The sequence below is a fragment of the Haloquadratum walsbyi J07HQW2 genome (assembly GCF_000415985.1).
In the GTDB taxonomy this organism is placed as follows: domain Archaea; phylum Halobacteriota; class Halobacteria; order Halobacteriales; family Haloferacaceae; genus Haloquadratum; species Haloquadratum walsbyi_B.
Genome location: NZ_KE356561.1, coordinates 3,088,536 through 3,146,206, shown reverse-complemented (window position 1 = coordinate 3,146,206; position 57,671 = coordinate 3,088,536). Strand labels below are relative to the sequence as shown.

Here is a 57,671-nt window from a genome sequence, read left to right as displayed (position 1 = left end):
CTCGGGGTCGACTCCAGGTGTCGTCAGTGGACCGATAACGACGAGTCCCCGAGGCGCTGAAAGTGAATCTGCTACTGTCTGAATACCATTTTGATCAAGCATTCGATTACCTACTGTCGATTCAACGAATGCATCCTCACGACCTGTGATCGACTCTTCAGAAAAATCCTCAGGAATGTCTCCCGGAACTGGCGTTGGTTCGAGTGGTTTCCGAAACGAGAAATTCAGATGAACCGGTCCAGCCGGTGTATCTGTCGCCGTAATAATCGAACGTGCTGCTGTTGTCCGGAGTGATCGAAGTTTTCTTTCCGTTGGCTCTGGCTCCCCGATCTCATGAAACCACCGGACAGAGTCGCCATAGAGTTTTGTCTGATCAACAGTTTGGTTCGCACCAGAATCATGTAACTCTGGGGGGCGATCAGCAGTCAATAACAAAAGTGGAACGCGTGATTGTGACGCTTCGATAACTGCAGGATGGTAATTTGCCGCTGCTGTGCCTGATGTACAGACCACAGGTGTAACCGATCCGGTTCTTCGTGCACGCCCAAGTGCAAAATATGCAGCAGAACGTTCGTCTAGATGTGAAAAGGTCTCAATATCATCATGGCGGTCAAAAGCAATCGTAAGTGGTGTTGACCGGCTGCCCGGCGAGATACAGACAGCATCAACACCGCCAGCGGCGAGTTCTGACACAAATGTGCGTGCCCATAATGTATTACGATTTGGCGCACTCATCACTACGTTTCATCCACTTCGGCATCTGTCTCTGAACTTGGTCCCATTGCTGTGTTTGACTGTGAGTTTGATTTTGAAGCCACTTCTGTCTCTGCTGTCTCTGTTGTGGATGTGGATGTTGATGTTGATGTTGAAATTGATCCATGCACTGCATCATCGACATCACGCTGTGTCTCAGCGGACATATTGGATTCCATCTGGTCGTTCATCGTATCAGTGTTGTCTGTGGTGTTATCCTCAAGTTCATCGAGAATGGGTCGATATTTTAATTGAACCTCATCCCACTCACTATCGGGATCTGAGTCTGCGACGATTCCAACACCAGCGAAGAGCGTGGCTACATCATCATGAGCGACTGCTGACCGAAGTGCGACTGCAAACGTACCATACCCGGCAGCGTCAATCCACCCAACAGGAGCAGCATACCAGCCTCGATCAAATGGCTCTGTTTCACGAATTGTATCAGCAGCCGTTGCCGGTGGCAGTCCCCCTACTGCGGGGGTTGGATGCAATGCTTCAACAAGTGAAAGTGCATGTTTATTCTCTTCGAGATCTGCAGTGATCGGAGTCCAAAGGTGTTGAACGGTCGCAAGTTTGCGTACACGTCGAGAATCACTCGTGATAGCAGTCGCATATGGAGAGAGTTGATCACGAATTGTATCAGCAACCAGTTCATGTTCGTGAACATTTTTTTTATCGCGTGCCAGCTCTGTGGCAAGCCATTCGTCCTCAGCGGGTGTTTCTCCACGACCTGTCGTCCCGGCAAGCGCACCGGTCTTGACGGTGCGACCACGGACAGAGACGAGTCGTTCTGGTGTTGCACCAAAGAAAGCGGGGCGCTGAGATGTATTAGCGGTGTACCCAGACTGTGTCGCTGCCAGTGTATTTATATCCGCATCAATCTCTTTCCCAGTTGATGTGGTGGTTACCGGTTCGATAATGAATCGATAACACGAGGGATATCGGTCACCAAGTTGAGTAATGATATTGCCAAGTGTTAGTGAATCTTGAACTTCAACCTCAAGTGCTTGTGCAAGAACGACTTTTTGAAGATTATCGGCAGAGATTCGATTAACGGCTTCGGTGACGCCACGATTCCATGCATCCCGAGATGTGTGTCGTTGATGACGAACAACGCCTGGTGGGGATTCCGAAGCGGTATTGATTTCCAGTGTTTTCAATCGTTCAACTTCCCGGTTAAGTCGGTCTTCAACAATATCGGGTGTAGCCTCGGGGTCAACTGCATTGACTGTTATCCATGCATCAGTGCTGTCAGCAGCAGTATCCGTGTCTTCCCATGTTATCTGTACCCGCGGGAAAACAAACTGTGCGTTGGGGAACTGCTCCCATGGCTCCCCACCAGCGCTCTCAGCATGAAAAGCAAACCCACCAAACAGACGAGGACGGGCAGCTTCGGTTTCTGTGTGAACATCGCAAGTACTGAATAGTGATTCAGCAGCATTCCGAACATACTCAAATCGGTCAGAACCTGCTGCGACAATTGTTGCTGCAGCACCACTTCCAATTACTGTCGTCTCCTCCGGCGCACTCCAGACGACTCGAGGTGAGGTTGCAATATCAAATACATCCCGAACTGCGGGAGTAAATGAGGGAATGCGAGCTGACCGACTGACGAGAGTGACATCGTCGAGTCCGGTCTGGAGTGATTCCATCATATGTAATGGGGCTTTCATCCTCTTTTATTTGACTATCGTAACCATACAACACGTTACTATCTACTATCGTTATCTGTCCGAAATATAATATTAATACATTCTCTGCTCTTTAATCAGATAATGAGATAGGATCGACAGAGGAATTATTACACTGGATGAAAATAACTCATATTACTGGACGAGTCCTCACTGAGTAACTTCTTACGTCTCCACGGTTCACTATTGGTTTCACTAATTATTATACTAGAATATAGATTTATATATTTTTTATTGCAAACGAAAAGTTTCTAAATCAGAAATCACTGGCGTAGGGTTTAAATAAAAACGATTCAAACACCCGGATACTAAGATGCCAAATGTAGATATTAACGTCCCCGAACACCTCGAAACACAGATCGCACAACTTGTTGATAAAGGCGAGTTTGTCGACCGCGAAGAAGCAATTGAGGAACTCCTTTCGACTGGTATTCGAGCGTTTAAAACGAGTGGACCGATGGATGATGAGGATCGATTTGAAGATGACGGTATGATGGGTCACGAAGACGAGTACGTTTTCTGATAAGTGTGTCACAGACCACCAACAACGCTTAACCTTCGCTCTGTTGTATCTTGAAGTATGCACAAGGATGAACTGCTAGAGTTACATGAACAGATGGTGACGATTAAGCAAAATTTCGCAGCGCGTGAAAGTGTTGATGACAATCTTTTCGAGCCATATGATAATCTCGATGTCAATCCATCACATGTACATAAGTCAAAAAGCGAACATAAACATGCGGTGTTTGTTCTTGGGAATGCCCTCGCAACAGTCATGAGCGAGGATGAGTTCTCCAACGCTGGTCGTGTTGGAAAACGGATGAAGGAGTTAGCAGAGGATGCAGAAGGAAAACTCTGAATTACAACCGTTTGACAGCTAAAAAATGTAGTCGTGGTGTATGAAATAGCCTTCTTATCGCCCTCGACGCTGCAACGTGTCGTTGTTATTGCTGTTGCAGCCGTAGCCATACTCACTATTGTTTGGCTGGGACGAGCGCAGGCAGATTACGATCATGATGGCATCGATCTCCAAGATCGATTTATGATGGGGATCCCATGGGGAACAGTCCTTACAGTTATTTTCGTCATTTTTGTCTATCTGTTCCTTCAGGATGGATTAACACATTGGCGTCGTCCGATTACGATTCCATTTCGTGCGTGGTCGTATTTTTATCCACTTGGAATGCTGACAGCAGCGTTCACACATAACGGACCCGGACATTTACTTGGAAATCTCTTTGGGACGCTTGCTGTTGCGCCACTTGCCGAGTACGCATGGGGTCACTTCCCAAATATGCGCGAAGCACAGTCATCATCAACCTCGCTAAGGACGAATCCATACGCCCGCATGCTCGCCGTGCCGGGCACTGCTGCGATCGTTGGAATCGTTGGAACATTCTTTGGACTTGGTCCGGTTATTGGATTTTCAGGGGTTGTATTTGCGTTCGTCGGGTTTGCAGTAATTATATATCCACTTGGGACAGCACTGGCATTGATAGGTGCTGATGCACTGCGAGTATTCGTCACTGCCGTGCAATCACCAACGCTTACTGCTGGTGGTCGATCAGCATATCTCTCACCGTGGTGGGCTGATATCGCCATTCAAGGACACGCACTTGGGTTACTCATGGGTGTGCTGCTTGCGCTTGCACTTGTTCGTTCTCGACAACCAGTTGAACAGTCGGGTCCAGGCGCACTCCGACTCTGGGTTGGTGTTGTGCTTGTTGGGATCCAACAGTCGCTGTGGGCGGTATATTGGTATCGAGGCGGGGATACGTACGTCCTCTATCGAGCAGTTGGTGTGGCGCTTGTGGTCATACTTGCAGTTGTTGTCACAGTCGCTGTCATTACGAGTATAACGACAAACACAGATGTAGACGCAAATAAAAATACAGACGGAAGCACAGGTGTAGGTGCAGAGAGCCGGATCTCACTTTCTCAGGATAATAAAGACAATAGCCGCAACGGAAGATGGCAAGTGGCTGCTGGAATTCTTTTAATTACAACCGCTGCGATTGCCGGACCGGCGATTCCATACAATCTGTATACAACTAATAATGAGTCACTACCGGGGGATGCAGTGGTCGTTGAGGATTATGAATTGACATACGCTGAGGGAGTTGAAAATGGGCTTGTCTCTGCGTTTGATTTGACGGCTTTCGGTGAGACGACGACAGTCACCACCTCAGGAGTGATTGTGCAAAGTGCTGATCGTGATATCTGGACAACAGCAGTGTCAGCCGGGCGATTAGCATTCACTGGACAGTCAACTGTCTCAATTGGTGGACTAGGCTGGCGAACACCAGTGCATATCAGTCGAAACGGCTGGACAGCAGGTGGAAATGGGACTGCATATCGAGTCAATGCATCAATCGGGAGCCCAACCGCGAGTGATGATGTTACTAGTAATAGTAATACTGATACCAATAAACTGGAAAATCAGACCGTTCTATACCTTTCAGACCCAGTTACTGCAACACCACGACTTGCGAATAAAACCGTCACGATTGTGCCACAAAAATCCACATATGAACTGCGAGTGAATGGGTCAAATCAAACACAGACGGCACCACTCCCAACAGCAAATAACTCAGTTAATATTAGCGGGTTGCAGTTCGAACGGGTATCAGAGACAATCTATGTCTCGTATGATCAGACTCGGATTGCAGTGTTCGAAGCAGAAACATATAATTAATTTCGATCGAGTGTAGATCAATATACTGCAAATGCGATCAGTAGATGATCACTCATGCATATTATTATTCCAGACGATGCGATACACTTCCGTGTCAATATGAGTCGACTCAGTGTCATGGAACTCAAATTGGCGATCAAGACTAAATGATGCCTCAAATGCATGTGTTATATCCCCACCACCATCGGCGACAAATGATTCAATAAACGACTGCGACCCACTGTTGTGAATTGAATATGACACATCTGCAACCTGTGCCGCTGTTGTGAGAAACGCTCGATCAGTGTGTTTCTGTCCGTGCTGAGCACCAAATGGTGGGTTCATTACAACAGTTATTGATTCACTGTCGTGAGTTGTCTGTGGATGTGGACACAGAGGTGGTTGTGTTGCATCCGCCAAAATCCACTCAATGGTGGCTGTTGTGCCAACGCGGGATTGATTCATTTTTGCTATCTGAAGTGCTGATCGATCCAGGTCAATGCCGATAATCTGGTCAGGACCTCGGAATGCTGCACCGAGAGCCAACATTCCGGTTCCAGTGCCGAGATCGATCACAGTCCGATCAATGATGTCGTCATGGAGGTCAGCAATATGGATAACATGCGCAGCAATCTCTGGTGGTGTCGGGTACTGTTCGAGCTCAACTTGTGGAGATTCAAATCCCGCAACGACTGCTAACTCCGTTTCGAGACTAGCCTTTGTTGACATTTACATCCGCTCTTTAAGATAATAATTTAGTCGATGTGAATGCATATACAATAGTTCACAGCAGACAACAAAACCATTTGCCAGCAAGGTGCTGTCATACCGACTGTGCCATTCATATTTTGTTCCCATGTATGCCGCGGGATATAGCACGTTGTGACTATATCGCGAAGATTTAAATCACCCCTTCACCACAACGTTTATATGGAGCGTCCGAGTCGCCAACGTCAGCGCGAGGAAGAAACAGAGCAGACGTCGGATGAACGGCTCACATGTCCTGAATGTGAATCAGGAGATGTCGTTACTGATGCTGACCAAGGTGAGTTAGTATGTAATGATTGTGGGTTGGTCTTGGACGAACGACAGATCGACAGAGGTCCCGAGTGGCGAGCGTTCAATCATTCTGAGCGGCAGTCAAAGTCCCGCGTTGGTGCACCAATCACCGAGACGATGCACGACCGTGGATTAACAACGACCATTGACTGGAAGGATAAGGATGCATACGGGCGATCGCTATCCTCAGAAAAGCGTTCACAGATGCACCGATTACGTAAGTGGCAGGAACGAATTCGAACAAAAGATGCTGGTGAGCGCAATCTTCAGTTTGCACTTTCAGAGGTTGATCGTATGGCGTCTGCGATTGGTGTCCCCCGATCAATCCGTGAGGTTGCATCCGTTATATATCGTCGTGCATTGAGTGAAGATCTAATTCGAGGACGGTCAATTGAAGGTGTTGCCACCTCTGCACTGTATGCTGCATGTCGACGGGAGGGAATCCCGCGTTCACTTGATGAGGTCGCGGAAGTCTCTCGAGTCCCACAGAAAGAGATTGGACGGACATATCGATACATTTCTCAAGAACTTGGACTCGAACTACGGCCTGTTGACCCGAAAGAATTTGTCCCTCGATTCTCTTCCTCACTTCACCTATCTGAAGAAGTGCAATCTAAAGCAACTGAGATTATCGATGTCTCTGCTGAGCAAGGGCTGCTCTCAGGAAAATCCCCGACCGGATTTGCTGCGGCTGCTATCTATGCTGCCTCGTTATTATGTAATGAAAAGAAGACACAACGCGAAGTCGCCGATGTTGCCCAGGTGACCGAGGTGACCATTCGGAACCGATATCAAGAGCAGATTGAAGCGATGGGATTTCACTGAACAACTCCGACCTACTCACTCGTCAGAGATGGCTTCGTTGAGGACAAGAGCTTCCAACAAAGATTCCTTCAAATTCCGACTATACCTTAGAGAGACTTATTCACCATGGGGTGTCCACGACCCCGCTCTAGACTCTCTTTCTCAAACATCTTGTTCGAGAGGCTGAGCTTCCCTGTCTAAACAGTGACGAAACAACAAGAACGGGCGTTGTTGCCGTCTAGTTTAGTGGGTTGAATTATTTCTACATTGAACAATGTGTTACCTGCTATTTTGTAATTTGTCGTTTGTGGTGTCGGGCGTATCCGCTCCCTACTCGTTCTCTGTGGTCACTCCTTGAGGAAGGGATATTACCCTCCAATTTGGATAACGTATCCAGAATCAGTTGAGATTGAACTGTTAACTGTGAGCATGTATGCTCAGTTTGATCAGAAATACGGAGATCATAATGAGAATCGACAGGATGTCGACCGCAATACGGCTAACGTAACTATTGAAATGCGTTCTTACAGTCGCTGGAGATTCGTCGCACGGGGACCTTTATCAGCCTGTTCGATATCGAACTCGACTTCTTGATCCTCCTCGAGATCTGGACCGCCGACATCTTCCATATGGAAGAAAACGTCTTCCTCAGAGTCTTCACTTTCGATGAAACCGTATCCGCCTGTGTCATTAAAGAACGCGACCGTGCCTTTCGCCATTGCACATAATTTAATGCGAAGATAATATATAATAGTTGCGTCGTTACATCAGAGTAATATGTAATAAATGTAATCTGACGGCTGATAATTAACACCATCGAGTGTGAGAAGTCTGTATGGTTGTACAATCGCTTATTGATATCTGGCAGATGATACTTGAGATCGGAGGTCCATTTATTATCCCAGTTGGTTTCTTTTTTGCGGGTGTTATCGGCTATTTAGTGTTGCTTTATCTTGGACGAGCCGGAATAGCTAACACAGAAAATAATGCAAACGGTGATATAACTGCTCGACAGCGTCAGCAAGAGCCAATTACGGAAATGAATAATAACGGTGATAATATAGACACGACAGAGTCAGTACATGCTGATGGCCGGGTTGATGAGTCAACAACTAAAGATGATTAACCGCTGAGTTTTCTAAGCACCATGGGGTTGGGAATGATATATTGGAGAACCGCGTATTGTTGACCAGAATGATACCCCGAGTGAACCGCCTCATGACCACATCGCTCACTATGGATTGCCATATTACTTTCAGATAATGCTAATTTTGTAATCGCCGGTCAACATTGTTACCACTGAGAGAGTACCTATGGCACGTGCCAGATACCGCGTTGACGATCTAACACATTGCCGATAAGCACGTGTGGTAGTGCAATGACGCTAATGAACACACTCCAAAAGGCAACCAATCCAAAGTAGGTTGATTCACTCGGGACTGGGTTTGGGACAGCCAGCCAGAATCCGACAGCAACAATCGCGGTTGCTAGTGCACCAGCGATCAAAATACCCCATGCACGGAGTGCAACTGTCCCTGTCGATGCATCAGTTCCACCAAGAAGGTCTGAGCCCCGTGATGTAGCGGTTTCAACATTGATTTCACGTGCAACCTGTCGTATTGAGTACCATAGTGGAAAGTACAGCCCAACAGCAACAACAACGGGGACAGCCACGAAATACCCGATAAGTAATATCGTCTCAGCAGCATCAACTATCCACCCAATTCCATCGGCTGGGCGATGCATATACCCAACTCCAAGATGCCCAATGACCACCATAGCATAGCCAACTCCGATGAGTATACGAGTAACGTCAAAATAACGGGCAATACCGGTGAGTCCACCAGGATCAACCATTCCAATCATTAGTGAACTGAATGTATGGAATGTTTCAGGGAAAGCGACAATTGGAACAGCCATCACCGCACCACCACGAGCAGCAACCGCAAGTAATTGATGTGCTCGTGATTGGATATGGTCTGTCCCTGATGTTATCTGTAAGGCATATAGATCACCACCGCCACCCTTCGCAACAGCAATCGCGATTGCAATCGCAAGTCCAACAATAGGCGCAAGAATGAAAGCACCGATATACATCACTGCCATGAGAATATAGCCGGCGATATACTTTCCTCGAAATCGCATGGCTCGACGTCGGAGATTTGCAAAATGTTCATAACCACCGTGTGGAAGATTCAATGCAACCATTCCAAGCAAATAAATTGCTGCTTGTGTTTGGAGCGTGACTGTGATACCAGCAAGGCGGACACCAGTGAAGAGTATGATTAGCCCAATCAGTGCGGCTCGCGAAATCATCATTATTGTCGGCTCAGCACTCACCGCCAACTGGCTCCGGATGGAACTCATCATGTAGTATTATATTACTGGATCGATTGATGCGTCAGCCCGAATTTTGAGGGTGTTTTAATTATCACAGACTCAAAAAAACATATTTGCCGGGTTTTTATTTCAGATGTAGATATACAGTAAAATCATATTAGCCTCATTCGAACCAAAGCAATCTGGGGTGAACCGCCTCGGGGTCAAGCCCCGTGGCATCCGCCGTGACAGCTTCTAAAGGCAGATATACAATAGTGTTTATGCATCCAGTCTCATCATTCACTGAGTTATATACACTATACACCCCGAATGACCAGCGTGCGATACCAGCAACGTCGTGCGTCAGTATATAAGATACATTTTTCTTTTTTGATTTGTATGATTAAATTATGCCAGACGGTATCCGAACTGAATTAGCCGTTCATGAGCCCACGAGCTGTCCGGTGTCAACGATTTCAGAAGCGGAGGGAGAGTCTGTGACAGATATAAACTGGGCAGGACAGGGCACAGATGAGGGTGTTACCGAGGAGTTTCGTGTCTCCCAGGATGTCAGTTCTGCCGTCGAATCAGACTTTGAGTGTGCTGAACCGGTAGTTGATGTCGGCGATGAACGTGTATACCGATTCAAACGCAATCATGAGGAAGCATGTGCCTGCGAAGTTGTCGAATCAGTAGGCGCTCCTGTTGCTGATGTTCGCGCTCGCTCTGGCACCCTTCATTTTACACTTCATCTTGAAAGCGTAGATAAACTTCGAACAATTGTCGATAGGCTTGATGATGCAGCAGAGCGAGTCGAGCTTCGATATCTTGTTCATGCGGACGCGAGCGGTGGCTCAGATGAACCTGATCGAGCACTTGTTGACCGCGGTGCGTTGACCGACAGACAACAAGAAGTCCTACAGACTGCCTACAGTATGGGATATTTTCAATATCCCCGCGACTCCAATGCAACAACTGTTGCTGATGAACTCAACATTGGTCTCTCAACATTCACAGAACATCTTGCTGTTGCACAGCGGAAACTGCTATCAGAGCTGCTTTCACAGCGCGTTTAATTTTATTACAGGCTCAGTCCTCAATCCAGTTTTCGACCGGCGAATAGTGCGCAGGCGCAATCTATGATTCATCAGCGGCAGCAGTCGCTTGATTGCGAAGTCAGTGATATCTCCTGCTCCCAATATAGATCAGAAAGCGGTGTTTCACCGATCTGGAAGATGTCGAAGCGACTCAGTCATCATCAATCATCGATATACGTATCAATAATTACTCGCTATCCAGCAGTATAGTTAGGGCGGAACTCGTTGAGCGATTGCGGATATTAACCTGTTCGGAGTCCCCTCTCAGATTGGATCATTTTTGATCACGTATCGTTTCGACGAGCTGTCGGTCGGGAAGTGCAGTCATTGCCCCACGACGCTTTATCGATGCAGCGGCAACCGCATTGGCGAACGCAAGGACAGTATTTGGATCATCGTCATCGATAAGCCCTGCAATCGCCCCAGCTGAAAAGGCATCACCAGCACCGGTCACATCAACGGCATCCTCGATTTCGTACCCGGGATGGAACCACTCACCAGCAGTCCACCGGGAGTTGTTATCTGTGAACAGATGAGCGCCAGAGCTACCCTCAGTCAAAAAAACCGTGTTCGGTCCGGTCGCGAGGATATCTGAGGGCGCAGTTGAGAGAGCAGCAGCTTCGAGATCTTCGTGAGTGGCTTTGAGAACGTCCGTCTTAGAGAGCATCCGTTCAATCTTGGGTGCCGGTGAGGTCTCCCACAACTCAGCGCGGACGTTCGGGTCGAAAAAGACAGAGCAATTCTGATCATTGGCTCGCTCAACGAGGTCGAACGTCGCAGATCGAGCTGGTTCAACGGTTAGGGTGACGCCCCCCACAACGACAATCTCGATTGACTCAAGAATATCACCGTCGATAACGCTTGTATCAAGCTGTCTATCTGCTGTATTTGAGCGATAAAATGTGAACTCACGATCATCATCACTGCTGTGTGAGACAAATGCTAGTGCCGTCTGGCTGTGAGGGGTCTTTGTAATAAGCTTGTCTGGAATGCCTTCACGCGTAAGCACCTCCGCAAGATATGAGCCAAACGGGTCGTCGGAAAGCGTGGTACAAAACCATGGTGTTCGATTAAGCCGCGTTAGACCGACTGCCACATTGGCTGGCGCCCCACCTGCCCGTCGGGAAAACGACTCCACGTCTGCGAGCTGTCCCGGGCGATCTGGAATAAAATCGATCAGGGTCTCACCGACGACAAGGGCTTCATGCGTCATATGAAATTATATTTAGAATCATATATGAATAGTATAAAACACGTGTTAATAGCTCATCGTCAATTGAGTGACAAATCTGCCCCGTGCAGATTCGAAAGAGTGACCGAAATAAATGCATCATAAGCCGCTCTTATTGATTACCTCACGATGAGTCAATGAGTGAGTCGCTATTTAATGACAAATAATTAATTTTTAAGATTGATTCGATCCTAATGCTACTCTTAAACATATATTCCGTGTCGTGCCTCTTCAGCTCTCAAATTCTCATTCATTTGATATTACCACCCATCAACTGTTGATTGCAACCCAGCAAGAAGTGCATTAACATCCTCACGAGTGTTGTACACATGCAACGAAGCACGAATTGTATCATCAGGATCAGGGAGTGTTCGAACAACAATATCATGCTTTGTCTTCAGTTGTTCGACGACTGTCTCTGGATCGTCAACGCGGAGTGTCACTAGTCCAGATTCGGGATCTGATGGGCTCACAAGTCGATCAGATGGTATATTCGCAGACAACTGTGTTGCGAGCACATTAATATGAGATTCGATTGTGTCAGTTCCAATATCTTCAATGACCTCAATCGCACTTTCCAAGGCGGTGTATGGTGCTGTATTTGTCGTTCCTACTTCAAACCGTGCTGCACCGGATTTCAATTCGTACTGTGATTCTTCATCTCCAGGAGCAACAACACTTCTATACCCAATTGCCGTTGGATCAAGATCGGAAACAACAGAATCGTTGATGTATAGAAATCCGGCACCCCATAATCCGAGCATCCATTTGTGACTTGCCATCGCAACGGCGTCTGCGCCCCACTCGGTCACATCAAATGGACGCTGTCCAGGAATTTGGACAGCGTCAACGAGAACAAAAGCACCAGCATCATGTGCTTCTGCGACAAGCTCCTCTACTGGAAGTATTGTTCCGTAGTTCCATGTCAATGCGCTGAGACAGACAAATGAGGCATCAGAAACAGCATCTCGGTATGCTTCTCGATCAATGCGACCATCATGTGTTGGAACAACCCGAACCTCACAGCCACGACGCTCTAGTCGTTCCCACGGCAGAACACCTGCAGGATGTTCAAGATCTGTTCGGACAATCACGTCTCCAGGCTCCCATGAAAGTGCTCCAGCGACCCGATTAATGCCGTCACTTGTGCTCTGTGTTAGTGCAATTTCTTCAGGAGATGCGCTAAGAAAATCAGCAACTGTTGTACGAACATCATCATAATGATCGAACGCATGTGGATATGGACCTGGGTCACCGGCAGCGTCCCATTCATGCATTTCAATCGCATTTTGTGCTGCCTGGACGACTGACTGTGGACTCGGACCACTTGCGCCTGTATTCATATAACGCACGTCGTCAAAGGCTGGCACAGCCGTGCGGATTTCAGCAGGTTCTGTCATTATACAGTATTGTGCGCTGCCGACACGTATATTTCGTGGTTGTCAACTGCCTCGGGGTCAAGCCCCGAGGTATCCGCCTTGATTCTTGATGAAATTCGCATTTCATCATCATACAGAATACGTGAGTAATAGTATGTATTGTGACAGAAGATGCGGAGTAGTCACATATTCTTTATTAGTTAAACTATCTTAGAAAGACTGATTTTGAGAATCTGACCGACAGGCATATTGCTAATCTGGCAAAATTCGTTTGTAGTCGGTCAACAATCCGATTAAGAGGATTATCAAATGTCCATTACCGCGAAAGTACATATCGAACATGAACGCCTGGCACTTGTTCCGACATTAAATCGGCTTGATAATATACATATTCGCGTTATAACGCAGGGGACAACTGATCCTGGTTCGACCACTTTCCCATTCTTGATTGAGTATCATGACCGCGATGAACTCGAGAAAGCGCTTGATGTTGACGCGACCATTGATTCATATGAACTCGTTGATGAAACTGAAGAGGCAGCGATTTATTATATTGAGCACACCCCAGAGACACGATTAATAAGTACAGTTGTCACGAAAGTAAATGGATTTTTAATCCACACTGAGACAAAGGGGGGTGGATGGTTGGTGCGGTTATTATTACCTGACCGATCAGCATTGAACGCTATTTGGGAATATAGCACTGACAATGATATTACGCTTGATATTATTGAAATCTATAGCAATGAGGACGCTGGTGGGGAGTCATCATTCGGATTGACTGATGAACAGCGGGAGGCACTTCAGATTGCGTTTCGAGAAGGGTACTTCAATGAACCACGAGACGTATCGCTCAGTGATGTTGCAAATAAACTGAATCTGTCTTCAACTGCTGTAAGTGGACGACTCCGACGTGGAATGCGAAACCTTGTCGCAGCAACAATTGCTGAGCATACACAGACCCCCTCTGAGTAGTGGATGAGAGATATTATACTCAAAATATTCTAGTATCAATTTTTGGAATCATAATACGATATGAGTACACACTGTTGTGATGTCCATATCCTATCACCATCCGTTATATTAGCATGAATAAATCATAATTGTATCTGTTTGATACAATATCCGATCCCACAGTGTTACGGAGTAGCTATATGTCGATTGCAATTTAAATCCACGGGGTGATGAACACCATCATTTATTGTAGTATCTAACAAAATTAGATTAGTATGGCAAATAGTGGAGATCATCCTAACTATCCAAGTATTGATCAGTCTGACCGAACGTTGCCACGAAATCTTCGCCAGACCGGAGACCCTGGCATCGAGATGCTCGTCTCGACACGGGTTCGTAAATCACCATTCTTTGATAAATCATTCAATGAAGAGGGTGCCTGGCGCTGTAGTGTGTATAATCGGATCTATCACCCGCGTGGTCTCGTTGAGCCTGAAGATGGCGGCGCGATGGCAGAATATGACGCACTTACAGAAACTGTCACCCTTTGGGATGTCGCTGTTGAGCGCCAAATTCGCGTGAAAGGTCCGGACGCAGAAGCGCTAGCGAATCACGTGATTACGCGTGATGCGACTGAGATCGACCCAATGCACGGAAAGTATGTCATTTTGTGTAATGAGGATGGTGGGATCTTAAATGATCCAATCCTCCTTCGGGTTGCTGAAGATGAATTCTGGTTCTCTATTTCAGATTCAACGCTGATGCAGTGGATACAAGGCGTCAACGTGGGTATGGACTTTGATGCCGAAGTTGACGAAATTGATGTTGCACCGATGCAGATTCAGGGACCACGTTCTGAGGATGTCATGATTGATGTCGTTGGTGACGATGTCTCAGACATCCCTTACTATGGGCTGATGGATGCAGAAATTGGTGGTGCTGAGGTCTTGGTCAGTCAGACGGGATTCTCAGGTGAGAAAGGATTCGAGATTTATGTCCGTGATGCGATGGAGAATGCCGAACGTGTCTGGGATCCTGTTCTTGATTCGGTCAAAGATCACGGCGGTATGCAGATTGCGCCAGGACATCATCGTCGAATTGCAGCTGGTATTCTCTCATGGGGGCAAGATATGGATCATGAGACATCACCGTTCCAGGTTAACCTTGGATATCAAGTGCCAGATGATAAACAAGCAGATTATATTGGTAAAGAAGAGCTGGAGCGTCAACAAGAATTAATCAACGATGGTGAGTATCCATTCAACCTCAAGCTCGTTGGACTGAAAATGTCTGGCGAGCCAATCCGGGATTACGCCCCGGATTTCTGGTTAGTATCAGACCCAGACACGGGTGAAGAATGTGGATATATGACCTCGCCGTGGTGGAATCCAGATCTTGAGACAAACATTGGGCTTGGGTTTGTTCCTGCAGATAAACTTGAGAGCGAGACAGATGCACTACTCAATGATGAGATCTATGAAAACGATCTTGATCTTGAATTCCAGGTTCATCTGCCTGAAAAGTACGCTGAATCAGGTGGTCCTGCATATGCAACAGTCGCAGAAGTGCCGTTCAAAGAGTCGGCTAATCCGAGCGCCCGCGAGCAGGCAAAACTCGGTGCTAGACAACAGGCTGAAGCAAACGACGATTAAAAACGACACTACTGGATAACGTCCTCCCGCGATCAAGATGTGAGATTTTGTATTGTTTTACGATGCCCTGTAGTAAATAAACAGAACGATATCAGAATAAACGCGTTATTATTTCTGATTTACAATATCTGTTAAGACTGTTTTAAGTTACCACAAGATAGCGCTCATGAGAGAAATTTGATCACTGTTCTGGACGCTTGCCAAGCTGGATTGTCAGTGTCCGTCTTCGACCATTTCGAAGGATGGTAATCGGGACTTGGTCGCCGGGATCCGTTTCTAAGGAAAGATAGCTGCTAAGATCCTCTGTCGTGAGTATTCGTTGTCCTCCGATTCCGATTATAATATCACCACCGACTCGAACTTGGGTTCCATCAACCATTTGTTGTCCATCGCTTGGTTGCAATGTACCATCTGCTGGCGCTCCGTCGATGACATCGACAATATGGAGTCCACGTGGGGTTTCGAGCCCGTTTGCACGGGCGATCTCTGGGGTGACCGACTCAAATCGAACGCCAATATATGAATGATCAAAATCACCGACTTCGATTAATCGAGGAATAACTCGTTGTGTGAGGGCTGCTGAGATACCGAATGCGATATTATCGCCGCCACCAGAGTTGATGACTGCAACGACTTGCCCATCAAGTGACATGAGTGGTCCGCCACTATTTCCAGGATTGACTGCGGCGTCGGTTTGGATTGCATCAGGAATTGTAAATCCTGTCGGTGCTGGGATTGACCGATTTACACCACTTACGATTCCTGAGGTTACTGTCCCGCTGAGATCGAAGGGATTTCCAATTGCGACAACTTCCTGCCCAATTGTTGCTGGAGTATCAATAAATGGGATTGGAGACACCGATTCAGGAGGTGAATCAACAGCGATTGCTGCGAGATCACTGTGTGGATCAGACCCGACAACAGACCCAGTTCGCCACTCTCCCTGCGAAAACCGGACATCTGCTGTGGTTGCCTCTCCAACAACGTGTGCGTTCGTTATCACATGGTTATCATTGTATAGAAATCCGGTTCCCTGACCACGTGTGCGGGGACCTTCTGGTCGGACTAATACAACTGAATCAATTGTCTCATTATAGACTTCACCATACGGATTGGTCGCCGTATCCGCCGTATCCTGGTCTCTCAGATTAGTATCTGCTGAGAGATCACTTGACATTGATGTAGAAGTCGCCTGTGTATCAGATTGGGTTTGAGTTTGGGTATTACAGCCTGCAAGTCCCCCGAGCAATGCTGCTCCGGTGAGTGTGAGCAGCCGCCGCCTCCCTAACTTCGAGTCGGTCATTCCTGTATAAACTGTATGTGTGCGCCACTGATAGTTCTTCTCGCGGCAGAGCAGTCACGATACTGTTGTGTCAGATTCGTCCAGTAATTCGGCAAAGCGCAGTCATGATTAAAGAGATCTACAGATATCAAGGCGAGTGCCTCGGAGTCGGGGCTTGTCCCCAAGGTACTTCACCTGCTGTTCCGGCTACTGTTACTGTTCGTCATCTTGTATGCTACCACCGGCAGTCGTCACCGCTCGCCGAATGGCGTCAGTTTGGGTTACTGCAACGCGCACAGTGAGTGTGATTCGTTCATCATATGAGATTGATTCAACCGTCGTGTCATCATACAGTTGTGAAACAGTTGCCTGTGCGCTGTCTGTATATGGTAGTGAGATACTCAACTGTGTGTCTGGTAGTTCTGCTGCAACATCCGCTCGGATTGAATTAACTTCATCATCCGAGTCACCTGTCCGTGAGAGTATTTCAGTGTCATCTCTGCAGTACTGCTCGACAACAGTACTAATGCTCACCGATGGCTTCTTTATATCGTCCGCTGACTCATTATTGATCTGAGTGTAATCGATAGAGTTCACAGTGACAACTACGTCGGCTTCATCAAATATTTCAAGAGTTCCTGCAATAACGCGTTCATACCAAGTTGGAATCTGATTAACGAGTGGTGTCATACGCGTCACTGCTACCTCATGAGGACCAATCGTCGTTGTAGTCGTTACTGGCGTTACCGGTCGTAAGATTCCCGTTATTTGAGAGTCAGCATCAGATGTCAGTGCTGAGCACATACGATTGGCTGCAGATTCAGTGCCAATCGGATTTATGACACCGATGCGTGCATCAACATCGCTATATGCATTCTTTATCAATTGTTGTTGATCCGCTATTGCACTCTCGATACTATCTTGAAGTGTTTGTTTGCGATGGTTGAGTTCATTCACCCGACCACTATCATCCGGACCGTCTGTGGCTGCGTGTCGCTGTTGTTGCATTGCCTGGCGGTGGTCAATTCGACACTGTCGGAGTTCAAGGCATATTGTTGCAAGCGGATTATTCCCATCGGATAGCCGTCGCAGAACGATATCACGACGATCCTGAACGGTAATTGATGGTATAGCATCACTAAGATCAACGATCTGTCCTGGATGCAATATTCCATCAACCACAAGCTGTTGCTCCATTGGCGTATCCTCTACAATCCAAGTTTCTTGCAGCTGGTCGATGGTCTCCGGATCAATACCGTATCGATTATGTCCCGTTGCTGATACTATCTGGATACGCGTGTTTGACTCTACTACCGCATTGACAAGACGTTCAAACGTATAAGTAATCACACATTACACATCATACGGTTACTCGTCTGAATATTCGATTCTGGACGGTGAATTCTGTTTTTTGTTTTTTGTTTTTTCTTCATCTTACTACTGTTCGTCGCTATCATCTGCAATATCAAGCTCAGAGTTTCCAGTACGGATACAATAGCTAGCGAGCGTTCCAACCATCGGGGGTGCGGATTCACTGCCTTCTCGCTGAGTGTCATAATTCATCTACTAACCGTCGATAATAATTGCGCATATCGAATCCAGTGGTGGTTTCGATCACAATATCAATGACTGCGTCCGATGAAGCGTTGGGAATTGTAATGCGGCGAACTGACTCCTCATGGTTCATCACACAAACCGCGATTGTGTTGATGACGTCCTGCAGCAATTCTTCGGCGGCTGTGATTGACCACGGACTATCGGACCACTCAGTAGCCGGCGTAGGCTCCTGCATGTACCTACTCACTGTTGGTCTGATAATTGCCTTTCTGTCAAATATCGATATACTGATCTGTTAAATTAGATATCTAAAATAAAATCAACACTGCAAACACAGAATATGGGAATGGTCAGAGACATTCAGCGTTCGACCATACTGTAATCTTGACATTCTCCCGCGCGCCTGAAGACGCGGGAATCCCACGGCACCACTACCGCTGGATTGGGATATGAAGATTCACGACACTGCCTGTTCTTGAGGCTTGAAACAGCCAGCCAGTTTGCTTCTCAAACAGGTACGTCGATGGCTGTGCCAACCAGCCGTTACTCCTCTCACTCTCACCGCCATCCGTGGCGAGACTCGGAGATACTTGTTGTCGAATGTTCTCAGCACCGTTCACATCAGCATTCGCAACCAACTCGCACTCGTCACACACGTACAGTCCACGCTCAACTCGGTTCGCGTCACGTTCGCAACTACATACTGAACACGTTTTGGACGTGTTCTCCTCAGACACACGTTCGACCGAAACACCAGCTTCTTTGGCTTTGTATTCGAGCATGTCGGTAAAGCGGTCGAACGCCCACGAGTGCAAGTTCCAAGTCCAAGTTCCCGTGCAAGTCCAAGTCCAAGTTCCCGTGTTTGCCCTTGCCCCAGTTCTTCGTCGCTCCATCTTCATCCTCGCGGATGCCACTGAGGTCACCGATTGCAATCACACCAACATTCTCGTCTACACATCGTTCAACGATGTGTTTTGAGAGCGTGTGGAAAGAGTGCGTCCGACGATTGGATTTCTTGGCATTCAATCGGACTGTCTCCTCGGATGTAGAATCATCGCAGCGAGCGATATGCTTGCTGTAATAGTAATCATCCTGTTTGAGACAGTTCAACGGGTACAGCTCGGACTTCTGGTCTTCAAACGCGAGGGCAGCGAAGTGACAGATTCCAAGGTCGATACAGACAGTTTTCTCCGTGTTGTTCTCTGAGACAGTCATTTCGACATTGCAGACGATGTGGAGTTCCCACTCATCTCCATCTCGTTGCTTGTTCCAGACGGCTCGGACCTGCTGAACGCTCTCAATCGCAGAAAGGTCAACATCAGACCGTGTTTGGATGTCGCAGAGACTGAAGTCTGACCAGTACTCTTTCAGGTTACCACCTTTGGAGAGTCGGACTTGACCGTTCTTGTTATCGAGTTTGAAGCCAGCGCCTTTGAACGTTACCGTTGAGCGTGGATGCTCGTCGTTGTGTTTGCGGTATGGTATGCTGGTGGATTCGCTTTCATGTCCCCATTCTGGCGTTTCCCGTACCAGCCGTTGAACGCTTCAGAGAGTTCTTCGAGAACTCGCTGAGTTGACTTGACTGCGAGTGTAGGTCATCATAGCGCTCGTGTGTTTTGAGGGACGATTTTAATTCGCCGTCGTTGGGGATGTGGCCTGTTTCGTTCCAGACTCGCCCACTTGTCCAGCGGGCGACGTTCCAGAGTTTACTGGCGGCAAATCCAAGCGAGTCTAGGTCGTCTTGCACTTGTGAGTGGTTCTGGATTGAACCTTTGATGGTGCGTTTGACGACCTGTTTCGCCATACATAATCCGTAATATTCTAATTACCTACTAGTGTCGATTTCGGGTCGCGTGGAATATCCTGCAATGCCGAACAACGGTTGATTGTGTCAGCAGTTGACGGCGCGTATCCACGCCGTAAACGACGTGACGTGGTATTGCGCCTGCTCCGGCTATAAAAATCATCGTATAGCAGGCATATATGAAACATGACAGACGAACGTTCAAGACGACGGACGCCCCACTAATAATTGATTGTGACCGTGAGTTCAACCCCGTCGACACTTCTTCCAGATTCTGATGCTGCCGCCGGCACGCTGCTGACAGTCCCTGGGAGTGTAATTCGGGAGTTTGATCCGGTTGATGTCGTCTCTGATGCAGTTGCTGCGGTCAACCCAGATGTAATTATTCCGGTAGATCCCGACAGTGGTGTTGTTATCCCAGCACTGACCGGCAGTATTGATGTTCCTGTATATCAGCCTGGTCGTGGGATGCTCCCGCAGACAGTCGAAGCAGCAAATGAGAATGTGACGGTTGTTGTTTCTCCGTCGGTTGATTCACTACCAGACGATCCGACATCACTCATCGAAACGGAGCATGGATACGTTGTAACTGATGCTCTCTCATTACGTATCGATCCACATGATCGGCAAACACGCCTCGATGGATTAGAAGCGTACATTGATACTATCGATTCAGCATGGATCGCCGATCATTCATCAGAGAAAGAGGAGGCGAGTGTCGGTTTATCATATCTTTCGACCGGGCTTCGAGCATCATATAATCGTGTTGTATCAACCTCAGATGATCATCACATGTCTATTGCCGGGATTGGTACCTCGCGTGCACGCCTTGGCGTTGGACTCGATGATTCGACACAACCACTGACGGTCGTCTCGGTGTTCCCGAATGGAGCAATCACTACAGAAACAATATCACCAGATCGGTTTGGACTTCGAGGAATAACTGGTGTTAGTGAGACACGTGCTAATCACCTCCGAACAGAAGGATTTGAGACTCGATCAGCTGTTGCTACAGCATCACCACACAAACTCACTACCGTTCCTAGTATCGGTAATAGTACCGCAGAACAAATCCACGCATCAGCTACGGCTGTCACTGATGAAATGGTTGTGTCTACTGGTGATAGGTCACTGCCGACGGGCGATCCGGTGTTCATTGATATCGAAACGGATGGTCTTGCAGCGTCAACAGCATGGCTTATCGGCGTTCTTGATGGGTCAGCATCGTCAGGGAACTATCTTGCATTTCGACAACCAGGTCTCAATACCCCGAGTGCACATCTTGAAGCATTTATGACATGGTTAACAGGGAGTGCTCGTGGGAGACCGGTTGTTGCTTGGAATGGATACGGTTTCGATTTTGATGTTATCCATGAGCAATTACAGAAGCACTGTCCATCGTATCTCGACGACTGGGAAAATCGATATACCTTTGATCCACTGTATTGGGGAAGAACACAGGGAAATGCTGAATTTCCTGGACGAACAAATAAACTTGAACACGTTGCGACGGCGCTTGGATGGGAACCGAAAACGCAGGGAATCAATGGACGGCGCGTTGCTGAGCTCTATGTTGACTGGCGTGAACGCATGACCACTGCCGATAATCCAGAGACTGTATCACCGCCGCCGTGGGATCGTTTAGAGGCGTATTGTGAGGATGATGTTCGCGGACTTGCACGTATTTATGAGGCCTTGAGTGATGCAGACCAAGCACGGACAAATGATGCGTCGCTACAATCGGGATCGGATCGGAATCGGGATCGGGATCGACGATCACGATCATCGGCGTCAACCTCACAGGGGTCATTATCGGATTTTAGCTCATGATAGGAGATGTGAACAGTATTATCGGTGATGATAGAGAGCCTCGCAACCAGTCAGTTGTACTAAACACCTGGTGTCTATTGATCGATCACCAATCAGAGCTATATTATAATATTTCAACATTCAATGTCAAATAACACAGAATCAAACCGATCTGACGATACGACACTCAAATCACAGGAGCACTCTTCTTCTGTTCTCTCTGAAGAGACACTTGCAGAATCATTCCCAAATTATGATGGGCAGATTGTTGAGACACACCGGCTTATGCAGAAGCCAGCACAAACCACGCCAGCAGAAGCAGTTTTACCAGAGTCACTGACAGCACAGATTTCACATGATCTGTTTGAACACCAAGCAGCAGCCCTCGCTGCGCTTGCAGATAATGAAAATGTCGTCGTTACAACATCGACATCATCCGGAAAAACGTGGGTATATGCGCTTCAGATTGCTCGTATGCATCTATACAATCCTGATACAACCGCATTATGTCTCTATCCAATGAAGGCTCTCACACGAGATCAAGAAAGAGAGCTCAATGACAAACTCCGCGATGATTGGGGACTCGATATAAAGATTGGTGTGTATGATGGTGATACACCGACAGACCGCAAGCGAGAGATCCGAGAAAACGCAGATGTTATTCTCACCAATCCTGCAGGATTGAATGTCTATCTTCCGCGACATAACCGTGATGCTGGATGGCGTCGATTTTACGCTAATCTTGATCTTATTGTTGTTGATGAAGCACACGAATACGCCGGTGTCACTGGAACACATGTTGCTTGGATTCTGCGGCGACTCCGTCGGATTGTCCGAACATATGATGCTAACCCACAATTTGTATTGACAACAGCAACAATCGGTAATCCAGCTGATCATGCCCAACGCTTGACTGGTGAATCATTCACTGTTATCGACGAAGATGGGTCCCCCCGAGGAAGCCGAGATATCATTCTTTGGGAACCACCAATCGATTGGGATCAAGTAAGTGATGATGATATTGTTGATGAGCAGACGGAGACAGAGACAGAGACAACAGATCAGTCTCGGTCACCAACACCTAGCAGTGATGATTCTGACCCTGCAGCAGAATTCGAACGTGCCCGCCAGTCAACCGGCTCTGAGGCTGCGCAAGTAACTGCACACCTTGCAAGTCATGATACCCAGACACTGCAGTTTTGCTCGGCTCGACAAGGGACTGAAATCGCAGCGAAGCAAACAGTCGATGCAGCGCGCTCAAATAATAATTTGACTGTCGAACCATACCATGCTGGACTCGGAAAGCGACTTCGTCGCCGGGTTGAGAACGGTTTGAAAGGTGGTCAACTTGACGCAGTGGCAACCACCAATGCGCTTGAACTTGGTATCGATATTGGCTCTGTTGATGCGACAGTCACAGCGGGATACCCTGGCACGAAACAGAGTTTTTGGCAACAGATTGGTCGAGCAGGTCGGGGAACAACGGATGCTCTCTCTGTGCTTGTCAGCGGTGATGATGCGATTGATGCATACATCTTTGATCATCCCTCATATCTTTTCGATGAGACCGTCGAAGATGCTGTGGTTTCAGTTGATAATGAACCAGTGTATGCAGACCACTTACTCGCAGCCGCCGACGAACGCCCATTATCAGATGCAGATATAGGTCTTCTTGGCTCAGATACTCGGCTTCGTGAGACTGTGCAGATGTGGCAGGACGCAGGTGTACTTGAACAGACTGGTCGGCTCGATGGCACCGGTGTTGGATACGCAGGTGACCCTCGTCCACAGGGGCGACTCTCGTTGTATAATACCAGTGGACGTGAGTTCGCTGTGATCTGTGTCGATAATAACGCCGAGATTGATCATGACCCTGTTGCTGCTGAGCGCGCATATCGAGATTATCATGAGGGAGCACTATTTTTGCATGCAGGACAGCAGTATGAGGTTGTTGACGTTGATGCTGAAAGCTCACAACCTCGAGTCCTTGTTAAGCAAACAAACACGGGGCGATACACGCAGACGCTCTCAACGAAGCAAATCACAGAACTCCGCATGCAGGAACATCACTCGCTTGCGGGAGGATATGACCGATACTTTGGTCAGGGAACAGTCAAAATAACATACGATCAATATCTCGTTCGACAGATTAGCACCGGTGAGGTCGTTCGCGGTCCGCTTCCGACTCAGTCGCCACCAATGGAGCTTAACACTGAGTTGATGTGGGTATCACTGCCGTCTGATCATGTCGCCTCGACAATCGAGCGACTTGATGTCCCACTACTATCACCAACTGCTCGTTCGAGCAGCGATACCCGGGTTCCTGATGAAGCAGCGCAGTATACCTATGGCGGGGGAATCCACGCTGCCGAGCATGGGCTAATTCAACTGGCACCACTTGAGTTATTGGTTGATAATAATGATATCGGTGGACTGTCGACGCTGAATCATCCGCATGAGACGGTTTCAGGTCCTGTGTGGTTTATTCATGATGGCATCGATGGTGGGGTTGGATTCACTCGGGCTATCTATGATCATTTTGAGACACTCACTGAACGAACGCGTGACCACATCGCTCAGTGTCGATGTGACCGACGTCGGGGATGCCCAATGTGTATTATGAGCGAAGATTGTGGGAACAATAATGATCCATTAGATAGAGCAACGGGCGAAATTATTCTGAATGATGTATTAGGAGCCATTTAGTCAGGCTACACGGCTAAAGCCGTTGGCTTCCACGCTGCTACTGCTGTGAATATAGACGCAACCCCTGTCGCTGTTTCACATCCAAAATCGCCTCAACACTGAACGAGTATGTTGTGATAGCTCGATTACTATCTTAATCACTCGGGTCCGGACCAGGTCGGTATGAACGACTCACCCGTTTCCATGTTCCAGTGTTGAATCGAGCGCCGTTGAGTATCATGGGGACGACCTTCTCAGCAAGGAGGGCGCCAAGAAGTGCTGTTGATCCAAATGATGTGACAGTTCCAGCCCATGCGATTGGTAGTGCAACGACATAGAGTCCGGTAAGCGTCGTTAGAAATGGAACGCGTGTGTCGCCGGCACCGCGAAGAACGCCTGTTACGGATCCGTCAATGCCGGTTGCGATTGCACTCAAAGCGGCGACACTAACAAATGTCGCTGTCAGTGCAACAGCATCTACACCAACGAACACACTTGCGATTGGGCGAGCGAATGCAACGACGATGCTCGTCGCTCCGAGATAGATAATAAATGATAATAGCGTAATTTCTCGACCATAATCCGTTGCAAGCGACTCATTCCCACCACCAAGTGCCTGCCCAACAAGGGTAGAGGAGGCTATCGAGAATCCCCAAGTAAAACTATTCAAAAGCTCTCGAATCTGGCGAGCAACGCCGACTGCCGCCACTGTCACGGGACCGAATGTGGACGCAATCGCAAGCAGTGGAAAGACGACAATCCCCTGTGCAACTCGGCGAGCAATGAGTGGTGCTGACACTTCGATAACCTCACGGGTGAGATCCAACTCTAGTGTCGCCGTGTGATCAATCGAAATTGGACATGCAGTCCAACTATTGTCGTTTCGTCCTGTTAATCCCCATCCGAAGGCAATTGCGACAACGGCGGTTGCAATTGTTGTTCCAAGTGCTGCTCCAACGACACCGAGTCCGGTCCCGAAAACCAACACAATACTCAGAATAATATTCAATACAGCACCGGTTGCGCGAAATAACATTGGCGTTACTGTATCACCGACTCCAGCATACGTTCGAGACCCGATCATATTGATGCCCTCAAAAAAGAGACCGGGGGCAACGACGGCAAGATACGCCGCTCCAAGTGAAACCACAGCCGGATTTTCCTCGACGAGCGCAACGAGGTCCGTAGCAGCTAATACAAACGCTGGGACGACGATGATACCGATTCCAATTGAGAGAATGAAACTAATATACACGACGGTCGTCGCGCGATCTGTTCGGTCCCCACCATAATTCTGTGATACTAATGAGAGTGTCCCGCCTGCAAGACCAATGAATATGAATTTTGCCACCATCCAGAATGCATTTGCAATGGTTAATCCAGCGACTGCATCCGTGCCAACAGCAATCCCGACAATGGCAAGATCAACGGTTCGTTTTGACATAATCGCAAATCCGGTGATGATGCGTGGCCATGCAAGGTCAACGGTCGCTCGAAGTCGGGTTTGATCAATGACACCTGCTCGGTCGAGCAGTGTTGCAAGGAATATACCGATAGGGGTGAGTGTGCTTACAATCCAGTGGCTGTTGGTCGAAGTGTTCTCTGTTGACCCGATTGATGAATCATCAGTATCTCCGGATTTCGTCGTTGATTTGTCTGTGTTCGTTGATACTTTATTATCGACCACTACATCAGGATCAGATGAGTCGTCCGTTAGGCGTGCGTCATCCTTTCTGGGTTCGTCTCCAGTTTGTTCTCGGTCGTCGTCATCCACGTCGGTCACGCTCCAAGAACTGAAACAAGCGTTTCATATGTATCGCGAGTCCACCCAGCAGCGGTCTCAACCGTATTCCACCCATCACGCGTATCAAGATTTTCTACGGTGGTAACAATGTGTGTCTGCTGGCAGACTGTTGGCGACGGCGACCCACACAGTGACACGACAGGCGTTGTTCGGCGTTCCCATGCAAGAGTCCATGGACGGTCAGGTTCAAACCGCACGTATTTTGTTGCTGCTGTCGTTGTGTCGATCTCTGTTATCGGGAGCCGTTGACGACCAGCAGCGTTCGTTGCATCGACAATCGGTGTACTATCTACTGGTACGGCGTCAATTCGATCTGCAATATCAACAAACTGAGAGAGACCAGGACTTGTCCATGTTAGTGTCACATGTGAAGCAAATGTTTCGACGTTGACAGGCGGTGTTGTCTCAATCTGTCGAGGAATATCACCAGACGATGCTGTTCGCATTGCTCATACTACATGCTGGAGTAGAAAGAGTGCCCCGCTTTTTAGACATGGAGCGGTCTGATCAAAATTCAACACCACGGTTATACATTTGTTACCGCATAGTTTGAGTAATGAAAATAATGGTGTATGGTCCACTTCGGACTGCTGCCGATAATAAAGTGCTCACACTCCCCACAGAATCTAGCACGAATGATAGCGACGAACATATCTCGTGTGATAACACGAATACTGTATCCGTAACATCTGATCATGGAGCCACTGATACGTCGACAGCCTCAAAAAATCCTCCAGAAACAGTGAGCGAGTTGATTACGATGATCGCTGATGCATATCCACAGACAAGATCACATCTGCTTGACTGTGAGGAGAAGATTCGACCAAGTGTCCGTGTCGTTGTTGATGGTGATAAAGCATCATTTGAGTCCCAGCTTGATTCATCGGCGGACATACAATTGTTTCCGGCGATGCGTGGTGGAAGTGGCTGTACGGTCACAAAATACGACTCATGATTTCCCAGTAAGTATATCAATTACAGGCCAAGGAGATGCTGATTGAGGTCGAGGTCGAGGTCGTGGTGAAAACTTCAGTCGTATTTGTCAAGGACTGTCTCAGCGAGTCCAACTGATTCAAGTAGATCAATTGGTGTAAGCATCGATAATTGGACAACACCAGGTAGGCGTGCGATCTCAACACCACCGCTAAACGTACATCGAGCACGGATCTCTCCTTCGTCGATTCCAAACAGATTACTCGCACGATCAAAAGCATTCTCTGTTGCATCATTGATCGTAGCACCCGACCCGATAAGCTGTATTGGTGCCGCATCCGTGAGGTCCACGTGATATTCCTCAGCAAGATTTGCTCCCGCATCACGCTCATCATCAGTGTATGGCTTCGCGATGTGGGGCAGGTCTGCTTCATTCGGCAACAGAATCGGTCCATCAAGAGCAAGATCTTTGATGACTTCAACTTCGAGTTCTGTCCGTCCGCTTACATCCGTTGTGTGTAATGAAAGTTCGCCGTCACCTTGGTTCGCATGTAAATCGCCAACGTACAATCCTGCACCCTCTACCTGAACCGGACAAATAAGCGTTGCACCTGGTCGAACATCATTCGAGTCAAGATGACCATCTGTCCGTGCTTCGAGTGCTGTTTCATCATCGAGGCCCCAATCGTGCTCTGCACCAATGAGGAACTGTCCAAAGTCACCAGCATTGTGTGAATCCGGAAGTTCGACGTGTGGTGTTGTTCCGATATTGCCAATAAATGGCGCTAATCGACCGAGTGCTCCTGGCATCTCATCAGGCTCGTATAGAAGAATTGGATGCTGTTGAGAGTTCTCTGGGAGTGCCATTGCTTCTTCAGCACGTGTTGCAAGATCATGAGCACCCTCTTCACCTACTGTGATACCAACACTATGATCATCATCAAAGGCAACAGTGTATCCATATTCAAATCCAAATGAAGATGCATTCGCGCCACACTCTACACATCGAATCGCATCCTCACCTGTCCCATCAATAGTCGTTTCAGGCCACTCAGCCCCGCATTCTGGACAACGATGGTCAACAAATGGATCATCGCCGAAAGCATCATCACGTTCAGCCATACTTCCGGTACTTGTGGCGACACTTGTTACGTCAACATCATTGATATGAACAACAAGTGCATCACCTGGCTCAGCATTTTCAACACCAATCGGGCGTGTTACCTCGTGACCACCGCGGAATGATGGAGTTATCATTGGACCCCAGCATCCTGCCGGTGTGTGTGTCTTAATTGTCCCACCATCAGCAACCGTTCCAGCCCACTCACGGTCGGGACCAACTAATCCAGGAGTGAATGCATCTACTTCCAAAATATCATGTATCTGCTCGGACATCGATATCTTATAGCACAGCTACTGACAAGATTCTATCGGCAATAAAAGATCAATCGGATGGCATCACATGGACACTACAACGAAGGCTATCGGCTTCATTTAGGATTATAGCCGTCGGCTGTCACTCCGAAGTTTGTTTGTAAGTGATCCTTCGAAGCATCGAAACCGAAGTTCGTATATCAGCGGCTGAGTCATATCACGAAAAGATGATTTCAGTGAGCGTTATTGGGTGTGGGCATATGGGAAAAGCACTATTAGAGGGTCTTGCCACGGGTGGAGAATACCGAACAATTGGCTATGATGTTAATCCAACAGTACTTGCGGGTGTCGAATCATATTGCAATCAAACGACGACTGACACTGATGCAATAGTGGATTCCGATATTGCCGTATTAACAGTCAAGCCGGAGATTGTCCCCACAGTGCTCGCTGAGATTGACCTTCGCGCCGAGCAAACGCTTGTTACAGCAGCCGCGGGCGTTGAGCGATCATTTGTCAGCAATCGAACTGACGCGACGGTCGTTCGACTTATGCCAAATCTTGCAGCAAGTCTTTCTGAGATGGCTGCTGCTGTTGCTTGGGATGAGCCCGACCCCAATGTTGAGACAATGCTTGCTGATCTTGGATCGTATGTGGTGATCAACGAAGCACAAATGAATGTCGCAACAGCGCTCAATGGAAGTGGACCAGCGTTCGTGTATTATCTCATCCAAGCGATGCAGACGCGAGCGGTCAACGAAGGGTTAGATAGATCAGACGCACAGACACTCGCAATTCAGACATTTATTGGAGCGGCTAAGATGGTCCGAGCTGCTGATGAGTCAATTGAATCTCTCATTGATGCTGTCTGTTCACCGAATGGCACAACAATTGAAGGAATGAATGTATTATTTGACAGCGATGTCGACACTGAAATCGGTGATGCACTGACCGCGGCAACCGACCGATCGGCTGAACTTGCAGCTGAGGTTGATCATGAGTGAGCGAGAAGGCACTGGCGAGGAATCAGACCATCCTATCACTGAGACAGCGGAGCAGACTGCATCGCAGACTTCCAAATCCACGCAAATGTCTGTTCCACAAACAATAGTTGATGACGCACGTCATGCCGCTGCGACAGCGGATCGTGTTATTATCAAAGCCGGGACAAATTCCCTGACAGATGCAACCTCTAATCTTGACGACGAAAAGCTAGACAAACTCGTTGATGATATCGCTGACCTCGTCGAACGTAATAAAGAGGTTATCCTTGTTTCCTCAGGAGCAATTGGTGCCGGGAAAGGACGAGTGGGGTACGCCGCAGATGATACAGTCGAAGAATCACAGGCACTGTCAACGATTGGACAGAGCCACCTCATGCGGCGATACACTGAGAGTTTTGAGCGATATGGGTTGACGGTCGCACAAATCCTCATCACCGATCATGATCTAGAAGACATGGAACGATTCACGAATTTCAAAAATACGATTGAGACACTTCTCTCATGGAATGTTATCCCAATCATCAATGAGAATGATGCAGTCGCCACAGAGGAGATTCGCATTGGGGATAATGATATGCTTTCATCCTCGCTTGCAATTGGGACCGAGAGTGATCTTCTTGTGACACTGACTGATGTTGGCGGTGTCTACACTGGAAATCCAAAACAGAATGATAATGTGACACGAATCAATGCTGTTGGTACCAATTACGATGAGGTCGAATCAATTATTGAGACCAGCTCTGAGAGTAAATTCGGTGGTATTCAAACCAAAGTACGAGGTGCTCGTGCAGTGAGCGAACATGGTATTCCAGCAATCATTGCTCGTTCAACAGAGTCTGATGTACTTCAACAAATTGTAACAGAGACCTCAGTTGGAACTATTTTCATTCCAGTCGATGATCAAAACAATACTGAGATAGATTAATACGCGATATCTAGTATAACTGAATAGATATTACAAATAATAGATACATAACATAAACCAACGCAGAATCAAACATACTAACAGAGACGATCAAATACATGACTAACTCCAGTAAGACAGACTCTCAGGCAGCACAGAAACGCAATCAGCGGTATAATGATAAAACTGCAGAGGAAAAGGTAGCCGATGCGCAGGCAGCAGCTCTTGCGCTCTCAAATCTCTCAACAGCGCGTCGTAATGAAGCACTCACAGCAATCGCAGATACAATTGAAGCAAATACAGATCGGATTCTTGAAGCTAACGCGGCTGATGTTGCTGATGCTGAAAAGCAAGTTGAAGCCGGAGAGTACACACAGGCGTTTGTTGATCGATTAATGCTGTCGGAATCAAAAATTGAAAGTATTGCTGAAATGGTTCGCAGTGTTGCCGAGCAAGATGACCCACTTGGTGAGACACTTACAGCAAGGAAGCTTGATGCCGATTTAGATCTATATAAAGTGACCGTCCCTATTGGTGTCATCGGGACCGTGTTTGAATCTCGTCCTGACGCGTTGGTTCAAATTTCAGCACTCAGTATAAAATCTGGGAATGCCGTGATACTGAAGGGTGGAAGCGAAGCCGCACGGTCGAATCAAGTATTATATGAGTGTATTCTCGAAGCAACGCCGGCAGTGCCGTCAGGATGGGCACAACTGATTGAGGCGCGTGAGGATGTCCAAACACTTCTTGAAATGGACGATGCCGTTGATTTAATTATGCCCCGTGGAAGTTCCTCGTTCGTTCAATACGTTCAAGATAACACGAGTATTCCGGTGCTAGGTCATACTGAGGGGGTATGTCATGTATATGTTGACTCTAAGGCTGATCTTGAGATGGCAACGGCAGTTGCATATGATGCGAAAGTCCAGTATCCTGCCGTATGTAACGCCGTCGAGACGCTTGTTATTCATGAATCGGTTGCGACATCGTTCCTGTCTCAAATGATTGAACAATATCAAGACGCTGGAGTTGAACTCCGTGGTGATGAGCGCACTCAATCAATTGTCGCCACTGAATTAGATACCGATACAGAGATTATTGCTGCGACAGAAGATGATTGGACAACAGAGTATGGTGATCTCATTCTCTCAATCGCAGTTGTCGACTCACTCACTGACGCGATTGATCATGTCAATATGTATGGATCAAAGCACACCGAATCAATCATCACGAAGGATGATAGCCGGGCTGGGCAGTTCATGCGTGCGGTTGATGCTGCAAGTGTGTTTCACAATGCCTCGACGCGTTTTGCTGATGGATTCCGATTCGGGCTTGGTGCAGAGGTTGGAATCAGTACCGGGAAGATTCATGCCCGCGGACCAGTTGGACTCGACGGATTGACCACATATAAATACCATCTCGAAGGGGACGGTCAACAAGTCGCAGCATACACCGGTTCGGACGCGAAGTCGTTCGATCATACCGAATTCAATGGGACATGGTCACCAACAAATGATACATAGACCGTCTCATCACCAGGTATTAAACTAACAAAAAGCAGATCTTCCGCAGTTAGAGATGTATTGCCTGGAAATTACTATAACTTCGACTTCGTCTTCGACTTCGTCTTCGACTTCGTCTTCGTCTTCGTCTTCGTCTTCGTCTTCGTCTTCGTCTTCGTCTTCGTCTTCGTCTTCGTCTTCGTCTTCGTCTTCGTCTTCGTCTTCGTCTTCGTCTTCGTCTTCGTCTTCGTCTTCGTCTTCGTCTTCGTCTTCGTCTTCGTCTTCGTCTTCGTCTTCGTCTTCGTCTTCGTCTTCGTCTTCGTCTTCGTCTTCGTCTTCGTCTTCGTCTTCGTCTTCGTCTTCGTCTTCGTCTTCGTCTTCGTCTTCGTCTTCGTCTTCGTCTTCGTCTTCGTCTTCGTCTTCGTCTTCGTCTTCGTCTTCGTCTTCGTCTTCGTCTTCGTCTTCGTGTTCGTCTTCGACTTCGTCTTCGAGTTCGAGTATTATTGCGTTAGCTTTTCACTGAACGTTTCGCGAACTTTCTCAACTTTCGGCTGTGCATGCATTCGACAGTATGCATCTGCTGGATTCTTCTCGAAATAATCTTGATGATACTCTTCAGCCGACCAGAATTTTTCAAGCGATTCGATCTCAGTGACAACTGCATCATCATAATGATCACCGAGTGCTTCGATATATGCCTCAGCCGTTGCTCGTTGTTCAGCATCGTGTGTGAGGATGATTGATCGATACTGCGTACCAACGTCTGGACCCTGTCGGTTCAGTTGCGTTGGATCATGCGTTGCAAAGAAAACCTCCAATAATTCACTGTATTCAATTTTTGTCGGATCATACTCAATCTGCACGACTTCGGCATGGTCTGTCGTTCCTGAACAAACTTGTTTGTATGTTGGATTCGCGACATCGCCACCAGCATAGCCTGAGGTGACTGTCTTGACGCTGTCAAGTTCTTTCATTGCAGCCTCAGTGCACCAAAAGCAGCCACCGCCAACAGTTGCTGTTTCACTCATACACAATAATTAGGTCTAGAGAGCAATGTAGTTGACGCGAACACAATATGGGGTTCATTGATAAGTAACTAGCCGGAAGGTAACTGACTATGTTTTTTTACGTGTCCATTTTTGAAGGGTAAAGCCAGGATATTCTCGTGTCGATATGAGCGTCCACGCGTCCTCATCCCACTCTGGATAATAGCTATCACCCTCATACACCCCTGGGACTCGAGTAAGCACCATTCGGTCGATATGCGGCTGGAATAAACTGTATATCGCAGCCCCACCGAGGATATAGACAGTTTCTGCACCAGTTTGTCTACTGATTGCAATGGCGCTGTCAATATCTGGCGCATGAGTAACGGTTTTAGGACTAAAATTTTCCTTCTGTCTTGATAAAACAATCTGTTGGCAACCAGGAAGGTTCACTCGCATCGATTCATATGTCCGTCTACCTATGACGACTGGGGACCCAGAAACTCGGTCGCGATACTGCTGTTTGTCTGCAGGAAGGCTCTCCCATGGAAGATCGCCATGATGACCAATCACATGGTTATCCGCAAGCGCAGCAACAGAAGTGAATTCCATTTTCCTCATCATCAATCACGCATGCGGTATGAAAACACTCGCGAATCCATCTCAAAACTGCGAGGAGATTGAAATTAGATATATAAGTTGTCATAATAGAATCCAGATTAAAAATAATCAATCGAATTGAGTCTTAGTTGGTGGTTTGATTCGCTGTCGAGCGAGCAACCCTGCGGCGAGGAGTAAACACACTGCAAGTCCCCCAAATGCAATCTCATAGCTACCGTACGTTGCAACGATACCGACGTATGCGGGTCCGACTGCATTTGCACCAAGAAAAAGGGCGCGTGCGGCGCCGAGATCCGCACCCATGTCGTCATTTGGAGCCCCGTCAAGAATAATTGCATCTGCGAGCGGGAAGCCGGTTTTATATCCGATCGCGAGAACTGAAGTGACAATCCAGATATATATCGGGGTAGAAACAAATGTCACCGCAGTGAGTGCAACGGCTGCAATCAGTAGTCCACTGATCGCGATTCCGATTCGAGAAAATCGGTCGCCAAGCGTTCCAGCGCTGGGTTTAATCACAAGTCCAACAATGAAAATGAGTGCGAATGTGAGACTTGCAAGCTCTGCTGAGAAATCTTTTGTCCGTGTCAAATATATCGGATAGAAATTAATCACACCGCCAACCATGAAATAAAATAACGCAAATGCAGTGAGCGTCTCTCGCTGTCGAGGATGTTGCACGAGCCTACCAACCGTCCCTCCAATATCAAGCGTCGTCCGTTCGATTGTGTAGCTTTCACGATTCATAATCATATAGCATATCGTCAATACTCCTAGCACAATCGCGACCGGGAGAAACGGTGTTCGCCATGATGCATATGTTACAGTTACTGTTGCGACACCAGCAGCTGCGATGCCGCCGATATCTGTTCCAGCCGCATAGATTCCAAGTGCACGACCACGGTTCGTAGTAAATAAATCAGAAAGAAGTGCTCGTGAGGGGATTGAAAACAGTCCCTTGCCGACTCCAGTGACAACTGCAGCGAGGACAAACATTCCGAGCCCGCCAACGACGTCAAATAAACTGAATCCAACAACGAGTACAGTGAAAGCAGGCACAATGAGTGTTGCACGCGTCCATTGATCTGAGAATTCTCCACTCGGATACTGTGTTACCGCATATACTACCTGAAACGCCGCAAGGACGATACCAGCCGTCGCCTCTGTAATCGCTAAATCTGTAATAATAGCCGGTAGTAAGGGCGAAAGTAGCATTCGACCGAATTGCAACACAGCCCATCCAAGCGATACCGTTGCAAGCATGCGTGTCGCATACTGGTCATGAACATCCGCACTCACGTGTCGTTGATCATTGAATCAATGATTCCGTTCAAAATGATCATCATATACATGTTGATTCGATAATATGATTTGGCAAATTGGATCGACAGACTAGAGATTTGATTGACCAGATCCACCGTCAATTGGGATTGCAACACCATCAAGATATGTCGATACAGGTGAAGAGAGGAATGCAACGGTACGACCTAACTCCATTGGGTCACCAACTCGACCAATTGGGATTCCATCTGCCCACTCTTTGAGCCCAGCTTCATAACTATCATGATCACCACGTTCGACGCCCTGCTCGACTAATTCCTCAATCCGTGGTGTTTCATGCGTGCCTGGTAAAACAGCATTCGCACGAATATCTGGGGCGAGTTCTTTTGAAAGAGTTTTTTCAAGTCCAATAACGCTCATTCGAACTGCATTCGAGAGAACGAGTCCATCAATTGCCTCTTTGACGCTTGCGGAAGTGATGTTTACAATCGTTCCATGATCACTCTCTGTGAGATATTCTTCTGCGGCGCGAACAGCTCGGACAACACTCATGACAAGCAGATCAAACGCATCATACCACTCCTCATCCGTTGTTTGGAGAAATGGTTTCGAAGGGGGACCTCCAGCAGATAACACAAGATGATCAAGCCCGCCAAATTCTGCAATCGGGCGTTCAACGAGAGCAGCGACATCATCGGGATCAGTGAGGTCGCCTGCATGGCCCACGACGCTTGCGGTATCGGCTGCAGCCTCACTTACCTCCTCAACAGCCGAATCAAGTCGATCCTGATCGCGTCCGTTCAAAACGACATTGGCGCCCTCAGATGCAAGAACGCGTCCAGAAGCCTTTCCAAGCCCACTACTTGAGGCAGTCACGAGCGCAACATTATCGGTGAGTTCAAGATCCATTGACCTATATCCATCCTACCAGGGAGTCAATAAAATGGTTGCGTGGTCAGTTTATTGTATAAAAACAGTGATATAAATCAGTCAGTGTAGTATTAGTTTGTACTAACTGATAAATATTGTATTTTGGGTATCATCATATTGATAGGATAACGCGAAGTGAGCATACTACTACATTTAATTTTTATTTTTGGATGCGTTATATTATTATTTCAATGTGTAACTAGCATTATCTTCTGATGAAGAACAGACAGTGCAACCATATGTTACTATAACTGTCGTATAACTGCTTAGCAACGAAAATGATGCTCTCAGAAAGCGGGAGGCTTACAGTCGGTCGTCCTCGATTCCACCGGGATCGGTCGCCGTGTCAAAGAGGTTATTCTCCGCACCTTCAATAATATCATCGCCAGGTTGTGAATCATCAACAATATTCACATTATATGCATCAATCCCCATCGTGAGAAGGTCCTCAACTGCTTGTTCTTCGGTCACAAATTCTTCTGCGACTAGCTGTTCAAACTCAGTCAATAATTCGTCCGGCAGCGTCACTTCAACAGTTGGCATTGCAAGTTATATTGTTCTCCCGATACTTGAGTGATAGGGTAGTGAGTTCAATTCTACTTTTCATTATTCAATCACATATTACAGATGCCCAGACGATTTTTGATATCAGGAGCTGCGATTCTATAATACGCTATTCGTTTGGCGCTAATGTGCCTAGTATAGCTCCCAGAATCCGGATCCCATGTTCACGTAGTGGGAGTGATTTTAGCTAATCTGATGAATGCACAATATGATCACCCTTGAGGACACGAAAATGTTCGCCAACAGTTGCCGCCAAATCTGGATAATGTGTCGAGACGGTGACCTTGATGCCATCAGCAGCGAGTTTTTCAGTAACTGTGCAAACCCACGAACACCATCATCATCACCCCCGACGCTTGGTTCATCAGTCTTGACATCCTCCTCCGAGTTCACTCGGAGGAATCCTGAGCGTGAGCGTTGGAGATTACAGGGTTGCAATCCCACCCCACCCCACCCCACCGAACCCTGACATGGCGAGAATCCGTGTGCATGTGCATGTACATGTAGGGTTCGCGGACTGTGGCGGGGAGAGTGTAGTGTAGTGGGACAGGACTGTTGGCGCTGGGAGTGCCAAGCTCCCGGTACTCCTCTCTTCTCTTCGGTCAGATATGGGCTTCCAGAGGTGGGTTTGGTTGGGTTTGCCTCGGGAACTCCAGCAGACTTCGACAGACTTGGAGTTACTTGCTTGTACTTGCCAGCAGTCGGGCAGGGCAGGGCACTGCACTGCATCGGGTCAGTATCGGAACCGACTGTTCACCAGAGTGGGTTCGATTACTGCTTGGTTGCTTGGCTTGGGGCGGGCTGACCGCCATCATCGGACTACGGCACAATCATTCTGGTCTCGCCTGTTTCCTACGTAGTTTGAGGGTCGCCCACGAATTAACACGACTACGACTGATGAGAACTCTCAGAGTGGTCATCGAAGTTGGAGTTGGAGTTGGAGTTGGAGTTGGAGAGTCGCCCGGTTGTCGGATTCATTTTGTCCTGTCCCGTCCTGCGGCTCAAGCCGCAGGGATTCTCCTCGAATATCTATAAAACCGTCATCCCGCCTCTCGACACACGGAGAGTAACCGCTGAGAGTCATTGGATTCGCTCGCCAATCGGGCGGTTGATGAGCGATACTTACCGATCGTGGTAGGCGCTCTTCGGTTGCAGGTGCAGATGGAAGACAGATACTAGCAGTAAACCGTGTCAAGTTACAAGCAGACCACTTGACCCTCACTGCAGATGTAGGGGTAGTCTCTAGAGGGCATAACTTTCATGCTATCCGAAAGCAGGGAATTGATTCAGATGCGCGATTTGCATTGACTATTGGACGAGGTGATGGAACCAATGGGACACATGATGGTGTAGTTGAGTATCAAACACTTGTTGCGCACTGTCATCGTCACCCGGGAAGTGGTGCATTTGATATCCTCAGTGAGAGGGTGACTTCGAGAGGGTATCGCGCAAAATCACATATCAGCAACATTGATACGATGATTAGTCTCTAGATACACTGAGATTTCGTGTCGGACCCCCACATTCCGGACATGCCTCTGGTTGATGATCAGCGGTTATACGATTACCACACTCAACGCATTCATACAGATATGGTGACTCCGCTGATGCAAGTCCAACGTACATACCGACGACTGTTTCATGTGATTCCGAGAGTGCACCAGTAAGATCAGTCACGGATATGATACCAGCAAATCGCTTTGAACCATCGTCATGTTGCTCAACAACAACTCTCTTGACACCGTGAGTTTCCATAGTATCGACTGCTTGCTGTACGGTCGCATCATACGTAACAGAAATAACTGGTTGTGTCATCACCTCAGTAACTGTCGTCTCCTCAGGACTCTGTATTGTGCGAATGCCACTAACAATGTCTGTCTTTGTGACAATCCCAGCAGGCTCTTCGATAAGAACGGAGCCGATATCTTCATCCAACAGCACCTCTGCAGCATTAACAATAGATGTATCACCACTAACCGACTGGACTGGTGTTGACATCAATTCTGTGACTGGTTGTGTGAGTGATGTTGTCATCTATGCATATATTCACACTACATGTATGAATATTATTGCATTATTAATAGCTCAATTTTACCATAGATTGCCGTAGCGATACTCAAGGATTATGCTTGTTCTACAGATATCAAGGCGAGTGCCTCGGGGTCGGGGGTCGGGAGTCGGGAGTCGAGGGCTTGTCCCCGAGGTACTTCAGCAGAGCGCCACGGGCGCCAAAGACCCTTGTAGATGCACCGATTATATGTTCTATATATATGCGTCCAAACAACGCCGCCGCTGACCCATCAACACTGAGTGATGAGCTTCCAGATGCGCCAACTGGATGGCAGCGAAGTGATGCGACTGGCGGGATTATTGAGTATCGATATGCAGGAGATGACGGTGTCTGTGCAGTTGCAAAACTGAGTATCCGCCCTGATTTACTTGGCTCCGATGCAGTTCGCGTTGATCCGAAGCGTGGGTGCAGCAGTGGTGAAACGCGATACTATGAGTCAGTTGATGCTGCCGTAGATGGTGTGACAGCTGAACTACGTCGTGTGTCAGATTTGATTACCGAAGACTCAGCCAGTCACTCTGAGACGATATCAACAGATCACCCTGACTCCGGAACAGTAGCTGAATTGAATTAAGCGGTCATAATAGTACTTTTGAATAGGGGTACAATTTCATCTTCATGAATCACGTCCCTGACACTGCTGTCGAAGCAATTGATACATTTGGGAGGTCACGTCTCTTCGGAAATCCAAAACAGGTTGATGAGAAGCTTCGAGAAGACCTTTCAATTAAAATCAGACCGATGAGAGACGTGTCGGTGCCAATTACGGAGGTGTCTAGAGATGCGAGTGATAGTGACCGTCACAGACATACTAACTCGAATCATGGATCAAATACTGACACAGTACACTGCCGATATGAGACTGTACATACTCACACACCGTCGATACTTCGTGATCGCGGGTCATTTGTAACAACGATTGTTGATGCAATCGATTCACGACTTAGATCTTGGGGAATTGACCCACCAACAGCATACAGCTACACTAACACGATTGACGGGATTCACTGGTATGAAGGTCGTCTTGAACCTCGATAATTATCAAGAAGATCATATTGTGTCTCAATAGAACTTCGACAGTCATTATATCAGCCTGATAGTATTTTTATCACTGACAGCACGAAAAGGTATCACCAGTCAGTGTGAGAATCTTGATATGAATAATATTCCACTGATAACTGAACTCGCTGTTTCGCTCCGATTTGTTCTCGGTATTGTTGCAGCCGCTGTTGCAACGATTGTAATGAATTATATCATGACAGAGCTTCCTGAGGGGAACACACCACCGCAGGTCGCCGCTGGTGTGTTGACGATGTTACGACCTGAGGATGCTCCCAGTCGACTCGCAACAACTGTGCATTATCTTGCTGCTATACTAACCGGTCCACTATTCGTATGGCTTATTTTTACTATTGAAGCACTTCTCAGTGATACAGCATTATCGGTTGCTGTTTCCGCGATTGTTCTATATACCCTCATGATTGGATTCTTTATCATTGTTGTTCTGCCACAATCGCGTGTCTCAGCATCACGTGTGAATACAATTCGTCGTGATTGGGCACTTGCCGCAGGGGGATATCTTGGGGTGCTTGTGCCATTGATTGGTGGAGTCTCGCTGTTATTATCGTGACATAGTGCAGTGGTGTTATCTGTATATCGCGATAGGAAGTGGAAGTTGAGACTACAAGGGGTTTCGCGGGCGCGATACGTGGTTTCGACCGAATCGACGAGCGGAACCTGCTTCAGATTGCTCTCCAAACGGGTATTCTTGTTCTGTTGTCAACAAATTCGGAGCGTTTCCGAGATTTCGGGTAGTGTAGCCACTCAGACGCCGCTCTCTCGATGAGCCATACTGATCGATCGATTCTCCCTCGGTATTCACAACTGCTGATTCCGTATCGCTTGGTTCGTCGTCGAGAACATTCTTCAAGAGAGCGCAGAAGCGCCACTTGTCACCGTAGTCGTAGAGGTAAGGATGCGGTCGTACTGTTGGAGGCTCACTGTTGAGCCATCTCACCAAGCGTCACCTCGCCAGCATTCTCCAGTCGCTCAGCTCGAAGTTCCGGACCACCACTCAGTTGCTCGTATTCCTGTGGGCACTGATACTTGACCTCGCTATCCAAGTAATCCTCGTCGTCCCCGATGAACCAGAGATGACTCTGGTTGAGACCGACTGCAGGGTTGATCGCGGGACTGGAATTCAGCAATCGTTCTGTCAGCACCGACAACAATGTCCCGTCACAGCGATGTCGGATCGAGGGTGAATTTGATCCGGAAGCGGTACGCGGTCATCCTTGCCTCTCCATTCCCGTGGCAAAAAGCGTGAGATTATCGATTCTCAATACTCGTCATAGGTGAGTCTACGCAGTCAATCAATCATCGATACGCTGCGATATCTCGATAGGCATGTAGTAGCCGATCTCATCAATCCCCGTTGAGAGCCATCCGTCAGCGGTCTGGTTAGTAATCTTCCCAGCATTGATCGCCGCGAGGAGCACGCCGACCGACCCGGCAACGGTCACGCCCTGTTCTCTCGCAAATGACCGGGCATCCCCATCATCGGTCAGCGATCGACTGTGCGTCTGCGAGGGCGAACGCCCGTGCTTCACCGGGATCGAGATGGTTACTGACAACAGTCTTTCTGTTTGCGACTGTGTCCGAAATCGTCGCGACTGGAATCTCATCGTTGAGTGTATCGAGTGCTGTCTGGAGATACGAATGATCAGCAACGCCGTGTTCGAGTTCCTCGCGAACGACCGGCACTGTACAGGTTCCGGACAGTCCTGCAACCAACCCACAATCGGTCGATGTACGCAAAATTCGAGAGGACAATCGTGTTCAGGACACTCGGATTCGCTGGAATGTCATCGTCTGTCATTTTGCAGGCGATTCCTCAGTCTCCGAGTTCTCATCCTCAAATTCGAGTCCGCTCGCTGCCTCTACCTCGGAGGCTGCGTCATCTTCATCAACGAGTCCGAACCGGAGTTCGACGCCGTGCTCACGGAGGAGATCACGCATCGTCCAGCGATCGACATCGGCAACTCGCGCAGCATCACCGAGTGTGATTCGTTCGCGTTCGTAGAGCGCAACTGCAGCCGCAATGCGCTCATTTTCGTGGTCCGCGAAGTATTCACGGACGAACTCGTGCAACGCATTGCTCTTGCCTCCGAACACGCCAGCCTCGATGAGTAGATTGAGGTCATCCGGATAGGAGCCAGTGATTCGAGCCATTTGTCTATCCAACTACGTTTTCATACTATGTATGAACTGCACCAGAGTGGCGTATGGATCGAGAAGAGTAGTCTCAACTACTGATAGGAAGAAATCTATATCGCGATATACGGTTTATCTAAGACATTCCCATCAGACACAACGAACTGATTATCAAAAATGCAAGAGTACAACACCGCGCCCTTCACGATGGGGAGGACGTCAAGAACCAATCTCATCTCTAAAACATTGAAGCCGTTCAGATCAAGTCCTATTACCGGGCATAACGGTTCTACACGTAGCCTCTTCTAAGACATCATTACAAAACGATGTATGCACCGAATATGTCGGTATGTGCTTTCATGAGTATATTTCCGTAATATTGCGGGTGAGTATTCAATGATATAGGGTCAAAGTATCATTTGTTGAGGATGCGGTCATTGATAGATATCCGTCGTGAGCTGACGGTTTACGAGACCACACGGATACGCTTCTATAGTGGTGATCTCCAGCAATCGCTTACTACCATACTTTGAACACATATTTCATTCACACAGCACACGCACCCAATCTAATGAGTAATCAACATATGAATCTAGAATCAACTCTCGAAGAAGACACAGAGTCACGAAAGCAAGCACACACTCAATCATCACCAACAGAGAGAACATATCACTGTGCACTTTGTGAACAGGAGTTTGCACCTCATCAATTAGTTACAGTATCGACAAGTCTAAGTGATGATTCTCTTTGTTCACACTGTGCTGACTCATTATTCGATGAGTTTGAACAAGATCAGCTGAATGCTCAAGAGGAGTCGCACAGTCCTGATAGTACTAAAGACCAATATCAAGTATCGGATACGGATACGGTGAGTTCATCCACAATCACTGAGGATAATATGCCGGTCAATACAGGTGTATCTAATCAGTCCCAACATGCATCTGCTGTTTCATGGACACCTTCAGATGTTAGTGCGAATGGTGGGGTTCTTGGGACAGTCATTTCCATTCACTCTCTTTCATTATCACTACTATGGGCGATTCATCGCACAAATGTGCGTCTGATTGAACGATTCTTCGATGAGGTTGATGTTCAGATGATAACTATTCTCTGGCTTACCCTCTCAACGGCTTTGATGATGGTGGCGACACTGACATAATTCTCTTTAGAGAGAACAGATGCTGATGTGACGACCTTTAGCGACTCATTAATCCAATTCAGAACCGAGATCTGGGGGTATCTCTCAGAGGTCACATAGTCAGTGTACCACGTCTTGATCAGACATAGCATATACAGCTACGCAAGTGAGATCACAGCTAAAATTATAGTATAAATCAAATAACGCTATATAGAATTCCTTATTTTGGAAGTTGAGACCACAGAGGGTATAAGCAGGCTGTGATGCGTGGTTTTGACTAATCCAGTGATCAGAGATCGACTCAGATTACTCTCCAACGACCAATCCTATTGGATTCCCAGACATATGCGCGAATTCAGTGACTTTCGACAGCGTAGCCACTCAGGCGACACGCTATCACGGAGGGAATCTCTTCACTATCCAAGTCCAGTCTCCTTCTTCGGCAGCGTTAGCGTGTTGTTGGCTGTTACGACTGGCGTGTGCTCGTGCTCTCCGGTCACCTTGACCTAGACAAGTAAATCAACTGCTCGCCAAATCGAGTACAGCAGACAGACGAACGCGAAGTAGAAGAACCGCAGCCCGAAGTGCTTCGACGTTGTCGCAGTCATGAACCGCTTGATCGAGCGATAGTCACTCCCGATCTCCCACCGATACCCGTACTCAGTGAGAAATCCGCTCCGGGTGCTGCTGGCGATCGTCGTGCCCGGAGTCCTCGTTCCGACAGTAGATCAGCGTTGTCTCGCACTATTCGCTTTTCGCGAGGTGGAGTTTCCGATCAGTCTCGTGCGATCCTGACCGCGCTGGAGTAACCGTTTGACCTGCGCTTGCTTGCTGGTCTCCATCTGCTTGAGCACAACGTATGGAAGCCCACACTGGCTAACCATCTCCAGAAAGTACTGACTATCAAGTTCGCGGTCCATCAGGACGTTATTGACGTGGACGAGTTCCTCAGCCGAATCCAACAAGTCCTCGGCGATTTATACGCGGGACTCATCCTTCCGAACTGGCCGTTCGTCCGGCACAATCGGTACTACATTGCCGACTAATTGGGCGGTGACCCACTGATAAGCGCACTCGTCGGTCTGCTCTTTCGTGCCAATAATTTCATCTTCGCCGGTTCTGTCGCCGATGAAGGGATCAGTCTCGGCAATGTTGATGTCAACTCGAAAGAGTTGCTCCGTCTCCACGACTTCGTTCAGGAACCTCTTAGTGGCCTGTCGGTACATTTCGCGAATTTCCGTGATTGAGAGATTGCAAATCTATTTATTATAGGCGTGCCGCGGTTGTGTCCGATCCGAGTCGATTCGTAGACGAGACTGCGAGCTCCTTCATTTGTGACCAGTCGCTCTCAAAGTCCGAGATATATCCGTAATCACGACAGCCAAGACCTGTGAGAGCATCAGCGACTCGCCTCGAGCTCGTCAAGTTCCGCTTCCAGATAGGTCATTAGCTGATCGATGACGGGTGGGTGTCCCTTGACCTGGACGACAACCGCTATCTCCTCACCTTCCGTTGAGAGCGACACCTCCGCGTCTGCACGCTCCTTGTTCGTGTACATCTCGTACGCGCTGCCGCCCGTTTCTTGCCTTTTCTTCCTTGAGATCAGGTACTGAAGCATCGGACGAACCGTCTCCGGGTCTGCAGCGATCGATTGCTCGATGGAGCGTTGCTTGGGCGTACGTGGAGCCTCGGCCGACAAGAGCGCACACGCATCGATCTGTTGGGGCGGAATTTGACGAGCAGGTCCTCGTTATCGACTCCCTCCGCAACACGTACGATTGCTTCTGGCTTGTACAGATCCCCGCCTCCCCAGGGATCGAGCAGGCTCTCCGCGCGTTCCCGTTCCGCATCGTCCTCGTATGAAGTCATGACCAGCCACGATTTCCTATGTGTGCCACTTCAAGATAATCCACCAACTCACGCATCTGATATCAATTTTTGTCATGAGGATGGCTCTACAAAGGCACGATTCTACCGAAAACAGTCCACCGTGCTATCAATGTAAGAAAATACGATGACCAGTGTATAAATCTATCATACTAGCCGGAATGATAGAGTATCTGATCACACTATCAGAGTCGTCCAGAATGTGCAAGGATCAATGCTATCTTTGAAATCGTATGTTTTTCTTGAAATCATAAGATGTTTGAAAAATTATGTTATAATCTAAGTGCCCGCATATTGTCCGTAGTTATACAGAGTGATATATATAGATAATATAAGTTATCATATATTTGTTCAGTAATATCTAGCTATGGGATTTGATGAATTTGAATTAACCCGTCGAAATGGTTTGGGACTTCTCGCAGCAGCCGCGGTTCCTTCAGGCATTCTCACACAGCTTTCGGATCAGAATGCGAGAGATATGCAATCAGTGCATATGCAACAAATCGGTCGATACGCGACCGGAGAAGCTCTTGGTGGCGCTGAAATCGTTGCATTTCATCCACCAGAAGCTCGATTATTTGCTGTCAACGCAGGCGCTGGTCAGGTTGAAGTATTAAATCTTTCTGACCCTACAGCACCAAATCAAGATGCTGTTCTTGAGGCAAGTGATGCGCTCGCGTCAACGGACCTTGCAGTCGACACGGTTGGCGGGACAAACAGTGTTGATGTCAGTGATAGTCTAGTCGCTGCAGCTATCGAAGCCGACCCAGCAACAGACAATGGTGCGATCGCATTTTATGATCCTGCCTCACTTGAACTCGTTACCGCAGTTGAAGTTGGTCCACTCCCCGATAAGGTAACATTCAGCCCCGATGGTAACTACGCCGTTGTCGCCAACGAGGGTGAGCCTGGCGAAGTAGATCCTGCAGGGTCTATCAGCGTTGTCAACCTTGCTGACGGTGTCGAAAATGCTAGCGTGACCACAAGCACATTTGAACAGTATGATGGGCAGGAAGCACAACTTCGCACAGAAGGTGTACATATCGTGTCCGCAGGGGATTCACCTGCGTCAGCATCGACAGTATTCGAGCCTGAATATACAACTGTTACTCCCGACTCAACGACTGCGTTCGTTTCGCTTCAAGAAAACAACGCTATTGCGACAATTGATCTTGAGTCTGGGGAAATCACGAGCGTCGATGGGCTTGGATTCAAAGACTTCTCATTACCCGGGAACGAGCTTGACACGAGTGATGCTGATGGTATTAGTTTACAGTCATGGCCAATCAAGGGAATGTATCAGCCAGACGCGATTGACACATACCAAGTTGGTGGTGAAACATTTGTCGTTACTGCGAATGAGGGTGATGCGAAGGACTTTGAAGTTGGCATCCTGAAAAATCTCTCATTAGATCCAGCTGGCTTTGACCTTTCAGAGAACGCATACGTCGACACCATTGAAGAACTCAAACAGTCGACACATCTCGGAAACATGGAGGTCAACGAGGCAGCGATGCGTGAGTTCGCTGATGCAAATGGAGATGGTGCATACAGTGACATTTATGCTATCGGTGGTCGTTCATTCTCAGTGTGGCATCACACTGACAGTGGGCTTGAGCGAGTATTCGACAGCGGAAGTAAATTTGAGCAGGTGTTCGCCCGGAAATATCCAGAAGGACATCAAAATACAGTCGAAAGCGGTCCAGAAACTGAAAGTGTCACATTAGGAGAGATTGGTAATCAAACATTTGCGTTTGTTGGACAAGAAGTGGGAAGTGGAATTGCAGTATACGATGTTAGCTCACCCGGAGGATCAGAGTATATCCAAATGGTTGCCAATCGAGATTATGCGGTAACTGAAGATGATCTTGAGGCTGCTGCTGAGGCAAATCCAGATACCGATACCCCGGCTGAAGCAGGGGACTTCGCACCGGAAGGACTCGATTTCGTCCCAGTTGAGGACAGCCCGACTGATACACCACTGTTATGTGTCGGATTCGAACTCAGTGGAACAGTCGGTGTATTTGAGATTGAACCGGTTCTAGAGTAACTGTAGGCATACCAATATTATTGTATTATTCATCTGTTTTGAAACAAGCGAACAACGTATACTGAACTGAGAGAGGAGTCATAGCGGGTACAATACCAGGAGGCTCAGATAACCGAATACTGATTTTTATTCATAATGAGGGTAAGATTCTTTCCTCAGGGAGCAACCACAAGAAGCGAGCAGGGAGAGGATACACCCGTTCAACAACCCAGCGCAATGCCCGTATAATCGCAAGACATAACAGGGAAAGTAATAACTAGAGTTGTACTACCACTCAAATATAGAGATGAAATTGCAGCGGACTACACGGCTCAAGGTTGACACGACAGAAGAGCAAAAGCGAGCCCTGTGAGAAACCGGTCCGCAATACCGTGAAGCGAAACAGTACGCACTCGACACAGCTTGGAATCACGGGAGTGAACCAAAGGACAAGATAATCACAAAGGCGACCTGAGAAGACCTCGTCTACGATGACCTATGTGAGAAGACAAAGACAAAGACAGAATTACAGACAGGTCATATACAGTTAGCGAGAGACCAAGCTGTCCAAACCGTGGACTCTACGATAGAACAGTTCTACAATCCAGAAGAACCGAATCCATCCAAGCCAGAATATTAGTCTCCAGTGGTTAATTACGGGAGTCGAACTTTTCTCCTTTATCGAAAAGAATGAACAGAGTTGCTTCTCCGGCTACGGTCAAAGGTTGAGTGTATCCCAGCTTGGAACTACATAACGACGACGACAACCCGCAGGATGGGTACCTCGAAAGCGACGGGTGGGAGTAGAAACCCGCCACGCTAACACGAGACAGTGGTGAATGCTATCTTAATGTTACGTGTCAAAAGCGGATTACGGATGAACAGTTGAAGACCGAGAGCGGAATGGTTCTTGATGTAGACCTCAACGTAACAGGACCATTCATCGCCACCAGCACAGGCATCATTGGTAGTGCCGACCGATTGAGCTACTGGAAAAACGAGTATGAGAGAACACGGGATGGATTGCAAGAGTGTGGCACACGATCAGCTCATCGAACACTCCAATCTGTCAGCGGGTTGATCACAAAGAGGAGCGAACACTGGTTGTACAAGCGTGCAACCGAACTCGTACATCATGCTGTTGAGCGAGGCGTTGATAACATCATGTTCGAGAACCTCGGTGGGATTCGTGATGCAATGCAATGAGCAACGATACAAAGATCCAGCAATGGGCTTTTGGACTCATCGTAGAGATAGTTTCGTACAAGCCAACAGAATATGGCATTTTTGTTGATAATGTTCCGTCTGAGTATACCAGTCAAGAATGTTCTCGGTGTGGGTATACTAGCATAGCCGTAGCAACCTGATCGAGAAACGCCTGTGCTGTGGTTCCTGTGGTCGGTCTGTGCATCGTGACTACGATGCTGCAGTATCGGTTGCCGTGAAGTACGTACGACTCCACACTGACCAGATGTGTCGGAGTGGAGGGGTGTCAGTGTCAGTCAATGCTGCCCCCAAGTCAGGAACACTGGACTCAAAACAAGATGCTGTATGTTCTATCCAGGTTGGTTCACTGACAAGCTCCAGCCCCACCCCACCCTCAACAAAGTGAGTGCAACGAGCGACTATGGTGTGGGGTAGTTGACTCAAGCTGACTACGCCGCTACGAAACAAACGTTGTCAAAAGCGATCAACGACGGAAAGTGAATATGCCGGCAACAATCAGTGCAATAATGGTTGAAATTGTCGCGATAACACCAATTATCAAAAGAGCACTTGTATTCGTAATATTAGGGATAAGCGATGGAGCTGATGATGTTGGCGTAGAGGTTGTTGTTGACTCCGCAGTTGATCCGACAACATTCACACCCTGAACTGAAACTGGTCTTGACTCAACCGATTCTTTTCTCGCAGTTAGCCTGTATGACTCTGCATCCGGGATAGGAACTGTCAATTCACCATCCGCATCAGTCTGACCGACAGCTTCGGTATTGCGTGTGATGGTGACACCTGCGACCGGTTCCTCATACGCGTTTGTGACATCAATTGAAACTGATTCGCCAGCAATAATTCGATCGCTCGCAGTTGTAATATTCAAGCGTTGACGACGTGTAAGCTCATACGTCCTCGTCTGCCCACTTTCATTGACGATCAGTGTTCGATTAATACCTCTGTACGCTGATTTTGTCGCCGTTACTGGTACCTCAGTGTTAATTGGAATACGCGCTACAGCACGTCCATCACCAAGTGTCTGCACATCACCGACGCCGGAGATACTTATTTTTGCATCGGTAACTGGCTCCGGGGGTGAGAAGTGTGGATCAACGATAACAAATTCAGTCGTCACACCGCCAGTGTTGAGATTGATATTAATATTCGTCTCACCATCGACATCGATGGTTCGATTGATAGTATAATATGTGCGTTTTTCAACTGTTAACCTGTACTCACCGGCTTCAAGCGTTTCTACTGAAAATGCCCCTTCCTGTGATGTGTTCCCGCTTGCGACAGTTCGATCTCCCATTGTTAAGCTAACCCGAGCATCTGCAATGGGACCACTGTTTGTGTCGACACCAACGCTCAAAGAAGACCGTTCAGACATATCTAACTCAATGCGTTGTTCATCTGCACTATCAATTACATATGGGAAGTTCCGGACATAATCAGGATGTGCAATAGTAATCTCAATTTCTTCGCCTCTTGGAACGTCAAGTAAAACAACTCCATTGCTCGCTGTGTCCGCTGAGACTGAATCCGCTCCCCATTCTGCTGTAACGGTGACACCTTGGATTGACTCACCTTCCTCATCAACAGTCTCTACTGTGATTGTTGTGAGATTATTCTCCTGTGCTACCGCAGGAGGAACAGCAGCGAGGATAATCAGAATAACCACCACTACTAATTGGAGTCGTTTGACGTTCATGTTCGATACAGATGTAGCCACTACATAGCTGTAACTCTCTCTTGCCGAGTCACATTCTTTTTTACAATGTATTGACTTCTATCTCGGTACCAATAGGTCAGGGTTAGATTATCTCATCTTATTCGGTGACATTAATATCGACTCCTGGGCTGTATTCTTGATTATCACTTAGATTATCGAGTGGCTGGGCGATATCAAGTATATCCGCACTTTCTTTCCATAGTCGTCGTGCAGCTGCATCATCTTGCGCGTCCGAGGATGGTTCTTTCAGTTGTTGACTTGCGAAATACTGTCCTGAGTAATCAGTCGCTTGTGGCGATATTCCCGCGAATAATAACTCAGCAGCACCGTCGTTGACACTTGTTACCCCTGGAAGTGCCTCAAGTGACTGTACAATTCGTGGCAATGGTCCGGGAAGGAATCGTGTGAATCCGCTCCCAGGAATCGCGCCAGGGTGAACACACACTGTAGTGGCTGTGTGTTCGCTTGCGTCAAGTCGCTTAGCTAACTCTGTCGTGAACAGTATATTTGCCAATTTTGAGTGATTATACGCCCAGAACGCACTGTGATCATCAACGCTTCGAGTTCGACCAATATCTAAAGATGCCCCTTGGTGTGCTGCTGATGCGGTCGTTACGATCCGAGCGTCAGTTTTGAGATGATCAAGGAGCTCTATAGTGAGTAGATATGGTGCAATATGATTAATATGAAACGTATACTCAATGTTGCAATCGGTAAGTCGTCCGTCGCGGAAAACACCGCCGGCATTATTAAATAATAAATCAATTCCGTCTGTTGCCGATCGAACAGTTGTCGCGAGTTCACGGACTGCATTGACATCAGCGAAATCAGCAGCAATGAACTGTGCGTCCGCACCATATGCAGTCACCGTGTCAACGACATCAGCACCAGCAGCCGCATCACGCCCATGCACAATAACGTCAGCACCAAGACGACCAAGCGCAATTGCGGTTGCCCGACCAATCCCGCTTGTTGACCCAGTGACAAGCGCTTGCATTCCAGTACAATCAATATCTGCAACTCCCGCAAGTTGTTCTGGTGTAGAACTCATATACGTATCTTGGTACTGGAACGGATTATCAGTTGTTGGGAGTCTGATTCTGCTCGATTTATCCTGCGTTTAATATCAAATAAATAATTGGTGATTATGGACGTATCCATAATTGAATCTTTCTACATGAACCTAAATCTTCTTTTTCTAGCGTATATAAAAACATATTATATTATTTTAATTAGATATTTCGATAGAGGAATATCGTTTTTCCAGTTGACTCATCAATTAGAAATATACATCAGTTATTTTCGAATAAATATAAATAACTAGTTTTGCATCAATCCTAATTATCTCATATTCGCTGTATTGGGTCTAGATATTCACACTTTGATTATATCTCTGATACCAGAGTGATAAAACTGCAATTTAAACGTGTGATAAATAATATATTATTCTAATTTCATATAATGCGGTGAAAAGTAGTTTTGATGAGAATCGACGATTCTTTTAATTATATACTAGAAATAATAAGTATGATACAGATCTAACAGGTACTGACATCTAATATCAGATTCACTTCTGGCAGAGGAGGTGGGTATACTCTTATGACCACTCACAAGGAGATACGTTATTCTAAATTGATGCCGAAGAGACAATGCTCTTTATTCAACGCTATCAATTAATTCAATACTCATAGCTGATATTTACATTTGATTCATTATTCACTTTTATATTTCAATTTATATCAGATGATTGTATCATTTTCAACCGGATGTTTGATTTATTTTAGCTAGCATCAGCGGTCTCGGTACCATATAGTGGAATAACGACAGTACGTATGTTATAAGATTTTATTCATACTAAGTGGATGAGATGAATAGTGATCAGGAGCTATATTTGATTATAGATGCACTCGTCTTCTGTCGTGATTTTCGTTAGTATAGATAATTTATTATTTATCATTAAATCATAAAGGGAATATTTTTCCAGTTGACTGTTATACATACATCAATGACTACGCCGCAGGCAATAACTGATGCTGCACAGTTCCATGTAAAAAATATTGGTGGCATTGATGAGGCATCAGTTGTTATTGAACCTGGTGTAACCGTGCTGACCGGTGAGAACGCAACGAATCGAACATCATTCCTCCAGGCGGTGATGGCAGTAATGGGAAGCGATGCAGCGACCCTCAAAGCAGATGCTGATGAAGGTATTGTCGAGTTAACACTTGGTGAGACAGAGTATCAACGCACTGTGTCACAGACTGGTGACAATATCATCTTTGATGGTAGCACATATCTCGATGACCCAGATATTGCTCAACGATTTGCATTTTTACTTGAGAATAACGACGCACGTCGTGCTGTCTCTCGTAGTGATAACCTTCGGGAGATAATCATGGAGCCAGTTGATGTTGAAGAGATCAAACGTAAAATATCATCACTTGAGTCACAGCGATCAGAGATAGATGAGAAAATAGCAGACATCGAGTCAAAGAAAAAGAGACTACCTGAGCTAGAAAAACGAAAGGAGGCTATTGAATCCAACATATCTGAGAAAAGACAGCAGCTGGCTGAAAAAGAGACAGAAATAGATGAAAATAGTCGTAACATAGCAGATAGTCAGAAGAAGGAAGCTAAACTCGAATCAAGGTTAGATGAACTGCGATCGACTCGATCGGAATTAGACTCCGTCCGCCAGCAGATTGAGACACAAAGAGAAAGCATTGATTCACTACAGACTGAACATCAAGAGAATAAGACAGCGCTCTCAGAACTATCAAGCACGCCGACGGCAGAACTAACCCGTCTTGAAGAGCAAATCGACGCACTTCGGAATGACCGACAAACACTCAATGCTGAGATTTCACAACTCCAGAATCTCATCCAGTATAATGAGGATCAACTCGAGAATGGAGGATATGATGTGATTGCCCGTATTGGCAACGATGTTACTCCGTCAGCAACCGATACAGAAGGTTCCAGTAAAGCAGATTCAGTCACAGATCAATTACTTGCCGACAAGGACACAACGGCTGAAACAGTTACATGTTGGACATGTGGATCAGCAGTCGATCGTGGACAAATTGAATCAACAGTTGACCAATTGAAGTCAGTCCGAAGTGATCGTGTTCAATCACTAAATGATATCAAATCAGATCTCAAGTCGTTGAAAGGCGAAAAGCGTGAAATTGAGTCAGAACGGACACGTCGATCAGATCTCAAAAACACGATTGATCGAGTAAAACAAGAGATAAATCGGCGAGAAGAGCAGGTAGAGACACTCAAAGAGCAACGAAAAGAGCTAACAGCAACGGTTGAAACGCTTGAGACAGAGGTCAGTGAGCTTGAGTCAGAAAGTTTCGAAGACATACTCTCACTTCATCGTGAGGCTAATGAACTTGAATTTGAAATTGACCGTCTTGAGTCTGATTATCAGTCGGTCACAGATGAGATTGAATCAGTCGAAGCAGCAATTGACAATATAGATGCACTTGAGTCCGACCGTGAGGATATTGTTGCTCAACTTGAAGACGAGCGAACAAGGATTGACCAGATCGAGAACGAGGCTGTCGAGCAGTTTAATACGCATATGGAATCAATTCTCGATATTCTTGAATATGAGAATCTTGACCGCGTTTGGATTGAGCGTGCTCAACGCACAGTTCGATCAGGGCGACAAAAAGTCGAACAGACAGTCTTCGAGCTTCATGTAATTCGAACAACCGCAAGCGGGACCGCATATGAAGATACTGTCGAGCATCTTAGTGAGAGTGAGCGAGAGGTCACTGGACTCATCTTTGCCCTCGCAGGGTATCTTGTGCACGATCTATTCGAGACTGTGCCGTTTATGTTATTAGACTCACTGGAAGCAATTGATTCTAGTCGAATCGGTGCACTTATTTCGTACTTTTCTGAGTATGTTGAATATCTTGTCGTTGCACTTCTTCCTGAGGACGCACAGTCAATTGATGATGAGTATGCACGGATTACAGATATCTAAGTCATTATCTTCGATTTATGACCTTCGATACTCAATCGTACATATGTTTCGCAATATCGATATATAGATGGTCTAAGTCATAAGCAAATAATGGATTATTATGGTTTATTGGTCTTATATACGGTTAAATCGGCTTCCTATGATACCATGCGAACATGTATGATGCGAATATGGAATTATACGAGACGTATTAGCTACAAAAAATGACGAGATAGATATAATTATGAGCGAGAATGATAATAAACCTGCGAGTAAGGTTGCTCGATTAATTGAGAAATATGAATTAGAGGGTCTTGGTGCAGATCTTGAGACACGATGGACAGGTGACGGTAGTGAGCGGATGAGTCTCCGCGATCTTGCGACATTTTTCAATCAACAGCTGCTACGTCAGGCACTAATGACTGCTGATAATAGCACTGGAGCCGTTGATAATACTGTTGAGACAATTTATACTCGATTGACAAGCGATGCTGTGAGTTCTGGCGTTCGAACGGATACCCGCTCTCGGCTTGAGCAACGTGGTGTCAATGTTGATGTACTTGAGTCTGATTTTGTCACCTATCAGGCGATTCGCTCGTATCTCAAAGACTGGCGTGGCGCGGAGTACCAGACAATCTCAGATGAGGCAAAAATTAAGAAAGATCTTGAAAGCATTCAACGGTTGATGAGTCGAACAACATCTGTAACTGAGGAGCGTATTGAGAAACTCCGTGAAACCGACCGAATTTCACTCGATGAGTTTGAAGTGTTGCTAGATGTCCAAGTCCTGTGTCAGACTTGTGGTGATCAGCATTCTGTTACAGAATTACTCGAACAGGGTGGCTGCCCATGTGAAGTGCCTCATAGTGATTGACATCCTCCCGCGCCTGAAAACGCGCGTATTCTCCTTGTATTCTATAATACCTGTTGACTGGATACACGTGATGGTTACTCAGAACCGATCCGAATTAGTTCTGCATTATCCGAGTCGGTCGTGATATACATTTCTCCGGTATCTGGGGCGGTAGCAACAGCACGAATACGCCATCCACGATCTGCGAGGAGATTGTCGACTAATTCGATCTGTTGATTGTCAACGCGGAATCGTGCTAGCGACTGTGAAGCTAATCCGCCAACAAAGAGATCTCCGTGCCATTCTGCGATTCCATTGGGATTATCTGCTGCTTGAGCAGGATAAAACGACATACCGCTCGGGGGGAATCCACCACTCCCACATGGCCATGAATACGCTGGTGCGATTATATCTTCTCGGTCATTGTGAGAGACACCAATCGGCTCATCACTTCCGTATTGGCAGCTTTCATCTGCAATTGGCCATCCATAATTACTACCAGCAGTCAGTATATTAATTTCATCACCATCTCGCTCACCAAATTCTGTCTGCCAGATTGCATTTGTCTCGGGATGAATAGCCAGCCCCTGCGCATTTCGATGACCGTAGCTGAATATTGCATCTTTTGCAGCTGAGTTATCAACGAATGGATTTGCATCAGGGATGCTCCCATCAAGATTTATTCGAAGTGTAGCTCCAAGATCATTTCCTCGATCTTGGGCAACATGATCTGGTCCGAAGTTTTTGAACTGTCGATCGCCAATAGTGATATATAATCGATCATCCGGACCAACGATGACGCGTGATCCGAAGTGACCTGTTGAGTCAACATACGGACGAGCACGGTAGAGTACTTCAAAATCAGTAAGTTGAGGATCTTCTCGGTCAAGTTGTCCACGCCCTAATGCCGTCGTTGTTCTGTCATCATCACGAGTAACTGCATATGTCAAATATACCCATGATGGGTCTGGAAATGATGGGTGCAGGCAAACGTCAAGTAGACCACCCTGACCACGGGCAAATACATCCGGTGTCCCGCTGACACGGTCATATGTGCCCGCAGACCGGTCTACAAGCAATAGTCGACCTACTCGCTCAGTAAGTAGCGATGTTTGAGTTTGAGCATCAGGTAGGTGTGTGAGTCCCCATGGGCGAGTAAGTCCGGTGAGGACAGTTTCGATGCGTATTTGCGATGTTGTCGAGGTATCTGATCGTGCAGACGTAGATGTCGTGGGCGAGGCTACTTTCTCAGATGGTGTAGGTTCTGATCTGTCATTCTCAGTCGTAGTGCATCCGGCGAACGCAGCACCAGCACTGACCGAAATAATGGGAGGGATACATTGACGCAGATATGATCGACGTTTCATATGAATTATATTGTATGTATTTATCAGTGCACTTCAAATATGAGCGTTTGTTTGTACTATGATATGAATACTCACTATCCTCTGAGCGCTGCGACAGGTGAGTCATTTGCAGCTTTCCAAGCAGGGTATACACCGCTTAATACGCTTGCAACGACTGCGAAGGCAAATCCAGAGAATAGATGCTGGAGTCCTGCCCACGTGAATACTAACATTCCATCACTAGCAAGAATCTGAAACATTGCATATCCAGCGCCAAGTGACGCCGTCGCACCGACAATACCACCGATAAGACCAAGAAACATTGCCTCTGCGAGAATCATCCGAAGGACTTCTCCGCGGCGGATACCGACAGCTCTCAACACGCCAATTTCCCCACGGCGTTCGATTGTGCTCATCAACATTACATTAAGAATTGCAACACTGGCAACAATCAATGAAATGGATCCAATGCCAAGAAGTGCGAGATTAAGTGTACCTAAGAATGAATTAATACTTTCTTGTGTACTCGCAAAGCTCCTGACACCTAAGATTTCCTCACTGTCACGTCCTTGTTCGTTAAATTCTACCTCAAGCGTGTTTGCAACAGCTGTCGCGGCCTCACCGCTTCCAGCAACAACGGTTACGGAATCATAGTGTTCCTGCTCAGAAAGTGCAGATAACGGGAGGACCAGCTCGCTCCCACCACCACCGAAACCATCCTCAGCCTCGAGAAATCCACGAAGTCGATACAATGATCCGTCGTATGCGACGGGATCACCAATTTCGAGTCCTAACTCACGAGCTGTTTCAACGCTGAGCAATGCACCATTTTGAAGCCGAGTAGGCGCACTACCGGCTGTCGTTTCATAGAGTGCACTTGCTTTACTCACTCCGACGACGGTTACGAATACCTCCTGTCCATCTCGTGAAGTGACTGTTGTTTGATTTGTTTTCTGTGGGACGACTTCAGCGTCAGCGATAATATCTCGCATCTGTTCAACCTGGTCAGTCGTAACACCATCTTCTGTGCTATCTTGTCCAGAACTTACCGCAACCTCATTCGTCAGACTGCCAAGATTCGACTGTGCTTGCTGTTGAAGTGCGGCACCAGCCATACCAAGTGAGGCAATTGCGATGACACCAATAACAATACCGAGCGTTGCTAATCCTGTTCGAACTCGATTTCGACCGAGATTCCGCCACGCCATTTTGACACTGGGGAAGCGACGGAAAATATCACCAAGATCAATCATTTCACATTCCCATCGACGAGTCGAACAACCCGGTCGGCATACTCAACAAGTTGTTCATCATGAGTTACAGCGACAATAGCAATCTCTTCTTCATTTTTGAGCCGCGTTATTTCTTCAAGAATCGTTTGACCGGTATCTTGATCAAGGTTTCCTGTCGGCTCATCTGCAAGTAGGATTTCAGGGCTGTTGATTAATGCACGGGCGATTGCAACACGCTGTCGTTGCCCGCCTGAAAGCTGATCTGGTGTGTGCTCAAGTCGATCGCCGAGTCCAACTCGCTCAAGTAAATCAATAGCACGGTC

At 47.3% G+C, this 57,671-nt stretch carries 51 protein-coding genes and 5 pseudogenes (2 of these 56 cut by a window edge); 25 read left to right on the top strand and 31 right to left on the bottom strand.

Features of this window, described 5'->3' with window-relative positions:
• Positions 1 to 735 (bottom strand): annotated as a pseudogene (menD, locus tag J07HQW2_RS14725) (2-succinyl-5-enolpyruvyl-6-hydroxy-3-cyclohexene-1-carboxylic-acid synthase) (it extends 1,160 nt beyond the left edge of the window).
• A gap of 2 nt (positions 736 to 737) precedes the next feature.
• The gene (locus J07HQW2_RS14720; RefSeq protein WP_343122466.1) at positions 738 to 2,411 is read right to left on the bottom strand and encodes an isochorismate synthase; all 1,674 of its coding nucleotides are present in this window, start codon (positions 2,409 to 2,411) and stop codon (positions 738 to 740) included.
• Positions 2,412 to 2,760: 349 nt separating this feature from the next.
• On the opposite strand from J07HQW2_RS14720, the gene J07HQW2_RS14715 reads away from it, so the two are divergent.
• From J07HQW2_RS14715 to J07HQW2_RS14705, 3 genes are read left to right on the top strand one after another with little or no spacing between them, the layout of a single operon-like run.
• Positions 2,761 to 2,970, top strand: coding sequence for a DUF7120 family protein (locus J07HQW2_RS14715; protein ID WP_021056401.1), 210 nt, complete (start codon positions 2,761 to 2,763; stop codon positions 2,968 to 2,970).
• Between the two features lie 57 nt (positions 2,971 to 3,027).
• Complete coding sequence (locus J07HQW2_RS14710) at positions 3,028 to 3,306, top strand: UPF0058 family protein (protein ID WP_021056400.1); 279 nt, start codon at positions 3,028 to 3,030, stop codon at positions 3,304 to 3,306.
• Positions 3,307 to 3,339: 33 nt separating this feature from the next.
• A complete protein-coding gene (locus J07HQW2_RS14705) occupies positions 3,340 to 5,142 on the top strand; it encodes a rhomboid family intramembrane serine protease (RefSeq protein WP_021056399.1) in 1,803 nt (600 codons plus the stop codon).
• Between the two features lie 48 nt (positions 5,143 to 5,190).
• Here the strand turns inward: J07HQW2_RS14705 and J07HQW2_RS14700 are convergent, their stop codons facing one another.
• Positions 5,191 to 5,850 (bottom strand): METTL5 family protein, encoded by a 660-nt coding sequence (locus tag J07HQW2_RS14700; protein WP_021056398.1) that lies wholly within the window; start codon positions 5,848 to 5,850, stop codon positions 5,191 to 5,193.
• Positions 5,851 to 6,051: 201 nt separating this feature from the next.
• On the opposite strand from J07HQW2_RS14700, the gene J07HQW2_RS14695 reads away from it, so the two are divergent.
• Positions 6,052 to 7,005 carry a transcription initiation factor IIB gene (locus J07HQW2_RS14695; protein ID WP_021056397.1) on the top strand — a complete coding sequence of 318 codons (954 nt, stop codon included), beginning with the start codon at positions 6,052 to 6,054 and terminating at the stop codon, positions 7,003 to 7,005.
• Positions 7,006 to 7,508: 503 nt separating this feature from the next.
• Here the strand turns inward: J07HQW2_RS14695 and J07HQW2_RS14690 are convergent.
• Positions 7,509 to 7,703, bottom strand: coding sequence for a cold-shock protein (locus J07HQW2_RS14690; RefSeq protein ID WP_021056396.1), 195 nt, complete (start codon positions 7,701 to 7,703; stop codon positions 7,509 to 7,511).
• Positions 7,704 to 7,819: 116 nt separating this feature from the next.
• On the opposite strand from J07HQW2_RS14690, the gene J07HQW2_RS14685 reads away from it, so the two are divergent.
• Positions 7,820 to 8,110, top strand: a complete 291-nt coding sequence (locus J07HQW2_RS14685) for a hypothetical protein (protein WP_021056395.1) — start codon at positions 7,820 to 7,822, stop codon at positions 8,108 to 8,110.
• 185 nt (positions 8,111 to 8,295) lie between these two features.
• On the opposite strand, the gene J07HQW2_RS14680 is transcribed toward J07HQW2_RS14685, so the two are convergent.
• A complete protein-coding gene (locus J07HQW2_RS14680; RefSeq protein ID WP_303704216.1) occupies positions 8,296 to 9,303 on the bottom strand; it encodes a Brp/Blh family beta-carotene 15,15'-dioxygenase in 1,008 nt (335 codons plus the stop codon).
• Between the two features lie 410 nt (positions 9,304 to 9,713).
• On the opposite strand from J07HQW2_RS14680, the gene J07HQW2_RS14675 reads away from it, so the two are divergent.
• Positions 9,714 to 10,379: a helix-turn-helix domain-containing protein gene (locus tag J07HQW2_RS14675; RefSeq protein WP_021056393.1), complete on the top strand. Its 666-nt coding sequence runs from the start codon at positions 9,714 to 9,716 to the stop codon at positions 10,377 to 10,379.
• 295 nt (positions 10,380 to 10,674) lie between these two features.
• Here J07HQW2_RS14675 and J07HQW2_RS14670 read toward each other — a convergent pair whose 3' ends face one another.
• The gene (locus tag J07HQW2_RS14670; RefSeq protein WP_021056392.1) at positions 10,675 to 11,613 is read right to left on the bottom strand and encodes a carbohydrate kinase family protein; all 939 of its coding nucleotides are present in this window, start codon (positions 11,611 to 11,613) and stop codon (positions 10,675 to 10,677) included.
• A 278-nt stretch (positions 11,614 to 11,891) separates the two neighbouring features.
• Positions 11,892 to 13,031, bottom strand: coding sequence for an aminotransferase class V-fold PLP-dependent enzyme (locus J07HQW2_RS14665; protein WP_021056390.1), 1,140 nt, complete (start codon positions 13,029 to 13,031; stop codon positions 11,892 to 11,894).
• 288 nt (positions 13,032 to 13,319) lie between these two features.
• Between J07HQW2_RS14665 and J07HQW2_RS14660 the strand changes: the two genes are divergently transcribed.
• Both J07HQW2_RS14660 and J07HQW2_RS14655 read left to right on the top strand, forming a co-directional pair.
• Positions 13,320 to 13,985: a helix-turn-helix domain-containing protein gene (locus J07HQW2_RS14660; RefSeq protein ID WP_021056389.1), complete on the top strand. Its 666-nt coding sequence runs from the start codon at positions 13,320 to 13,322 to the stop codon at positions 13,983 to 13,985.
• 254 nt (positions 13,986 to 14,239) lie between these two features.
• Complete coding sequence (locus tag J07HQW2_RS14655) at positions 14,240 to 15,616, top strand: aminomethyltransferase family protein (RefSeq protein WP_021056388.1); 1,377 nt, start codon at positions 14,240 to 14,242, stop codon at positions 15,614 to 15,616.
• 181 nt (positions 15,617 to 15,797) lie between these two features.
• Here the strand turns inward: J07HQW2_RS14655 and J07HQW2_RS14650 are convergent, their stop codons facing one another.
• The 5 genes and pseudogenes from J07HQW2_RS14650 to J07HQW2_RS14635 all read right to left on the bottom strand — a co-directional run bounded on the left by J07HQW2_RS14650 (position 15,798) and on the right by J07HQW2_RS14635 (position 20,259).
• Positions 15,798 to 16,919, bottom strand: a complete 1,122-nt coding sequence (locus J07HQW2_RS14650; RefSeq protein WP_021056387.1) for a S1C family serine protease — start codon at positions 16,917 to 16,919, stop codon at positions 15,798 to 15,800.
• Between the two features lie 192 nt (positions 16,920 to 17,111).
• Positions 17,112 to 18,248 (bottom strand): hypothetical protein, encoded by a 1,137-nt coding sequence (locus tag J07HQW2_RS14645; protein ID WP_021056386.1) that lies wholly within the window; start codon positions 18,246 to 18,248, stop codon positions 17,112 to 17,114.
• An 87-nt stretch (positions 18,249 to 18,335) separates the two neighbouring features.
• Positions 18,336 to 18,461, bottom strand: coding sequence for a hypothetical protein (locus tag J07HQW2_RS19075; RefSeq protein ID WP_021056385.1), 126 nt, complete (start codon positions 18,459 to 18,461; stop codon positions 18,336 to 18,338).
• Positions 18,451 to 18,690, bottom strand: coding sequence for a hypothetical protein (locus J07HQW2_RS14640; protein ID WP_021056384.1), 240 nt, complete (start codon positions 18,688 to 18,690; stop codon positions 18,451 to 18,453). The genes J07HQW2_RS19075 and J07HQW2_RS14640 overlap by 11 nt, the downstream gene beginning before the upstream one ends.
• A gap of 222 nt (positions 18,691 to 18,912) precedes the next feature.
• A pseudogene (locus J07HQW2_RS14635) lies at positions 18,913 to 20,259 on the bottom strand (RNA-guided endonuclease InsQ/TnpB family protein).
• 240 nt (positions 20,260 to 20,499) lie between these two features.
• Between J07HQW2_RS14635 and J07HQW2_RS14630 the strand changes: the two are divergent.
• Both J07HQW2_RS14630 and J07HQW2_RS14625 read left to right on the top strand, forming a co-directional pair.
• Complete coding sequence (locus J07HQW2_RS14630) at positions 20,500 to 22,089, top strand: ribonuclease H-like domain-containing protein (protein ID WP_303704214.1); 1,590 nt, start codon at positions 20,500 to 20,502, stop codon at positions 22,087 to 22,089.
• Between the two features lie 123 nt (positions 22,090 to 22,212).
• Entirely contained in the window at positions 22,213 to 24,774 is a 2,562-nt protein-coding gene (locus J07HQW2_RS14625) for a DEAD/DEAH box helicase (protein WP_021056378.1), read from the top strand.
• A 133-nt stretch (positions 24,775 to 24,907) separates the two neighbouring features.
• Here the strand turns inward: J07HQW2_RS14625 and J07HQW2_RS14620 are convergent, their stop codons facing one another.
• Positions 24,908 to 26,329 (bottom strand): MATE family efflux transporter, encoded by a 1,422-nt coding sequence (locus J07HQW2_RS14620; protein WP_048075721.1) that lies wholly within the window; start codon positions 26,327 to 26,329, stop codon positions 24,908 to 24,910.
• A gap of 203 nt (positions 26,330 to 26,532) precedes the next feature.
• Positions 26,533 to 27,003, bottom strand: coding sequence for a hypothetical protein (locus J07HQW2_RS14615; protein ID WP_021056376.1), 471 nt, complete (start codon positions 27,001 to 27,003; stop codon positions 26,533 to 26,535).
• 110 nt (positions 27,004 to 27,113) lie between these two features.
• Here J07HQW2_RS14615 and J07HQW2_RS14610 point away from each other — a divergent pair, with 110 nt between their 5' ends.
• On the top strand, positions 27,114 to 27,512 hold the full coding sequence (locus tag J07HQW2_RS14610; RefSeq protein ID WP_021056375.1) for a MoaD/ThiS family protein: 399 nt from the start codon (positions 27,114 to 27,116) through the stop codon (positions 27,510 to 27,512).
• A 74-nt stretch (positions 27,513 to 27,586) separates the two neighbouring features.
• Here the strand turns inward: J07HQW2_RS14610 and J07HQW2_RS14605 are convergent, their stop codons facing one another.
• A complete protein-coding gene (locus J07HQW2_RS14605; protein ID WP_021056374.1) occupies positions 27,587 to 28,885 on the bottom strand; it encodes an acetamidase/formamidase family protein in 1,299 nt (432 codons plus the stop codon).
• Positions 28,886 to 29,091: 206 nt separating this feature from the next.
• Here J07HQW2_RS14605 and proC point away from each other — a divergent pair, with 206 nt between their 5' ends.
• From proC to J07HQW2_RS19070, 4 genes are all read left to right on the top strand, one after another.
• Positions 29,092 to 29,868 carry a pyrroline-5-carboxylate reductase gene (gene proC / locus J07HQW2_RS14600; RefSeq protein ID WP_021056373.1) on the top strand — a complete coding sequence of 259 codons (777 nt, stop codon included), beginning with the start codon at positions 29,092 to 29,094 and terminating at the stop codon, positions 29,866 to 29,868.
• Positions 29,869 to 29,953: 85 nt separating this feature from the next.
• The gene (gene proB, locus J07HQW2_RS14595; protein ID WP_048075720.1) at positions 29,954 to 30,793 is read left to right on the top strand and encodes a glutamate 5-kinase; all 840 of its coding nucleotides are present in this window, start codon (positions 29,954 to 29,956) and stop codon (positions 30,791 to 30,793) included.
• Positions 30,794 to 30,891: 98 nt separating this feature from the next.
• Complete coding sequence (locus tag J07HQW2_RS14590; protein ID WP_021056371.1) at positions 30,892 to 32,295, top strand: glutamate-5-semialdehyde dehydrogenase; 1,404 nt, start codon at positions 30,892 to 30,894, stop codon at positions 32,293 to 32,295.
• Positions 32,296 to 32,355: 60 nt separating this feature from the next.
• Complete coding sequence (locus tag J07HQW2_RS19070; protein ID WP_303704210.1) at positions 32,356 to 32,874, top strand: hypothetical protein; 519 nt, start codon at positions 32,356 to 32,358, stop codon at positions 32,872 to 32,874.
• Here the strand turns inward: J07HQW2_RS19070 and msrA are convergent.
• The 5 genes from msrA to J07HQW2_RS14565 form a co-directional block, all read right to left on the bottom strand.
• The gene (gene msrA / locus J07HQW2_RS14585; RefSeq protein ID WP_021056369.1) at positions 32,775 to 33,302 is read right to left on the bottom strand and encodes a peptide-methionine (S)-S-oxide reductase MsrA; all 528 of its coding nucleotides are present in this window, start codon (positions 33,300 to 33,302) and stop codon (positions 32,775 to 32,777) included. The two genes, J07HQW2_RS19070 and msrA, sit on opposite strands and share 100 nt — an antisense overlap.
• 87 nt (positions 33,303 to 33,389) lie before the next feature.
• Positions 33,390 to 33,872 (bottom strand): dihydrofolate reductase, encoded by a 483-nt coding sequence (locus J07HQW2_RS14580; RefSeq protein WP_021056368.1) that lies wholly within the window; start codon positions 33,870 to 33,872, stop codon positions 33,390 to 33,392.
• Between the two features lie 117 nt (positions 33,873 to 33,989).
• Positions 33,990 to 35,144 (bottom strand): MFS transporter, encoded by a 1,155-nt coding sequence (locus J07HQW2_RS14575; protein ID WP_021056367.1) that lies wholly within the window; start codon positions 35,142 to 35,144, stop codon positions 33,990 to 33,992.
• Between the two features lie 129 nt (positions 35,145 to 35,273).
• Positions 35,274 to 36,071, bottom strand: coding sequence for an SDR family oxidoreductase (locus tag J07HQW2_RS14570; RefSeq protein ID WP_021056366.1), 798 nt, complete (start codon positions 36,069 to 36,071; stop codon positions 35,274 to 35,276).
• A 324-nt stretch (positions 36,072 to 36,395) separates the two neighbouring features.
• Positions 36,396 to 36,635: a DUF7120 family protein gene (locus J07HQW2_RS14565; protein WP_021056365.1), complete on the bottom strand. Its 240-nt coding sequence runs from the start codon at positions 36,633 to 36,635 to the stop codon at positions 36,396 to 36,398.
• A gap of 1,232 nt (positions 36,636 to 37,867) precedes the next feature.
• Here J07HQW2_RS14565 and J07HQW2_RS14560 point away from each other — a divergent pair.
• The gene (locus tag J07HQW2_RS14560; RefSeq protein WP_021056363.1) at positions 37,868 to 38,149 is read left to right on the top strand and encodes a hypothetical protein; all 282 of its coding nucleotides are present in this window, start codon (positions 37,868 to 37,870) and stop codon (positions 38,147 to 38,149) included.
• On the opposite strand, the gene J07HQW2_RS19650 is transcribed toward J07HQW2_RS14560, so the two are convergent.
• Positions 38,139 to 38,690 (bottom strand): rubrerythrin-like domain-containing protein, encoded by a 552-nt coding sequence (locus tag J07HQW2_RS19650; protein WP_021056362.1) that lies wholly within the window; start codon positions 38,688 to 38,690, stop codon positions 38,139 to 38,141. The two genes, J07HQW2_RS14560 and J07HQW2_RS19650, sit on opposite strands and share 11 nt — an antisense overlap.
• Before the next feature lie 236 nt (positions 38,691 to 38,926).
• Between J07HQW2_RS19650 and J07HQW2_RS14550 the strand changes: the two genes are divergently transcribed.
• The 3 genes from J07HQW2_RS14550 (at position 38,927) to J07HQW2_RS14540 (ending at position 40,357) form a co-directional block, all read left to right on the top strand.
• Entirely contained in the window at positions 38,927 to 39,301 is a 375-nt protein-coding gene (locus J07HQW2_RS14550) for a hypothetical protein (protein WP_021056361.1), read from the top strand.
• 44 nt (positions 39,302 to 39,345) lie between these two features.
• Positions 39,346 to 39,765 carry a hypothetical protein gene (locus tag J07HQW2_RS14545; RefSeq protein ID WP_021056360.1) on the top strand — a complete coding sequence of 140 codons (420 nt, stop codon included), beginning with the start codon at positions 39,346 to 39,348 and terminating at the stop codon, positions 39,763 to 39,765.
• A 118-nt stretch (positions 39,766 to 39,883) separates the two neighbouring features.
• On the top strand, positions 39,884 to 40,357 hold the full coding sequence (locus J07HQW2_RS14540) for a hypothetical protein (RefSeq protein ID WP_021056359.1): 474 nt from the start codon (positions 39,884 to 39,886) through the stop codon (positions 40,355 to 40,357).
• 219 nt (positions 40,358 to 40,576) lie between these two features.
• Here the strand turns inward: J07HQW2_RS14540 and J07HQW2_RS20120 are convergent.
• The 3 genes and pseudogenes from J07HQW2_RS20120 to J07HQW2_RS14525 form a co-directional block, all read right to left on the bottom strand.
• Positions 40,577 to 40,959, bottom strand: a pseudogene (locus J07HQW2_RS20120) (hypothetical protein); the annotation flags it as partial.
• A 144-nt stretch (positions 40,960 to 41,103) separates the two neighbouring features.
• Positions 41,104 to 41,605 (bottom strand): annotated as a pseudogene (locus tag J07HQW2_RS20115) (twitching motility protein PilT).
• Complete coding sequence (locus J07HQW2_RS14525; protein ID WP_021056355.1) at positions 41,602 to 41,958, bottom strand: UPF0175 family protein; 357 nt, start codon at positions 41,956 to 41,958, stop codon at positions 41,602 to 41,604. Before J07HQW2_RS14525 ends, J07HQW2_RS20115 begins: the two are co-directional and overlap by 4 nt.
• Positions 41,959 to 42,511: 553 nt before the next feature.
• Here J07HQW2_RS14525 and J07HQW2_RS14520 point away from each other — a divergent pair.
• Entirely contained in the window at positions 42,512 to 43,099 is a 588-nt protein-coding gene (locus J07HQW2_RS14520; protein ID WP_021056354.1) for a hypothetical protein, read from the top strand.
• Positions 43,100 to 43,494: 395 nt separating this feature from the next.
• Here the strand turns inward: J07HQW2_RS14520 and J07HQW2_RS20110 are convergent.
• Both J07HQW2_RS20110 and J07HQW2_RS14510 read right to left on the bottom strand, forming a co-directional pair.
• Positions 43,495 to 44,450: pseudogene (locus J07HQW2_RS20110) on the bottom strand (transposase); the annotation flags it as partial.
• Between the two features lie 27 nt (positions 44,451 to 44,477).
• Positions 44,478 to 44,696 carry a hypothetical protein gene (locus J07HQW2_RS14510; protein WP_048075323.1) on the bottom strand — a complete coding sequence of 73 codons (219 nt, stop codon included), beginning with the start codon at positions 44,694 to 44,696 and terminating at the stop codon, positions 44,478 to 44,480.
• A gap of 636 nt (positions 44,697 to 45,332) precedes the next feature.
• Between J07HQW2_RS14510 and J07HQW2_RS14505 the strand changes: the two genes are divergently transcribed.
• From J07HQW2_RS14505 to J07HQW2_RS19020, 3 genes are all read left to right on the top strand, one after another.
• A complete protein-coding gene (locus J07HQW2_RS14505) occupies positions 45,333 to 47,015 on the top strand; it encodes a choice-of-anchor I family protein (RefSeq protein ID WP_021056351.1) in 1,683 nt (560 codons plus the stop codon).
• An 864-nt stretch (positions 47,016 to 47,879) separates the two neighbouring features.
• On the top strand, positions 47,880 to 48,200 hold the full coding sequence (locus tag J07HQW2_RS19025) for a hypothetical protein (RefSeq protein ID WP_303704202.1): 321 nt from the start codon (positions 47,880 to 47,882) through the stop codon (positions 48,198 to 48,200).
• Positions 48,197 to 48,361 carry a zinc ribbon domain-containing protein gene (locus J07HQW2_RS19020; RefSeq protein WP_021056349.1) on the top strand — a complete coding sequence of 55 codons (165 nt, stop codon included), beginning with the start codon at positions 48,197 to 48,199 and terminating at the stop codon, positions 48,359 to 48,361. Before J07HQW2_RS19025 ends, J07HQW2_RS19020 begins: the two co-directional genes overlap by 4 nt.
• A gap of 323 nt (positions 48,362 to 48,684) precedes the next feature.
• On the opposite strand, the gene J07HQW2_RS14495 is transcribed toward J07HQW2_RS19020, so the two are convergent.
• Together J07HQW2_RS14495 and J07HQW2_RS14490 are read right to left on the bottom strand one after the other, a co-directional pair.
• The gene (locus J07HQW2_RS14495; protein ID WP_021056348.1) at positions 48,685 to 49,917 is read right to left on the bottom strand and encodes a carboxypeptidase-like regulatory domain-containing protein; all 1,233 of its coding nucleotides are present in this window, start codon (positions 49,915 to 49,917) and stop codon (positions 48,685 to 48,687) included.
• Between the two features lie 118 nt (positions 49,918 to 50,035).
• Complete coding sequence (locus J07HQW2_RS14490; RefSeq protein WP_021056347.1) at positions 50,036 to 50,989, bottom strand: SDR family NAD(P)-dependent oxidoreductase; 954 nt, start codon at positions 50,987 to 50,989, stop codon at positions 50,036 to 50,038.
• A gap of 954 nt (positions 50,990 to 51,943) precedes the next feature.
• Between J07HQW2_RS14490 and J07HQW2_RS14485 the strand changes: the two genes are divergently transcribed.
• Both J07HQW2_RS14485 and rdfA read left to right on the top strand, forming a co-directional pair.
• On the top strand, positions 51,944 to 53,938 hold the full coding sequence (locus J07HQW2_RS14485; protein ID WP_021056346.1) for an archaea-specific SMC-related protein: 1,995 nt from the start codon (positions 51,944 to 51,946) through the stop codon (positions 53,936 to 53,938).
• Positions 53,939 to 54,161: 223 nt separating this feature from the next.
• Positions 54,162 to 54,791: a rod-determining factor RdfA gene (rdfA, locus tag J07HQW2_RS14480; protein ID WP_021056345.1), complete on the top strand. Its 630-nt coding sequence runs from the start codon at positions 54,162 to 54,164 to the stop codon at positions 54,789 to 54,791.
• Positions 54,792 to 54,865: 74 nt separating this feature from the next.
• Here the strand turns inward: rdfA and J07HQW2_RS14475 are convergent, their stop codons facing one another.
• The 3 genes from J07HQW2_RS14475 to J07HQW2_RS14465 form a co-directional block, all read right to left on the bottom strand.
• A complete protein-coding gene (locus tag J07HQW2_RS14475; protein WP_021056344.1) occupies positions 54,866 to 56,137 on the bottom strand; it encodes a PQQ-dependent sugar dehydrogenase in 1,272 nt (423 codons plus the stop codon).
• Between the two features lie 74 nt (positions 56,138 to 56,211).
• Positions 56,212 to 57,369 (bottom strand): ABC transporter permease, encoded by a 1,158-nt coding sequence (locus J07HQW2_RS14470; RefSeq protein WP_021056343.1) that lies wholly within the window; start codon positions 57,367 to 57,369, stop codon positions 56,212 to 56,214.
• Positions 57,366 to 57,671 carry the end of an ABC transporter ATP-binding protein gene (locus J07HQW2_RS14465; protein WP_021056342.1) on the bottom strand. Its footprint extends 357 nt past the window's final position, so only the last 306 of its 663 coding nucleotides appear in the window; its start codon lies off the right edge, out of view; it ends in the stop codon at positions 57,366 to 57,368. Before J07HQW2_RS14465 ends, J07HQW2_RS14470 begins: the two co-directional genes overlap by 4 nt.

Excerpts from the sequence above, each read along its gene's own strand:
- J07HQW2_RS14720 (WP_343122466.1), bottom strand. The coding sequence starts at position 2,411 with ATGATGGAATCACTCCAGACCGGACTCGACGATGTCACTCTCGTCAGT.
- J07HQW2_RS14715 (WP_021056401.1), top strand. The coding sequence starts at position 2,761 with ATGCCAAATGTAGATATTAACGTCCCCGAACACCTCGAAACACAGATC.
- J07HQW2_RS14710 (WP_021056400.1), top strand. The coding sequence starts at position 3,028 with ATGCACAAGGATGAACTGCTAGAGTTACATGAACAGATGGTGACGATT.
- J07HQW2_RS14700 (WP_021056398.1), bottom strand. The coding sequence starts at position 5,850 with ATGTCAACAAAGGCTAGTCTCGAAACGGAGTTAGCAGTCGTTGCGGGA.
- J07HQW2_RS14695 (WP_021056397.1), top strand. The coding sequence starts at position 6,052 with ATGGAGCGTCCGAGTCGCCAACGTCAGCGCGAGGAAGAAACAGAGCAG.
- J07HQW2_RS14690 (WP_021056396.1), bottom strand. The coding sequence starts at position 7,703 with ATGGCGAAAGGCACGGTCGCGTTCTTTAATGACACAGGCGGATACGGT.
- J07HQW2_RS14685 (WP_021056395.1), top strand. The coding sequence starts at position 7,820 with ATGGTTGTACAATCGCTTATTGATATCTGGCAGATGATACTTGAGATC.
- J07HQW2_RS14680 (WP_303704216.1), bottom strand. The coding sequence starts at position 9,303 with ATGATGATTTCGCGAGCCGCACTGATTGGGCTAATCATACTCTTCACT.
- J07HQW2_RS14675 (WP_021056393.1), top strand. The coding sequence starts at position 9,714 with ATGCCAGACGGTATCCGAACTGAATTAGCCGTTCATGAGCCCACGAGC.
- J07HQW2_RS14670 (WP_021056392.1), bottom strand. The coding sequence starts at position 11,613 with ATGACGCATGAAGCCCTTGTCGTCGGTGAGACCCTGATCGATTTTATT.
- J07HQW2_RS14665 (WP_021056390.1), bottom strand. The coding sequence starts at position 13,031 with ATGACAGAACCTGCTGAAATCCGCACGGCTGTGCCAGCCTTTGACGAC.
- J07HQW2_RS14660 (WP_021056389.1), top strand. The coding sequence starts at position 13,320 with ATGTCCATTACCGCGAAAGTACATATCGAACATGAACGCCTGGCACTT.
- J07HQW2_RS14655 (WP_021056388.1), top strand. The coding sequence starts at position 14,240 with ATGGCAAATAGTGGAGATCATCCTAACTATCCAAGTATTGATCAGTCT.
- J07HQW2_RS14650 (WP_021056387.1), bottom strand. The coding sequence starts at position 16,919 with ATGACCGACTCGAAGTTAGGGAGGCGGCGGCTGCTCACACTCACCGGA.
- J07HQW2_RS19075 (WP_021056385.1), bottom strand. The coding sequence starts at position 18,461 with ATGAATTATGACACTCAGCGAGAAGGCAGTGAATCCGCACCCCCGATG.
- J07HQW2_RS14640 (WP_021056384.1), bottom strand. The coding sequence starts at position 18,690 with ATGCAGGAGCCTACGCCGGCTACTGAGTGGTCCGATAGTCCGTGGTCA.
- J07HQW2_RS14625 (WP_021056378.1), top strand. The coding sequence starts at position 22,213 with ATGTCAAATAACACAGAATCAAACCGATCTGACGATACGACACTCAAA.
- J07HQW2_RS14615 (WP_021056376.1), bottom strand. The coding sequence starts at position 27,003 with ATGCGAACAGCATCGTCTGGTGATATTCCTCGACAGATTGAGACAACA.
- J07HQW2_RS14610 (WP_021056375.1), top strand. The coding sequence starts at position 27,114 with ATGAAAATAATGGTGTATGGTCCACTTCGGACTGCTGCCGATAATAAA.
- J07HQW2_RS14605 (WP_021056374.1), bottom strand. The coding sequence starts at position 28,885 with ATGTCCGAGCAGATACATGATATTTTGGAAGTAGATGCATTCACTCCT.
- proC (WP_021056373.1), top strand. The coding sequence starts at position 29,092 with ATGATTTCAGTGAGCGTTATTGGGTGTGGGCATATGGGAAAAGCACTA.
- proB (WP_048075720.1), top strand. The coding sequence starts at position 29,954 with ATGTCTGTTCCACAAACAATAGTTGATGACGCACGTCATGCCGCTGCG.
- J07HQW2_RS14590 (WP_021056371.1), top strand. The coding sequence starts at position 30,892 with ATGACTAACTCCAGTAAGACAGACTCTCAGGCAGCACAGAAACGCAAT.
- msrA (WP_021056369.1), bottom strand. The coding sequence starts at position 33,302 with ATGAGTGAAACAGCAACTGTTGGCGGTGGCTGCTTTTGGTGCACTGAG.
- J07HQW2_RS14580 (WP_021056368.1), bottom strand. The coding sequence starts at position 33,872 with ATGGAATTCACTTCTGTTGCTGCGCTTGCGGATAACCATGTGATTGGT.
- J07HQW2_RS14575 (WP_021056367.1), bottom strand. The coding sequence starts at position 35,144 with ATGCTTGCAACGGTATCGCTTGGATGGGCTGTGTTGCAATTCGGTCGA.
- J07HQW2_RS14570 (WP_021056366.1), bottom strand. The coding sequence starts at position 36,071 with ATGGATCTTGAACTCACCGATAATGTTGCGCTCGTGACTGCCTCAAGT.
- J07HQW2_RS14565 (WP_021056365.1), bottom strand. The coding sequence starts at position 36,635 with ATGCCAACTGTTGAAGTGACGCTGCCGGACGAATTATTGACTGAGTTT.
- J07HQW2_RS19650 (WP_021056362.1), bottom strand. The coding sequence starts at position 38,690 with ATGACAACATCACTCACACAACCAGTCACAGAATTGATGTCAACACCA.
- J07HQW2_RS14550 (WP_021056361.1), top strand. The coding sequence starts at position 38,927 with ATGCGTCCAAACAACGCCGCCGCTGACCCATCAACACTGAGTGATGAG.
- J07HQW2_RS14545 (WP_021056360.1), top strand. The coding sequence starts at position 39,346 with ATGAATCACGTCCCTGACACTGCTGTCGAAGCAATTGATACATTTGGG.
- J07HQW2_RS14540 (WP_021056359.1), top strand. The coding sequence starts at position 39,884 with ATGAATAATATTCCACTGATAACTGAACTCGCTGTTTCGCTCCGATTT.
- J07HQW2_RS14525 (WP_021056355.1), bottom strand. The coding sequence starts at position 41,958 with ATGGCTCGAATCACTGGCTCCTATCCGGATGACCTCAATCTACTCATC.
- J07HQW2_RS14520 (WP_021056354.1), top strand. The coding sequence starts at position 42,512 with ATGAGTAATCAACATATGAATCTAGAATCAACTCTCGAAGAAGACACA.
- J07HQW2_RS14510 (WP_048075323.1), bottom strand. The coding sequence starts at position 44,696 with ATGCTTCAGTACCTGATCTCAAGGAAGAAAAGGCAAGAAACGGGCGGC.
- J07HQW2_RS14505 (WP_021056351.1), top strand. The coding sequence starts at position 45,333 with ATGGGATTTGATGAATTTGAATTAACCCGTCGAAATGGTTTGGGACTT.
- J07HQW2_RS19020 (WP_021056349.1), top strand. The coding sequence starts at position 48,197 with ATGAGCAACGATACAAAGATCCAGCAATGGGCTTTTGGACTCATCGTA.
- J07HQW2_RS14495 (WP_021056348.1), bottom strand. The coding sequence starts at position 49,917 with ATGAACGTCAAACGACTCCAATTAGTAGTGGTGGTTATTCTGATTATC.
- J07HQW2_RS14490 (WP_021056347.1), bottom strand. The coding sequence starts at position 50,989 with ATGAGTTCTACACCAGAACAACTTGCGGGAGTTGCAGATATTGATTGT.
- J07HQW2_RS14485 (WP_021056346.1), top strand. The coding sequence starts at position 51,944 with ATGACTACGCCGCAGGCAATAACTGATGCTGCACAGTTCCATGTAAAA.
- rdfA (WP_021056345.1), top strand. The coding sequence starts at position 54,162 with ATGAGCGAGAATGATAATAAACCTGCGAGTAAGGTTGCTCGATTAATT.
- J07HQW2_RS14475 (WP_021056344.1), bottom strand. The coding sequence starts at position 56,137 with ATGAAACGTCGATCATATCTGCGTCAATGTATCCCTCCCATTATTTCG.
- J07HQW2_RS14470 (WP_021056343.1), bottom strand. The coding sequence starts at position 57,369 with ATGATTGATCTTGGTGATATTTTCCGTCGCTTCCCCAGTGTCAAAATG.